The 57,671-nt window shown below is 41.3% G+C and carries 45 protein-coding genes, 1 pseudogene and 1 riboswitch (2 of these 47 running past the window's edge); of the genes and pseudogenes, 29 read left to right on the top strand and 17 right to left on the bottom strand.

Translation table 11 applies throughout. The annotated features are described in order from the left end of the window. From KV40_RS02690 to KV40_RS02700, 3 genes are all read left to right on the top strand, one after another. A protein-coding gene (locus KV40_RS02690; protein ID WP_036477748.1) for a permease crosses the window boundary here: on the top strand, window positions 1-609 show its end. 699 nt of this gene lie to the left of the window's left edge; the window shows 609 of its 1,308 coding nt (coding positions 700-1,308); the start codon falls outside the window, past its left edge; it ends in the stop codon at window positions 607-609. Between the two features lie 106 nt (window positions 610-715). Continuing rightward, window positions 716-1,012 carry a hypothetical protein gene (locus KV40_RS02695; protein WP_216595506.1) on the top strand — a complete coding sequence of 99 codons (297 nt, stop codon included), beginning with the start codon at window positions 716-718 and terminating at the stop codon, window positions 1,010-1,012. Between the two features lie 142 nt (window positions 1,013-1,154). Continuing rightward, window positions 1,155-1,709: an NAD(P)/FAD-dependent oxidoreductase gene (locus KV40_RS02700; RefSeq protein ID WP_052055290.1), complete on the top strand. Its 555-nt coding sequence runs from the start codon at window positions 1,155-1,157 to the stop codon at window positions 1,707-1,709. Here the strand turns inward: KV40_RS02700 and thrB are convergent. The 4 genes from thrB to KV40_RS02720 all read right to left on the bottom strand — a co-directional run bounded on the left by thrB (window position 1,660) and on the right by KV40_RS02720 (window position 7,360). Next, window positions 1,660-2,571 carry a homoserine kinase gene (gene thrB, locus KV40_RS02705; RefSeq protein ID WP_036477754.1) on the bottom strand — a complete coding sequence of 304 codons (912 nt, stop codon included), beginning with the start codon at window positions 2,569-2,571 and terminating at the stop codon, window positions 1,660-1,662. The genes KV40_RS02700 and thrB overlap by 50 nt on opposite strands. Before the next feature lie 9 nt (window positions 2,572-2,580). Continuing rightward, window positions 2,581-3,948 (bottom strand): GTP-binding protein, encoded by a 1,368-nt coding sequence (locus KV40_RS02710; protein WP_036477756.1) that lies wholly within the window; start codon window positions 3,946-3,948, stop codon window positions 2,581-2,583. Window positions 3,949-3,986: 38 nt separating this feature from the next. Then, a complete protein-coding gene (locus KV40_RS02715; protein WP_253274139.1) occupies window positions 3,987-6,260 on the bottom strand; it encodes an HD family phosphohydrolase in 2,274 nt (757 codons plus the stop codon). A gap of 182 nt (window positions 6,261-6,442) precedes the next feature. Next, window positions 6,443-7,360: a hypothetical protein gene (locus tag KV40_RS02720; RefSeq protein WP_036477759.1), complete on the bottom strand. Its 918-nt coding sequence runs from the start codon at window positions 7,358-7,360 to the stop codon at window positions 6,443-6,445. A gap of 263 nt (window positions 7,361-7,623) precedes the next feature. On the opposite strand from KV40_RS02720, the gene KV40_RS02725 reads away from it, so the two are divergent. Together KV40_RS02725 and KV40_RS02730 are read left to right on the top strand one after the other, a co-directional pair. Continuing rightward, on the top strand, window positions 7,624-7,950 hold the full coding sequence (locus KV40_RS02725) for a YbjQ family protein (protein ID WP_036477761.1): 327 nt from the start codon (window positions 7,624-7,626) through the stop codon (window positions 7,948-7,950). A gap of 45 nt (window positions 7,951-7,995) precedes the next feature. Further along, entirely contained in the window at window positions 7,996-8,751 is a 756-nt protein-coding gene (locus KV40_RS02730) for a WecB/TagA/CpsF family glycosyltransferase (RefSeq protein ID WP_052055291.1), read from the top strand. A 14-nt stretch (window positions 8,752-8,765) separates the two neighbouring features. On the opposite strand, the gene KV40_RS02735 is transcribed toward KV40_RS02730, so the two are convergent. Next, window positions 8,766-9,575, bottom strand: coding sequence for a DUF928 domain-containing protein (locus KV40_RS02735; protein WP_052055292.1), 810 nt, complete (start codon window positions 9,573-9,575; stop codon window positions 8,766-8,768). A 222-nt stretch (window positions 9,576-9,797) separates the two neighbouring features. On the opposite strand from KV40_RS02735, the gene KV40_RS02740 reads away from it, so the two are divergent. Next, window positions 9,798-12,281: an EAL domain-containing protein gene (locus KV40_RS02740; protein ID WP_253274140.1), complete on the top strand. Its 2,484-nt coding sequence runs from the start codon at window positions 9,798-9,800 to the stop codon at window positions 12,279-12,281. 5 nt (window positions 12,282-12,286) lie between these two features. After that, window positions 12,287-14,947 (top strand): CHAT domain-containing protein, encoded by a 2,661-nt coding sequence (locus KV40_RS02745; protein WP_253274141.1) that lies wholly within the window; start codon window positions 12,287-12,289, stop codon window positions 14,945-14,947. A 93-nt stretch (window positions 14,948-15,040) separates the two neighbouring features. On the opposite strand, the gene KV40_RS02750 is transcribed toward KV40_RS02745, so the two are convergent. Then, window positions 15,041-16,411 carry an NAD(P)/FAD-dependent oxidoreductase gene (locus tag KV40_RS02750; protein WP_052055293.1) on the bottom strand — a complete coding sequence of 457 codons (1,371 nt, stop codon included), beginning with the start codon at window positions 16,409-16,411 and terminating at the stop codon, window positions 15,041-15,043. Between the two features lie 311 nt (window positions 16,412-16,722). Here KV40_RS02750 and KV40_RS35980 point away from each other — a divergent pair, with 311 nt between their 5' ends. Together KV40_RS35980 and KV40_RS35985 are read left to right on the top strand one after the other, a co-directional pair. Beyond that, window positions 16,723-16,908 (top strand): DUF924 family protein, encoded by a 186-nt coding sequence (locus KV40_RS35980; RefSeq protein WP_036477766.1) that lies wholly within the window; start codon window positions 16,723-16,725, stop codon window positions 16,906-16,908. 17 nt (window positions 16,909-16,925) lie between these two features. Beyond that, window positions 16,926-17,045: pseudogene (locus tag KV40_RS35985) on the top strand (DUF924 family protein); the annotation flags it as partial. Here KV40_RS35985 and KV40_RS02760 read toward each other — a convergent pair. Beyond that, the gene (locus KV40_RS02760) at window positions 17,042-17,998 is read right to left on the bottom strand and encodes a class I SAM-dependent methyltransferase (RefSeq protein WP_036477770.1); all 957 of its coding nucleotides are present in this window, start codon (window positions 17,996-17,998) and stop codon (window positions 17,042-17,044) included. The pseudogene KV40_RS35985 and the gene KV40_RS02760 sit on opposite strands and share 4 nt — an antisense overlap. A gap of 246 nt (window positions 17,999-18,244) precedes the next feature. Between KV40_RS02760 and KV40_RS02765 the strand changes: the two genes are divergently transcribed. After that, window positions 18,245-20,284, top strand: a complete 2,040-nt coding sequence (locus KV40_RS02765; RefSeq protein ID WP_036477772.1) for a diguanylate cyclase — start codon at window positions 18,245-18,247, stop codon at window positions 20,282-20,284. 21 nt (window positions 20,285-20,305) lie between these two features. Here KV40_RS02765 and KV40_RS02770 read toward each other — a convergent pair whose 3' ends face one another. From KV40_RS02770 to KV40_RS02780, 3 genes are all read right to left on the bottom strand, one after another. Continuing rightward, a complete protein-coding gene (locus KV40_RS02770; protein WP_036477775.1) occupies window positions 20,306-22,945 on the bottom strand; it encodes a CHAT domain-containing protein in 2,640 nt (879 codons plus the stop codon). Window positions 22,946-22,960: 15 nt separating this feature from the next. After that, window positions 22,961-24,601: a ShlB/FhaC/HecB family hemolysin secretion/activation protein gene (locus KV40_RS02775; protein WP_052055318.1), complete on the bottom strand. Its 1,641-nt coding sequence runs from the start codon at window positions 24,599-24,601 to the stop codon at window positions 22,961-22,963. Window positions 24,602-24,695: 94 nt separating this feature from the next. Further along, on the bottom strand, window positions 24,696-27,584 hold the full coding sequence (locus tag KV40_RS02780; RefSeq protein ID WP_036477778.1) for a filamentous hemagglutinin N-terminal domain-containing protein: 2,889 nt from the start codon (window positions 27,582-27,584) through the stop codon (window positions 24,696-24,698). Between the two features lie 112 nt (window positions 27,585-27,696). On the opposite strand from KV40_RS02780, the gene KV40_RS02785 reads away from it, so the two are divergent. After that, window positions 27,697-28,236: a COP23 domain-containing protein gene (locus KV40_RS02785; protein ID WP_036477781.1), complete on the top strand. Its 540-nt coding sequence runs from the start codon at window positions 27,697-27,699 to the stop codon at window positions 28,234-28,236. A 6-nt stretch (window positions 28,237-28,242) separates the two neighbouring features. On the opposite strand, the gene KV40_RS02790 is transcribed toward KV40_RS02785, so the two are convergent. Then, the gene (locus tag KV40_RS02790) at window positions 28,243-30,153 is read right to left on the bottom strand and encodes a tetratricopeptide repeat protein (protein WP_156113920.1); all 1,911 of its coding nucleotides are present in this window, start codon (window positions 30,151-30,153) and stop codon (window positions 28,243-28,245) included. A 704-nt stretch (window positions 30,154-30,857) separates the two neighbouring features. Between KV40_RS02790 and KV40_RS02795 the strand changes: the two genes are divergently transcribed. Further along, a complete protein-coding gene (locus KV40_RS02795; protein ID WP_036477784.1) occupies window positions 30,858-31,175 on the top strand; it encodes an MgPME-cyclase complex family protein in 318 nt (105 codons plus the stop codon). A gap of 6 nt (window positions 31,176-31,181) precedes the next feature. Then, window positions 31,182-32,819, top strand: coding sequence for a DUF2079 domain-containing protein (locus KV40_RS02800; protein ID WP_036477786.1), 1,638 nt, complete (start codon window positions 31,182-31,184; stop codon window positions 32,817-32,819). Between the two features lie 24 nt (window positions 32,820-32,843). Here KV40_RS02800 and KV40_RS36525 read toward each other — a convergent pair whose 3' ends face one another. The 4 genes from KV40_RS36525 to thrS form a co-directional block, all read right to left on the bottom strand. Beyond that, a complete protein-coding gene (locus tag KV40_RS36525; protein ID WP_253274142.1) occupies window positions 32,844-36,185 on the bottom strand; it encodes a cyclic nucleotide-binding domain-containing protein in 3,342 nt (1,113 codons plus the stop codon). A gap of 201 nt (window positions 36,186-36,386) precedes the next feature. Then, window positions 36,387-37,736 (bottom strand): MFS transporter, encoded by a 1,350-nt coding sequence (locus tag KV40_RS02810; protein WP_371260764.1) that lies wholly within the window; start codon window positions 37,734-37,736, stop codon window positions 36,387-36,389. A 252-nt stretch (window positions 37,737-37,988) separates the two neighbouring features. Continuing rightward, complete coding sequence (locus KV40_RS36530) at window positions 37,989-40,841, bottom strand: EAL domain-containing protein (protein ID WP_253274143.1); 2,853 nt, start codon at window positions 40,839-40,841, stop codon at window positions 37,989-37,991. Window positions 40,842-40,981: 140 nt separating this feature from the next. Then, complete coding sequence (gene thrS / locus KV40_RS02820) at window positions 40,982-42,799, bottom strand: threonine--tRNA ligase (RefSeq protein WP_036477788.1); 1,818 nt, start codon at window positions 42,797-42,799, stop codon at window positions 40,982-40,984. Window positions 42,800-43,102: 303 nt separating this feature from the next. Between thrS and KV40_RS02825 the strand changes: the two genes are divergently transcribed. The 11 genes from KV40_RS02825 (at window position 43,103) to KV40_RS02875 (ending at window position 53,485) form a co-directional block, all read left to right on the top strand. Beyond that, window positions 43,103-43,435, top strand: a complete 333-nt coding sequence (locus KV40_RS02825; RefSeq protein WP_036477790.1) for a DUF2605 domain-containing protein — start codon at window positions 43,103-43,105, stop codon at window positions 43,433-43,435. A 75-nt stretch (window positions 43,436-43,510) separates the two neighbouring features. After that, window positions 43,511-43,831 (top strand): DUF2973 domain-containing protein, encoded by a 321-nt coding sequence (locus KV40_RS02830; RefSeq protein WP_036477792.1) that lies wholly within the window; start codon window positions 43,511-43,513, stop codon window positions 43,829-43,831. Window positions 43,832-43,929: 98 nt separating this feature from the next. Then, window positions 43,930-44,181, top strand: a complete 252-nt coding sequence (locus KV40_RS02835) for a hypothetical protein (RefSeq protein ID WP_036477794.1) — start codon at window positions 43,930-43,932, stop codon at window positions 44,179-44,181. A gap of 144 nt (window positions 44,182-44,325) precedes the next feature. Continuing rightward, window positions 44,326-45,063: a phosphoribosylaminoimidazolesuccinocarboxamide synthase gene (gene purC / locus KV40_RS02840; protein ID WP_036477796.1), complete on the top strand. Its 738-nt coding sequence runs from the start codon at window positions 44,326-44,328 to the stop codon at window positions 45,061-45,063. Window positions 45,064-45,221: 158 nt separating this feature from the next. Next, entirely contained in the window at window positions 45,222-47,462 is a 2,241-nt protein-coding gene (locus tag KV40_RS02845) for a BamA/TamA family outer membrane protein (RefSeq protein ID WP_081942732.1), read from the top strand. An 18-nt stretch (window positions 47,463-47,480) separates the two neighbouring features. Then, a complete protein-coding gene (lpxC, locus tag KV40_RS02850; RefSeq protein WP_036477797.1) occupies window positions 47,481-48,317 on the top strand; it encodes a UDP-3-O-acyl-N-acetylglucosamine deacetylase in 837 nt (278 codons plus the stop codon). Between the two features lie 83 nt (window positions 48,318-48,400). Beyond that, on the top strand, window positions 48,401-48,865 hold the full coding sequence (gene fabZ, locus KV40_RS02855; RefSeq protein WP_036477799.1) for a 3-hydroxyacyl-ACP dehydratase FabZ: 465 nt from the start codon (window positions 48,401-48,403) through the stop codon (window positions 48,863-48,865). 22 nt (window positions 48,866-48,887) lie between these two features. Beyond that, window positions 48,888-49,679, top strand: coding sequence for an acyl-ACP--UDP-N-acetylglucosamine O-acyltransferase (gene lpxA, locus KV40_RS02860; protein ID WP_036477801.1), 792 nt, complete (start codon window positions 48,888-48,890; stop codon window positions 49,677-49,679). Between the two features lie 216 nt (window positions 49,680-49,895). Next, on the top strand, window positions 49,896-51,146 hold the full coding sequence (fucP, locus tag KV40_RS02865; RefSeq protein ID WP_036477804.1) for an L-fucose:H+ symporter permease: 1,251 nt from the start codon (window positions 49,896-49,898) through the stop codon (window positions 51,144-51,146). A 365-nt stretch (window positions 51,147-51,511) separates the two neighbouring features. Further along, the gene (gene ubiE / locus KV40_RS02870) at window positions 51,512-52,204 is read left to right on the top strand and encodes a bifunctional demethylmenaquinone methyltransferase/2-methoxy-6-polyprenyl-1,4-benzoquinol methylase UbiE (RefSeq protein WP_036477806.1); all 693 of its coding nucleotides are present in this window, start codon (window positions 51,512-51,514) and stop codon (window positions 52,202-52,204) included. A 33-nt stretch (window positions 52,205-52,237) separates the two neighbouring features. Then, window positions 52,238-53,485, top strand: a complete 1,248-nt coding sequence (locus KV40_RS02875; RefSeq protein ID WP_036477807.1) for a DUF445 domain-containing protein — start codon at window positions 52,238-52,240, stop codon at window positions 53,483-53,485. Between the two features lie 34 nt (window positions 53,486-53,519). Here the strand turns inward: KV40_RS02875 and KV40_RS02880 are convergent, their stop codons facing one another. Then, window positions 53,520-54,020 (bottom strand): SMI1/KNR4 family protein, encoded by a 501-nt coding sequence (locus KV40_RS02880; RefSeq protein ID WP_036477810.1) that lies wholly within the window; start codon window positions 54,018-54,020, stop codon window positions 53,520-53,522. 154 nt (window positions 54,021-54,174) lie between these two features. Here KV40_RS02880 and KV40_RS02885 point away from each other — a divergent pair, with 154 nt between their 5' ends. Then, entirely contained in the window at window positions 54,175-54,525 is a 351-nt protein-coding gene (locus KV40_RS02885; protein WP_036477812.1) for a 4a-hydroxytetrahydrobiopterin dehydratase, read from the top strand. 5 nt (window positions 54,526-54,530) lie between these two features. On the opposite strand, the gene KV40_RS02890 is transcribed toward KV40_RS02885, so the two are convergent. Next, window positions 54,531-55,445: an ABC transporter permease gene (locus KV40_RS02890; RefSeq protein WP_036477814.1), complete on the bottom strand. Its 915-nt coding sequence runs from the start codon at window positions 55,443-55,445 to the stop codon at window positions 54,531-54,533. A 218-nt stretch (window positions 55,446-55,663) separates the two neighbouring features. Here KV40_RS02890 and KV40_RS31750 point away from each other — a divergent pair, with 218 nt between their 5' ends. The 4 genes from KV40_RS31750 to KV40_RS02905 form a co-directional block, all read left to right on the top strand. Beyond that, window positions 55,664-56,194 carry a hypothetical protein gene (locus KV40_RS31750; RefSeq protein WP_052055297.1) on the top strand — a complete coding sequence of 177 codons (531 nt, stop codon included), beginning with the start codon at window positions 55,664-55,666 and terminating at the stop codon, window positions 56,192-56,194. A gap of 86 nt (window positions 56,195-56,280) precedes the next feature. Further along, window positions 56,281-56,823 carry a DUF937 domain-containing protein gene (locus KV40_RS02900; RefSeq protein ID WP_036477817.1) on the top strand — a complete coding sequence of 181 codons (543 nt, stop codon included), beginning with the start codon at window positions 56,281-56,283 and terminating at the stop codon, window positions 56,821-56,823. Window positions 56,824-56,891: 68 nt separating this feature from the next. After that, window positions 56,892-56,961: riboswitch (Glutamine riboswitch) on the top strand. A 36-nt stretch (window positions 56,962-56,997) separates the two neighbouring features. Further along, window positions 56,998-57,171 carry a DUF4278 domain-containing protein gene (locus KV40_RS35995; RefSeq protein ID WP_081942734.1) on the top strand — a complete coding sequence of 58 codons (174 nt, stop codon included), beginning with the start codon at window positions 56,998-57,000 and terminating at the stop codon, window positions 57,169-57,171. A gap of 188 nt (window positions 57,172-57,359) precedes the next feature. Continuing rightward, window positions 57,360-57,671: the start of a TIGR03032 family protein gene (locus tag KV40_RS02905; protein ID WP_052055298.1), read on the top strand. It continues 777 nt past the right edge of the window; the window shows 312 of its 1,089 coding nt (coding positions 1-312); it begins with the start codon at window positions 57,360-57,362; the stop codon falls past the right edge of the window.

Genomic DNA, 57,671 nt, shown 5'->3' on the forward strand with positions numbered 1-57,671 from the left:
GTTTTAGAAAATACTATTGTCGGACCGATCGCAGCCTTTTTTACTTTTATTGGTTCGATGGGCAATATTCCTTTAGCGGCAATTTTGTTTAATAACGGCGTTAGCTTTGCGGGGGTAATAGCGTTTATCTTTAGCGATTTAGTAGTTTTTCCTGTTATTCGAGTTAATGCTAAATATTATGGCTGGAAAGTAGCTCTTTATATTGTCGGAGTCTTTTTCGCGGCGTTAGTAGCAACGGCAATTGTAATGCACTATGGTTTCTCTCTCTTTGGTTTACTACCTGAAAGTGTTGAGGCGGTTAGCCCTCAATCGACAGAGCGTTTTGCTATTGATTATACTTTTTGGCTCAATCTAGTACTTTTGATTATTACAGGTATTTTGGCATGGTTGCGATTTGGTAGTGGTCAAAAACAACAAAGCAAGCATCAACATCACCAACAGCATAGTAATGAAAACGCAGATGGTAAAAAACAGCAACATCAAGGCGGACACAATCATGGTGGTGGCAAGCAAGGGTTTACCGAAAAGCTGCTATTTTGGCTGGCTATTCTGTCTTACATCTGGTTAGTTGGCGGTCTTATTGTCACCTTTTTTGTAAACGGACAATAAAAATGGCGATCGCTCCAACTGCTAAAAGTTCAAACATTAATTTAAGATAATGAATGCAGGTGAATACTCTAACACTGTAAATCGGCACGAAAACTATTATGTTCGAGTGTCTCCGAGCCAATTCCCTATAAAAGAATCAGACAATATAAAAACACATCATAGCCTGGGTTTTGTTGCCATAGTTTCTCTTTTCTTAGTAGGAATAGCAATCTTTTTGTGGCGATCGCGCTTTCCCAAAACTACTGGCGATCGCTCAAATTATTTTGAGAGTTTTGCTCAATCCAAATGTACCAAGTGTCGTTTTTTCGATAACAACTTCTATCTTAAGTGTGCCGTTCATCCGACCAAAGTTCTTCAGGAGGAGGCTAAAGACTGTTCGGATTATTGGTCTGGCAAGGCATGATATCGTTTTACTTTTTAGTTGATACAGATAGGTTAATAGGGTGAGTTGGGGACGAGGAAAAATTGTCTGTCTGATATATTTTCTAAATTGATATAACAAACAATAAATATCTCGCGTTCTTTATTTAAGTGCCTACAACACAATGAACGATTTACAACCTACTATCATTCTTGGCGGTGGATTTGTCGGGCTATTTACAGCCCTGCATCTAAGCAAGCAAAATTATTCCGAGCGAGTTATGTTAGTCGATCGCCAAGAGCGGTTTGTTTTTAAACCCTTGCTCTATGATTATCTCACCGCAGAAATGAACGATAGTCAGGTCAATCCTCTCTACCAAGAACTTTTAGAGGGCAGCGGAGTCGTATTCGTACGAGATACGGTACGAAAGATCGACCCAGAAAAAAGGCGAGTCGAACTGGCAAATAAAGGCAATATTAACTATAAATACTTAGTTTTAGCTTTGGGTGCTCAAACGGGATACTTTGGTATTGAAGGAGCTAAAGAACATACTTTACCTTTTCGTACTCGCGAGAATGCGATCGCCCTAAAAAATCATCTTCAAGAATGCCTCAAGCGATCGCTCTCTACCGAAAATTCGTCAGAAAGGCAAAAGCTTTTAACTGTAGCTACTGATTTTTACTTGCTACTTAGAAAATTTTTGCACCTTTACTATCTAAGTCAAGCGATCGCACCATAGCTTTAACTCCCAGCTTCGACCAGGCGGCATTCATTACTGCTATTACTGCTTCTACTTGGGTACTGTTGCTCAAAGCTAATAAAGTAGGACCCGCACCACTAATAATCACCCCATAGGCTCCCGCTTTTATTGCTGCCGTTCTTACTTCTTCATAACCAGTAATTAATTTTTGGCGATAGGGTTGGTGCAATTTATCTGCTAAAGCAGCTTTTAGCCACTCTGGGTTGTTGGTTGCTAAAGCCCTAATTAATAGTCCCATCCGAGAAATATTAAAAATAGCGTCTTTGCAGCTAATGGCTGTGGGTAATACCGCTCTGGCTGTGGCGGTGGAAAGTTCAAAATTGGGAATAGCTACTATTGGCACGATATCTGGCTGCCAGGGAATCGAGCAAATCTGCCAGCGATCGCCATCGGCTACTGCTAGTTGACAGTTACCGAGTAAAGCAGGAACCACATTGTCAGGATGTCCTTCAATAGCGATCGCCAAATCTCTAATTTCGGTTTTGTTTAACGGATGTCCTGCTAGCTGGTTGGCACCAACTAAACCACCAACAATAGCCGTTGCCGAACTGCCCAAACCTCTAGCCAAAGGTACACCAAGCTTAATAGTAATTTCTATATTTGGCGGCGTTTTATCTATATGTTGATACAACCGAACAAAAGAACGGTACAACAAATTAGATTCATCAGTGCTGACTCTAGCAGCTTCATCTCCAATAACTTTAATCTCTAGTTTTTTAGCACTCTCGTTAACGGCAGTAAATTCAAACTCGTTGTAAAGAGACAAAGCCGCACCGAGACAATCAAAACCTACACCTAAGTTAGCAGTAGTAGCTGGAACGATAACGGTAAAACGATTCATCGATAATTGTTATTGTGCTAATAATTCTTGACGCAGACGATAGATTATGGTGTTTGGTTCTACTTGAGTGAGAATTTGACGGATTAAAGTCGAAGGACCGAGATCGCCCCAGGTACAGCCTCGTTCGAGATAAACTTGAGCTACATTACCAATAACAAAAGTGCTATAACCCGCGATCGCGCCTTGTGCGCTGGCAGTAAAAGCATAAGCCGTAAATGCTCCGCTACTTTCAAACATACTAGTGACAGCCGCGCCGCTTTTACCCACACCCAAAAGCATATTACTAGCTATTTCTCCTAGCAACAAGCCTCCCGAACTAGCAATAATTTTACGCCAGAGATTGCCGGCTTCATAAGTGGTGATTGGCAGTCCATAAAGCTTTCCCAAAGCACGAATTAGAGCTAAATCTGCTACCAAACCTCCTGCCAAATCTAACAAAACGACAGGATTGACCGCCACAGCTATAGCCTTGTATCGAGCATATTGCCAAATAATCTCTCTAGCTCGTTCCTGACGTAAGGCGATGGTTTTGCGAGCAATATTAACTTGTGCATCTCTTGCCTCTACTAAGGCATTTAAAGCCAGCAAAGAACGTCCTTCCTTTTGCAAAATTCCATAAATCGTCTCTTCAAGTTCGGCAATTTGAGGTTCTGGCTGTTCCCAACTAGTGCTGGTCGAACCATCTGCTGCTTCTACTCTTACCAAAATCGCTCGTGGTTTTGCCGCTACCATTACGATTTCTCTGGTAGTAACGATTGGTTCTAACTCGCCACCACTATAGGCGGCGTTAAATTTTTGTAGCTGATTGTAGATAGTCTGGCGGTCTTTATTGGGATAGAGATCGATTTTATTAAATACCAAAATTAAAGGTTTTTGACTGGTTCTCAGTTCGCGCAAAGCCTGGTATTCAGTACGAGTGATATCTCCAGCCACCACAAACAAAATCAAATCGGACTTTTGGGCAATTTCTCGCGCCATAACTGCCCTGGCTTCACCTGCAATCTCATCCAAACCAGGGGTATCGACTAACTCGACTTCGATGTCGGACACATGAGGATTCCAGCGCAAAACCGTAAGCGATTGAGTAACTCCATGAAGTGCGCCAGTTGCTACTGCTTCTTCCTTTAATAAAGCATTGATGATAGATGACTTACCGCAGCTTACCAAGCCAAAAGTGCTGATTCTAATTGCTTTATTGTCTAGCTTGTTTAATGCTGTTTTTAATGATTGTAGATCTTGTTTTACCGTAACTTGCAGGCGTTCGTCGGGAGAATATTTTCCGTGACGACGAAAACTACCATACCAGGAAATTGCCTGTTGCAAACTGGCACGAGCTTGATTGTAGTAAGTTTCTGAGTTTGAAAAATTTTTGCTCACAACTAATTAACAGTTTTTACCCTCGATTTCTTTTCTATTTATTTTTTACTTTTGATATTTAAAGCTCCTTGCGGATAAACAATACGCTTGTGGTTGAGTTGCTGCCAAACATTAATAAAAACTTCGGCAATAGTAGGCAACTCTTGATAACTCAAACCACTATCGAGCAATTGACCATCTTGCCAGCGAGCTTTAAAAATTTTCTTGACGGTGGATAGAGCCTGTTGGGGAGTTGCTTCGTTTAAAGAGCGTAATGCTGCTTCACAAGCATCTGCCAACATTAAAATTCCAGTTTCTCGCGATTGAGGTATGGGTCCTGCATAACGAAAGTCTGATTCTAAAACCGTAGTTCCTTCTTTCTCGGCTTGCTGTTTTGCCTGATAGTAAAAATAGGCAATTAATAATGTACCTTGATGTTCGGGAATAAAGTCGCGAATTGCCTGGGGCAAACCATATCTACGAGCCATTTTTAGCCCTTCACTAACGTGTCTTTTAATAATTTCTACACTTACTTGCGGATCGCCAATCTCATCGTGTTTGTTAACACCTCCCATTTGATTTTCAATAAATCCCAGAGGATCGTGCATTTTGCCAATATCATGATATAGCGTTCCCGCTCTTACCAACTCTACGTTACAGTTGAGTTCCCTGGCGGCAGCTTCGGCTAAAGAAGCTACAAACATCGTATGTTGAAAAGTTCCAGGAGTTTCAGTTGCCAGCCTTTTTAGCAGTGGCAGGTTGGGATTGGACAATTCTGCCAGGCGAATTGGCGTAATTATATCAAAGTATCGTTCTAAATAAGGGGAGATACCGATCGCCACCACACTCCAGGCTACGCCAGACAGTCCATAGACAACTGCTCCAGGTAAAACTGCCGACCAGATATCAGCAGCACTAGAACTGAGAATTAAGTTACTCAGAAAATAGACGCTGCCTTGAAACAAACCTACCAAAACGCCCAAGCGTGCCATAGCTTCACGCGATCGCGATCTGCCTCCAAAGATTGCTGCTAAAAGACCTCCTGCGTATCCTGCAAGTAAATATTGCCAGGCAATAGTACGACCGCCAAACAAAACTAAAACCGTTAACAGGCTAACGTGACAAACTGCCAAACCAGGATTGTAAAAGCTACTGACTAAAAAACCAATTGCTGGCAAATTTGTATATTTGATATTTAAAATACTTAAAAATAGCGCGCTCAAACTTAACAAGCAAATTAATAAGTAGTCGCGACAGCGCATGGAAGTGTAAATATATTTTTGAATTAATAAAAATAAACAGACAATGACTGTTACTAATAGCCCCGTTGCTTGCAAACCCTGCCAATTGGTATCTCTACGGCTCAGTCCAAAACCATCTAAAAGTACGAAATCATCTTGAGAAATTGTTTCTCCTCGTTCGACAATTATCTCTCCTGCTTTTATTTCTACTATGACGGGTTCGATCGCTTTTGCCGCCTGTTCGGCAATATTTCTGGTCGCTTCTCGGTCTTTTTCTAGATTGGGTTCGAGGGTATTCAATAACAGATTACTGGCAAAATGTAAGGTAGATTCTGGGATCTGAGAACCTAACTGCACCGCAACCGTTTTTTCTAGTAAATTAGAAGGCGTTCCTGGAGATATTCCTTGAATTAAAATGCGTTTTGCAGCCTCAGTAATAGATTGTTTGGTAGTTAGCCATTCGCGATCGCTTAAATCTAATAGATTAGTTATTTCTTCAGTATTAAAATTTTCTATTGAATTCTGCTCGGTCTGTTTCCACCCTTGGGAATAGCGATAGCGATTTAACGCGATTTGAGAGACTAGTTCTTCGTATTGTGCGGCTGAGGTGCTACGGCGATATTCGAGCAGTTCGACAGCAATTTGCTGCGATCGCAAATTTAAATCTGAGGGAGCATACTGTGGGGAATTAGCCTTAGAAGTATCGAGGGAAAAACTTTGTTCTACTACTTTTAAAATTGCATTAAGTTCGGTTTCTGGGTAAGAACGCAGATCTCTCTGGCTGGATAGGGAAAGAATTGCCGTATCAAGAAAAGGAAACGGAGCGGTCAGCTTTCTTAAATTTTCTATTTTTTCTAAAGATAGTTCCAAACGCTCGAACATTTGTTCTGTTAGTTCGCGATTTTGTTTGAGAATAGGAACAATCCCCGTTTGGACTTTTTGACGCTTATAAATTGTAGTTTTGGTATCCTCAAACCTACCATCTTGAGGTGCCTTGATAGTTACGGGAGAAACTTTACCAATTGTTAGCTGTGGTTGATTGTAAAAGCGATAGCCTTCCACGCAAGTTAAAGTAATAATAGCTAAAACCAAAATCAACAAAAATTGTTGTAATTTAGTCTGATAATTTCTTTTACTGTACGAATTTATCCTCAGATCTTTACTGTTTCTCCACAGTCTACTCGTCAAGAGCGATAATTTTGGCAGCCACTCTTTAATATGTCGTGTAAATAAATTCAAATACCACCTTTTCTTCATAAATAGAAGACAACTTGTTAGTAGTCTGACTGAGAAACAATATTTAAAGATGACCGAGGTTGGATAATTTTAGGGGCAGCCACAACAGGCATATGGCAAGTGTTTTCTGGGTTCTGAGGTACAAAAGCACCCAACCAGTTGTAAAATAAATCTACTACTGTTTTTTGCTCTTGTCGATAAATTTGATTTTGAGTGCCGAACATTTGCCAGTCGGCAGGAACTCCTGTCAAACCATTATAGGCTCCAGACAGGGTTGCAGTCAGTACCGCCGTAATTTGTTTGAATTTTAAACTCACATTTTTAAGACTTCGCACTCGATTGACGGCAAGATAAAAATCTTCAGGAACATTAGCAAAGCAATATATAGATGTAACAATCGCTGCTTGACTGCAATTTTTGCTTACGAGTAAAGTTTCGACAAGCTTGTTGAAAGCCGTATTTTTTTTGAAGGCTTGCTCTGCTGCCTGTAAATTGGCAACCAAAGTAGCATTAACTCCTACACCAGTTAAAATTTGCTCGATAGGGTTATTGACATCCAATTTTCCTTTTAAGACTGAGGAAATTGCATAATTCCATAATAATACATTGTTGAATGTCTCTACTCGATCGCAAGCGGTAAAGTAGTTTTTTATCGAATTTATCTGTGCCAGTTCCTTACTTTCATGTTCGGAAAAAATCAATGGCAACAAAATTAGTAGTAAATAATCGCTATCTAATGATTTTGTCGATAGCTGCTGTCGATTGACGATTTCCGTCGCAGTTTGGTTTCTCAATGCCAACCAGGGCGAAGTGTGAGAATAGTTAATAATTTTCGAGCGATCGGACGAGTAGCGAGGAACAGTCAACGCCTCGGCGATAATGCCACCCAACCAAGCTCCTTTAATTTGGTTCAAAAGACTGTATCGTACTGTGGTAGGTATTTCGGCAAGACTCACTGAGTTTTAACCACATTTACAAAATTTTCTGTAGCTATCTTAAAGTATAAACTCACACAAAAAAATCGGTATAGATATATATTTAATACCCAAGCGTTTATCAAAAAAACTAATCAATTTTCCAACCACAATTAAAATTGCTATACTTAAAAACCGATTTTTGCTATCAAAACAGCGCAAGTGTCTTGCAAAAGTTAATTGCAATAATGACTTTTATTATTGATAAGATACTCACAAACAACATTATTCACTTTTAACAACCGATGCTAGTTACCACTACCGACTTCATTCAAGATCGAACTGTTGAAAATTATTTAGGTATAGTTACTGCCGAAGTTGTATTTGGCACTAACGCCTTTCGAGATTTTTTTGCAGGAATTAGAGATACCTTTGGCGGACGCACTGGCAGCTATGAGAAAGTATTTGAAAAAGGTCAGCAAAAAGCAATTGAAGAACTAGAGCGACGCGCTAAAAAATTAGGTGCTGATGCCGTTATTGGGGTTGAAGTCGATACGGGTACGATAAATGTAGACCAGAAAGGGGTGTTAGTTTTGATTACGGCTACGGGAACAGCGGTTAAGTTCCAGTAGTCACGGGTTGAATGGCTTTTTTGAATTTTCGTGTTGCGTCATTTTATGTCAAACATATTAAAAATAGATAACAAAATACACTCCGTGCAAATTTTTCCCGTTCTCAATCTCAAAGTTCATCTTCATGATGATTATTGCCAGTGGTTATTGACCAGACTGGCAGAAGGAAGTAGCACACACGTCGTTACCCTCAACGCCGAGATGTCTATGATGGCACAGGAAAATAAAGCTTTAGCTGCAGCGGTCGAGCAAGCGGACTTAGTAGTTCCCGATGGTGCGGGAGTTATTTTGTATATGCGTATGCGAGGTTTAAAGCGCGCTCGCTGTCCTGGAATAGAATTAGCGGCATCTTTGTTAGAGCAACTAGGAAAAACTTCCTTTGCCGAATCGGTATGTTTTTATGGAGCAAAACCTGGAGTTGCCGCTACTGCCGCTCAAATTTGGCAGCATAGAGTTCCCTCTCTGGCAATTATGACTCAAGATGGCTATCTAAGCGATGAGGCAGAAGCAAAATGGAAACAAACCTTACAAATGCGTCAGCCTAAAGTAATTTTAGTCGGGTTGGGTGTACCAAAACAGGAGTTCTGGATACAGCAAAATCGCCACTTATGTCCCAATTCAATTTGGATTGGGGTTGGTGGTAGTTTTGATATTTGGGCGGGTGAAAAATCTCGCGCTCCTGTATGGTTGAGAAATAATAATTTAGAGTGGACATATCGCCTCTATCAAGAACCTTGGCGCTGGCGAAGAATGCTGTATTTACCTCGATTTTTCTGGCGTTCTTTACCAATTATTAGATAGCCGATCGATTATTTTTAAGGCATAAGCTCTGCTTGAGAGCGGTTATTAGCAAAATCTTTGATAGAAATACTTTCAACTATAGGTTCTGAAGCCAACTCTTCCAAATTTACAGACTGTAATAAATTTAACCACTTAGTTGCTACTGCCGATTCATCAGTAGAACTTACTTTGTGCTTGGCTAACATAGATAGTGCATCGTACCAAAAACCTTGTTGGTGATAGATCTCTGCTTTCTCTACAGTGTTAGAAGTATTCGAGAGCCGTTCGAGGGTAGCCGAATCTAGTTGTTCCTGGCGCATCCATCCTTCAACCACCAGATCGCGAGAGCGATATTGAGGATTGCAAATCAATGATAAATACCAATGATAATTTTGTTCGGTATTGACCGAAGATGCGAGAATTCGACTGGGAATATTTACCTCAACAATTCCTTTACCAGTTGTAGTAATAAAATCCTCGTAAATTAGTCGGTCTGCTTCATTTCGCAACACAAACTCTATGGTTTTGGGTTCGGTGGTTTCGGGAATATAGAAAAAAAGACTGGGTGAATTAGAGTTAGTAGATGCTACCCGAGCTTCTGGAACTAAAGCAATTAGATTGCTGCTGCTATCGACGCACCGACTTAACTTACCGCTTCTACTCCCTCCATCTCGACGCTGAATAGGTAGCCCCTGATTTTCCCGCTCTAAAGAGCTAGAATTGCTAGCTTTTTCTGCATTAGCTGGTTGAGAAAAGGCTAATAAATAGCTGAAAATTACTAGTAAACCAAGCGCACCGCCAAGTTTGTTTGAGTTTTTTTTTGTTTTTGAGATTATATTTAACATATTTAATAATATAAAATCCAGGCTTTTTTATACAACAATTATAATTTGGACTTTTAATAAGTGTCGATATAAAAAAGTAAAGTTATACTCAATACTTATAAAGCTTTAACAATAAGTAGAAACACTAACAATTAATTTAATTAACTCAGTATTTTTACTTAGAAAAAGCAAAAAGAAGAAGCTGATACATTCAATATGTTTATACGCAAACTACTTTTGAGGTTGACAAACAAAGATCCTAATCTAGATATTTACAATCGAAATTATATTCTATCAATTTTGTTTGTCACCATAATTATTACTTTTATTCTGTCAATAATTAGACGTTTGGGTGGTTTGCAACTATTAGAATTAACCGCCTATGATTGGATGGTAAATTTACATACCAAAAATAAACTCGATACTAAACTGTTAGTAGTTGAAATTACAGATGCAGATATCGAACAATTAAATCGCTGGCCTATTGCCGATGCTACATTTGCTAAATTATTGCAAAATTTACAACAATATAATCCTAAAGCGATTGGTTTAGATATATATCGCGATATTACACATCCTCCTGGTAGTCTTGTCTTAGCTCGACAGTTGCAGCGAGAAAATGTAATAACTATTGAATATCTCGGTAGTGGTGAAAATCGTGTTAGCTCGCCGCCTGGAGTACCAGAAGAACGAGTTGGGTTCAATGATATAGTTTTAGATGTCGATGGCGTACTGCGACGCAACTTAATGTATGCTCGTTTGGGCGATCGCGACTTATATTCTTTTGCCTTGCGTTTGAGCTTACTGTATTTGCAAGACCGCCAACTCGAATTTCAAGTAAATCCAGACTCTTTAAAAATTGGCGACAAAATTATAACTCGTCTCAAACCTAATTCTGGAGGCTACCAAATGCCCCCTTCGGAAGCTGTAGGGTGGCAGATTTTACTTGACTATAGTTACCCTAATGTCGCTCGCAGGATCTCATTGACTGAAGCTCTATCAGGCAAACTAGAACCAGATTTGGTAACAGACAAAATAGTTATTATTGGTACGAGCGCACCGAGTATTAAAGATATATTTTATACGCCCTATCATGGCTCTAAAGCTTTGATGCCTGGAGCTATAGCTCATGCTCACATGGTCGGACAAATTTTAGGGCTGGTATTAGATGAAAGGAGACAGTTTTGGTTTTGGTGGGAGTGGACTGAAACTGTTTGGATTTGGGGTTGGTCTTTAGTAGGGGCGGTAATTGCCTGGAAATTAAGACATCCTCTATCAATTGCCGGGGCTGGATTTTTTTCAGCGATCGGACTATGGAGTATCTGTTCTCTTGCCTTTGTTTTCTCAGGTTGGATTCCTTTGGTTTCTCCTATGCTGGCGTTTCTCTTGAGTAGTGGATTGGTACTAGGGTACAAAGTTCTATATACTCTTTTTTACGATTCTCTGACTGGACTGCCCAATCGCTTGATGTTTGCCAGACAGCTAACGCAACTCAAGCAAAACAATCAGTTCGTAAATGGTACAATTGCCGTTTTGTGTCTCGATCTCAATCGCTTTAAGTTAATTAATGAAGGTTTGGGATATGAAGCTGGCGATCGCCTTTTAATTTATACTGCTCGACGTTTAAAAAAATATTTGAATGCCAAAGCAATTTTAGCCAGAATTGGCGCGGATGAGTTTGGAATTGCCTTCAAAGTTACCGATGGAAGCACAGAAGCAATCGATTTGGCAACCGAAGTCGAAAGCGAGTTAGCTACGGAGTATCGGCTAAAGGAACAAACTGTTTTTATTTCAGTTAGTGTCGGACTGGCGATCGCGCAGCTTCAAGAAGATTTTAGTCCCGAAGAATTAATTCGTGCCTCTCATACCGCAATGTATAAAGCTAAAGCTTCTGGCAAATCACGCTATCAAATCTTCGCTAATAAAATGCACGAACAGGCATTTAAAAGATTAGAACTAGAGGCAGATTTACAAGAAGCAATTGTCAATTGCGAATTTGAACTTCATTATCAGCCGATTATTTCTCTGATAACAGGACAGCTTGCAGGTTTTGAAGCTTTAGTACGTTGGCAATCTCCTAAAAGGGGCTTTGTTTCTCCTGGAGCATTTATTCCGATAGCCGAGGAAACAGGTTTAATCGTGCCGTTAGGAAAGTGGATTTTAGAGACGGCATGTTGTCAGCTAAGTCAATGGCAACAGCAGTTCGATGGCAACGATTCGTTATTAATTAGCGTCAATCTTTCTAGCCGCCAGTTTGCACAACCCGACTTAGTAGAACAAGTCGAACATATTTTGGTATCGAGCAATCTAGATGCCAAAAATTTAAAATTAGAGATTACTGAAAGTATGGTGATGGATAATGTAGAGGATACTATTGTTTTACTCAATCGGCTTAAAAATTTGGGTATCAAGTTAAGTATGGACGATTTTGGCACGGGATTTTCTTCTTTTAGCTATTTGCATCGGTTTCCGATGGATACTTTAAAAATAGACCGCTCTTTTGTCAGTAATATGAGCAATGGTACTAAGAATCAAGAAATAGTTAGTACCATTGTGATGCTGGCTCATAAGTTAAACATGGATGTAATTGCCGAAGGAATTGAAACCGAGACTGAAAAGCAAATTTTACAAAGTTTAAACTGTGAATACGGACAGGGTTATTTTTTTGCCAAACCTTTAACTATAGTAAATGCCACCAAACTACTAGCTGACAAAAAAAGTTGGTAGCTAGTTTGTTTGCAACCAATTTTGATAATAATTTAAATAATTTTTATAGCTATATGTTTTCTCAACTCAAACAACGTTGCCTGTCGTTGTTAGTCTGTCTGGCGATGGGATTGAGTCTTAGTTTACTTGCCGCTAATTACAATGCTCTACACGTTGCCGCCAATGAACCTCCAACCATAGAAGAACGCTCGGCAGTAACTTGGGAAAGACAAGGACATAAGTTTTACTCGCTCGAACGCTTCGATCGCGCTGTAGAGTTTTGGGAACGAGCAGTAAAGATATATGCTACCAAGGGAGAAATACTCGCTCGCAGTAGAGTTTTAGGTAACTTAGCTCTGGCTTATGCTCGATTGGGAGCTTGGCAGCAAGCAAAAAACAATATTGCTGTCAGTTTAGAGTTATTAAACAGCAATACAGAGCTAGACGAGGGAAAACGCACTAAGGTTTTAGCCCAGGTATTAAACAATCGGGGAGTTTTACAGTTAACAACTAGTCAAACAGAAGCAGCGATCGCTTCCTGGCAAGAGGCACTCGATAATTATCGAACTGTCGGAGATAAAGCAGGAGCGATTAGAGCTACTCTCAATCTTGCCAATGCTTATAAAAACATAGGTTTATATCGTCGCGCTTTAAAAACTTTGCGTCAAATTACCGCCGAACTCAAACAGCAGCCAGATTCAGCTATTAAAGCGGCAGGCTTGAGAAGCTATGGCGAAATCAATCGGATCGTGGGCAATTACGAGCGATCGCGGCAAATTTTAGAACGCAGTCTGGCGATCGCCACAAAAATAGATGCTTCCTCAGAAAAAGTTAAAACTTTGTTGGCGTTGGGAAATACTTGGGAAGTAATAAACGATAACCAACAGGCACTGGAGTTATATTATCAGGGACTAAAAATTTGCTACAAAGATTTGGCTTGTAAACGCAGCGAACTACCGTTACAAATCAATTTAGCTCAGTTTAATTTACTTTTGGAAACTAAGTATTGGTGGCGAAGTATAGCTTTAATTCCCGAAATTAAATCTCGTCTGGTTACAAACGGCAATCGTACTAATTTATACCAGCAGATTAATTTTGCCCGTAACTTAGTTGAATTACGTCAGCGAAAACGCCATGCCTCGGCATCATTTAACACCGTTCCAACCTGGGCAGAAATTGCCGAAATTATTGCTAATGCTAATAGTAGTGCTGTAGCCCTGGGAGATAGAAGGGCTGAGTCTTATACTTTGGGTTTTCAAGGTCAGATCTACGAACAACAGCAACAATGGGATAAAGCACGTTTGGCGACCGAAAAAGCCTCGCAAATAGCTTTAGAAATTGATGCCCCTGAAATTAATTATTTATGGCAATGGCAACTCGGTAGAATTAGTCAGGCACGACAAGACCGAGAGAGCGCGATCGCTCATTATACTGGAGCGGTAGAAGCAATTAAGTTACTCAGTCAAAATCTAGCAGCCATAAACTCCGATCTTCAATACTCTTTTCGCGATAGTGTCGAACCAATCTATCGCGGTTTGGTTAGCTTGCTGCTATCAAATTCTGCTGTCGGTCAAACTGACTTGGAACGAGCCAGAAATGTTATCGAGTCACTACAAATTGCCGAATTAAATAACTTTTTTCGAGAAGCCTGTTTAGATGCTCAACCAATAAAAATTGAAAGTCTCGATAGCAAAGCGGCAATAATTTATCCAATTATTTTAGAAGATCGTCTGGAAGTAATTTTAAGTTTGCCAGGAAAACCCCTGCGCCAGTACACAACTGCAATCTCCAGCGATAAATTGGAAACAATCATCGAGCGGTTTAAGCAAGATATTGTAGTCCGTAGCCGTCGCAATTTTTACACTCCAGCCAGCCAGCTATACGATCTATTAATTCGTCCCGCAGCTAAAGATTTAGCTGGCAGTGGCGTTGATAATCTTATTTTTGTTCCCGATGGAGCTTTACGCAATATTCCACTAGCAGCTTTATATGATGGTCGAGAGTATCTTATCGAGCAATACAGAGTAAGTATGACTCCAAGCCTACAGTTGTTAGCTCCTCGCTCGTTAGATCGAGTAAAGTTTAAAACCGTTGCCGCAGGACTTTCAGAACCAACACAGGGCTTTTCTGGTTTAAATTATGTAAATCGAGAACTATCGGCAATTAAAGCCGAGGTAAGTAACGGTAGTGTAGTGTTGATGAATGACAAATTTACGTCTCAAGCACTAGAACGCGAAATTAAATTTACTAATTATCCCATCGTACATATTGCTACTCACGGTCAGTTTAGCTCCAGCCTCGAAGACACGTTTTTACTGGCTTGGAATAGTAAAATACAGATTGGCGAACTCGAACACATTTTGCAAACTAGAACTCCAACTTCCCAAAAGGCGATCGAACTGTTAGTGCTTAGTGCCTGTGAAACTGCGGCAGGTGATAAACGGGCAGCTTTGGGTTTAGCTGGAATTGCAGTACGTGCTGGAGCTAAAAGTACTCTCGCAACTTTGTGGTCGGTTAACGATCTGACTACGGCTGAGTTGATGAGCCAGTTTTATCAAGAGTTAACTACTAAAAACACTACTAAAACTGAGGCAATCAGACAAGCACAACTAAGCTTGTTGCATAGCCGTTGGCATCGACATCCATATTACTGGGCTCCCTATGTTTTACTAGGCAACTGGCTTTAACCGCTTCGCGGTAGCTGTTAGTTGATTATCTAGAGACAGACTAAAGACTAAAGACTTTAAAAAAAGCTAAAGGCTTAAAGCTTAAAGCTTGTTTTAGTTTTCTGCTAGCTGATATTGAGAGGTTTTGGCTTTTGACTGCGATTCTGAAACTAAAGGGGTTTCGGTAATCAAACGCGCACCTCGTCCCAGGGTAATGTAGTTCCACGCCCACTGAATCATCACGATGAGTTTGTTATCAAATTCAATTAAAAAATAGATATGAGCAAATACCCAAATCAGCCAAGCTAAAAAGCCCGAAAGTTGGGCAAAACCCAAATCGACGACAGCTTTATTTTGTCCGATTACTGCCAGACTACCAAAGTCATAGTACTTAAAGGCTTCTACGGCTTGACCTCTAACGCGTTTGCCAATCAGTTTGGCAACATACTCCCCTTCTTTAATGGCTACGGGTGCAACTCCAGGCAAAGGGCGATCTCCCTGATGGGAAAAGTTAGCCAAATCTCCGATAACAAAAATGTCGGAATATTTCTTGAGACTCAAATCTGGCTCGACCATAACTCTACCTACTCTGTCTAGTTCTGCTTCTGCTTTTTCTGCCAAAATTCTGCCCATAAAAGAAGCTTTGACCCCTGCCGCCCATAAAACAGTATGTGCTTCAATTTTATTAGTATTTTCCCCTTGGCGAAATGTTACCGTGTTATTGGTGATGTCAGTCACTAAAGTTTTAGTTTGAATTTCAACACCCAACTTTTCTAAAGCTTGTCGTGCTTGAGCCGAAGACTCTGGTGGGTAGGGAGGTAAGATACGATCCATCCCTTCAAACAATACAACTTTAGCTTGGGTAGTATCGATATCGCGAAAATCACCACAAAGAGATTTGTAAGCAATTTCGGCGATCGCACCAGCTAATTCTACGCCAGTCGGACCACCTCCCACGACCACAAATGTTAGTAAAGCCTGTTTTTTTTCGGGATCTGATTCTTTTTCGGCGGCTTCAAATGCCATAAAGATGCGGCGACGCATTTCTAGAGCATCTTCTACGGTTTTTAGTCCTGGTGCCTCGGTTTGCCACTGGTCGTTACCAAAGTAGTGATGGCTTACTCCCGTAGCAATCACCAGCGTATCGTAGTTTAATTCTTTTTCGCTCTCTAGATAAACTTTTTTGGCTTCGGGATCGATATCTACTACTTTATCGAGCAATACCTGGGTGTTTTTATGTTTACTCAAAACTACTCGCAAAGGAGAAGCAATATCGGCGGGTGACAAACTTCCAGTAGCTACTTGGTAGAGCAATGGCTGAAACAAATGAAAATTACGCTTGTCGATCAAAGTTACTTTAACTGGAGCATGCTTTAGAGATTTTGCAGCATATAGTCCGCCAAAGCCGCCACCGATGATTACTACGTGGGGAACCGACGATACTGGCTGTGTATTTTGTCTATTGTTTGTCAGGACAGTTTGCATGAGAATTAATATAGTTTGAGAACAATATATCGAGGGGCGACTTGGCAGAACTAAGGTTTCAAATCGCTTATAAATAAATATATATTAACTTTAATTAACTAAAGCGAAGAAAAATTACATTTTACCGTTAGTAATTTAAAATATTGCGATTGACTATATTAATATCTTGAAATTTATAATTTAGATGTAGTTAATCGAACAATAAGTGAGGGCAAAAGGCAAAAGACAGAAGGCAGAAGGTTTTGGGTTCTAAAAAAGAAAAAGTTTAAAATAAATAATTAGGTAATGGAGCAAACCCACAAGCGATCGCCATGCCGCTAAAAACTACCTTCGACATTCTAGATTTCTGGTTTGATGAAGCAACCGAAACAGTGTGGTTTAAAAAAGATTTGCTGTTCGATCGCCAAATTAAAGAAATTTTTCTCGATACTTACAAACTCGCTGCCGCAGTTGATTTAAGCGAGTCGCAAAATAACCCAAAAAAGTTTTTAGTTTGATTAGGTTGACCTAGCTCATAAAGCACAAAGAAATTATCGATCGCTTTGGCAGATTTCCCCATTGCAATCAAATTCTGGGTAGAGAATCGACAGCAGCAGAAAAACTGTTTTTAACTCAGCCTGGTTCGAGTTTTTAGTAGGGTTTAATCCCAATTAGAGTACGGTGGCGCGGATCGCTAGCTACTGTTGTTTTATAGTCAAAACCTACTTGCTGCATTGCCGCTTCGAGATCGAAAGTATAATAATCATCACTCCAGGGTTCGGTGCTTTTCATCAGGGTAAATAGTACGGGAGGAAGATTTTGAATTACAGGAGAAGCAGGATCGTTATCTACGATGCCGATGACTCCTCCTGGTTTGAGAATTCGCAGCACTTCTTTAAAGATGGCGGTTGTTGCCTGGCGGGGTAGTTCGTGCAGTACAAATTGAAGAGTTACGAGATCGAAGGAATTACTAGGCAATCTGGTATCTTCTGCCAAACCGTGTAGCCAGCGAGAAATTTCTTGCTGTTTGTCGTTAATTTTGGCGACTGCCAACATATAGGGAGATAAATCCAAACCGACAGTGCGCGGAGAACTATTTTGTTTGGCTGCAACGTAATGATGTAAGGCTAAAGTAGAAATACCTACCGAACAACCCAAATCGAGAATATCCGTCAGGCGATCGCCAGTGTATCTGGCTACTATATCGTAAAAACTGTGTCTTAATCTGGTATGTGCCGTTTGCCAGGTCAATTTTTCATCTTTCCAAACTCGTAAGGGCATTGAATAGGTAGCTGATGTCGCTTCAAAGGCTGCCTCCCAGCAAAGATTACCGCGATCGTAAGCGTGAAAAGGGACTAAATAATAGTCGGGGTAGACTAGCTTGTGGTTGGTAACTGAATCTAACAGTGCCTTGGCTTCTGACTGCTCTAACTCTCGATAGTTTTCGCGCCAGGATATGCCATTTTTCTCAGCAGTTTTAATAATTACCTGTCTAGCTTGATGTTTCATCAAACTGTATATAGGTTTAGTTCGGATTGCTAAATTGACCAAGCGAGATAAAATGTCGTCGCCTGCCCAAGATGGCTTTAACTTGTGGGTTTGAGACATAGCTATAGATAGTTGGTACGTAGTTATTGTATCGATCTGGCTAAAGCTCAGTACAAATTATTTAAAAAAAATAAAGTTGTTTTTAATTTAGTTATTTATATTGAATAAAAAAATAATTTCTAGTTAATAACACTGAGCCATTTAATTTTTAAATAAAAGAATCTAGAGTATTTTCTTATATGTTTTCGCTCATATAGAGCTATAAATGATGGAGATATAGTTGACAAACAGGTTGTCAATAGATAGATGTTAAAATCTTTTTATTTATTATTAACAGAGCAATATATACCTCACGGACATTGTTATTTATGGCAAAAGTCATTAGTTTTGCTGCATAGCATATCAGATGGTTTGACGGCGATCGCTTATTTTTCGATCGCGAGTTTTATCATATATCTTTTAAACAAAAGGAAAGATACACCGTTTAAAAATGCCTTTGTTTTGCTTGGGGCTTTAATAGTAGCTTGTGGAGTCTGCCATTTAATAGATATTATAACTTTATGGTATCCATTTTATTGGTTTGCTGGAGTAACCAAAGCGATTACGTCGGGAATTGCTTTGTACACTACATTTTACTTATTTTCCATCATTCCTAAAGCTTTAACTTTACCTTCTTTAGAACAGTTAGAAAACTTGAATCAACAGCTAAGAGAGCGAATTACAGAATGCGAAGCAGCAGAGATAGAAATACGGCAACTTAACTCGGAGTTAAAACGCCGAGTTAAACAAAGAACGACAACTTTAAATATACTCAATCGAGCTAATGAAGATTTACAAAAAAGTACGAAATTTAATGAAAAAATTACCAATTTAACTCCTAACTTGCTTTACATTTTCGATTTAGAAAGCAACCACTATATATATAGTAATCGTTTTATAGAAAAATTTCTTAGCTATGCTTCGAGCAAAAATCAAAATTTGGATCGTAGCTTATTAATTAAAGTTTTGCATCATTCAGATACTGAATTAATCGAACAGCATCATGAAAAGCTCATGAATCTTGAGAACGATGATTGTCTGGAAATTGAATATCGTATTAAAGATAAACAGGGAGTTTGGCATTGGCTACATAGTAAAGATACTATTTTTGAACGTCAAGCCGACGGTACACCCAAACAAATTTTAGGGTTAATTCAAGATGTTACTAAAATCAAAAAAAATCAACTAGAGTTAGAAGCTTTAAATATACAGTTAAAACAAAAAATACAAGCTTTAAAATCGAGTAATCTAGAGCGAATTAAACTGGCAAAAGTTAACGAATTTTTATTAGCCTGTTCCACGTTAAACGAGGTCAAAAAAGCACTGGCAGATTTACTAAAACCTTTGTTTCCCAACATCAACGGTGCAGTATATTTAGTCAACAACAGTAAAACAATAGTTGAAGCGATCGCCACCTGGGGTACGATCGATAGCGAGCTTAACTTTTCTACTCAAGAATGTTGGGGACTGCGACGCAGCGATACTCATCAATGCGAAACACAATTTCCTGGTATTTGCTGCAATCACGTTCGTATAGACGCTCGTAGTTGTCGTTACTCGATGTGTATACCAATGATGGCACAGGGAGAAACTTTAGGATTACTCTATCTAGATTGGAATAACTCGGATAATCTTACCAGAGCGTCTTTAGGCGATCGAGAAACTCGGTCATTTAGCGATCGCGATAGTAAAGTAGCTGTAACAATTCCGCCAGATGAAAGTATCTCCTTAATTCAAGAGCTTGGCGAAACCGTCGCACCAAATATTGCCATGTCTCTAGCAAATATAAAATTACAGGAAACCCTAAGATATCAAAGCTTTCGCGATCCTCTGACGGGGTTGTACAATCGTCGCTATTTAGAAGAATCTCTAACCAAAGAAATCGAACGCGCCCAGCGCAAGCAACATTATATTGGCATTATGATTCTCGATGTCGACTATTTTAAACGCTTTAACGATACTTACGGACATGATGCTGGAGATCTGGTATTACGTGCGGTTAGCCAGTATCTTCGCGAACAAACCCGTCAGTACGACCTTGCCTGTCGCTATGGAGGCGAAGAGTTGGTGACAATTATGCCAGAAGCTTCACTGGAAAATACCATTGTTCGCGCCGAAGGAATACGAGAAGGAATCAAAAATTTGGAACTAATTTATGAAGGAAAACATCTGGAAAAAGTGACTGTTTCCATTGGTATTAGCTGTTTTCCCGATGATGGTATTGAGTCTCACGCTCTCTTGAGGGCTGCCGATAAAGCCATGTATCAAGCAAAACAACAAGGGCGCGATCGGGTAGCTCGCTGTTAGCATTCTGTTTGGCAACAGTAGCTATTGCCAGTTGCCAACCAGGACAAATGGTGCCCAATAGTAAGGATGAACGGCTGTCTGTCCTTCCAACAGGGGGTTAGATTGTAAAGTTTTTAATAGTCTAAGTTGAGCGTTCCTTAAAGCTTCGGCTTTTTTTACTTCAGGTTGCTTGAACTCTTGATAAAACTGTCCCATCAACTGAGCCGTAGAAGAATCTTCTACAGACCACAAGGTAGCTATAGTACTACGAGTACCAGAACGAACCGTTACTCCTGCTAGTCCTAAAATTGCTCTTTCATCACCAGTAGCAGTTTCACAGGCACTAAGCACTACTAATTCTGGATTGCCAGCATCTAATAGGGAACTGAGGCGATCGACTCCTATAATATCACTGTCTCCCGTGACGATAAAAGTACGATTGGGATCGGAGCTAAACAAACCGTGTGTTGCCAGGTGAATGACGGGAAAATTGGATTGGAGTCGGTTTTGAATTGTAGTTAAGGTAAATTCTTCATTGAGTAGTTGTTGAGAAGCAGGAAAAGCCTCGGCAATTTGGTTTAATTCTTGAGGAACATTTATTAGGGGAGGGAAGACTTCTCCTTGTACTTCTATTTGCTGACTTACTCCTGCCGCTAAAACTTTTAATTGTTGTCTGGGTGTGTCTTGAGATTCAAGTAATTCCAGGCTAGGAACTAGAGCAATGCTATATTTTTCCAATAGATATTGCTGTCCATCATAGAGGGCTGCTAATGGGACTTGCTGTAGTTTGCCGTTAAGAACAAATACCAAAGTTTCAATTTGGTTTGCCTCTAACTCTGTTGCCAGTGGTTCGATTAACCAGCTATGAATGCGCTCGAAAATAGGCATTAGCTTTTGCCTATTTGTTTCTATTTCGGAAAAATTTAAGGGAATAGTTCTGACAATATTAATTGCCGAATCATCGACGCTTTCGTTGTAAAGATTATCGTACAGTTCGTCTAGAGTTGCATTGACCTGCGGTTCGTCAACTGGTATTACCACCTGCTGTAGGGGTTTGTTGGGTATGGAAAAAATAATTGCCAAACGGTCGGGTAAGGCAATGGGATAAATCACTGCGGCTTGAGGATCGAGGTCGTCAATTTGTACGGCAACATTGGCGACTTCCGAACAGGGGTCTTGGAAAAAGTTGTCTAGTTCTGCTAGCTGAAGCGATTCGACGACTCTACGAGCCAGCTCTAAATTTTGAGGCTGTTTTGGCTCGAATTCTTCTCTAACCGCATCTAAGTTAAAAATACTCAAAGCTTCTAGCTCTTCTGAAGTCAAATCGGTACTAAGTAGCAAATCGACTAGTTGTAAGTAAACGGGGCGTACTTCCTGCCTAAAATCAAACTGTACTAAGCGATCGTTAGCATTGAGATCGGTTCTTAGAGACTGAAGAGTATTAAAAGCAGCAGCATAAGCGGCGAGGGCTTCACGGTTTTGTCCCTGTTGTTTGAGTAGGCTACCAAGCTGAGATTGCCAGAGGTAAGTAGCTTCTGGAGCGTCACCGTTGAGATTGCGTTCTTGAGCCAAAACCAAAGCCCGTCGTGTTGTCGAAATCGCGGCTGGTAGTTGTCCCTGAAGGGAGTAATATTTACCGAGATATCCTAAAGCATAAGACTGGTTTTGCCGATCCTCAAGAGAGCGAGCCTGTTCTAAAGTAGTTGTCAATAGAGACTCAGTTCGGTTGAGTTGTTGAAGCCGCAAAAGATTTTGAGCATAGTTAATTCGAGCAAACAGAGCCTGTCGGCTGGGAGTGAGAATATTTAAGCTAGATTCGATTTCCGTCTGTAGCTTGGCTATTTGTTGTTGCTGTAGCTCTTCTAGCCGAGCTATAAAACTCTTGGTTCTTTCTAATTGCTGAGTCATACCCATACGTGCTTGAGTAGACATACGACGTTGGGCTTGCTGTTGCCACCAGGTTCTAGTATCTAGAATCAGATTGAGTTGATTGAGTTGTGACTGTAGCTGGGTCAAAGGAACGGAACTTTTAGCAGCGGTTCTATAAGTATCAATAGCAGCCCGATTGGGTGCGAGAGCAGATTCTAAAGATTGACGTTCGATAATTTCCGTTACTTCTTCATATTCCCAGCGATCGCGTACTCGATCGCCCATAGCTCGTTCGACATTACCCAAACTAAGTAAAGTCGTCCCCATTTCGGATGTATTTTGAGTTGCTTTTAAACTCAAATTCAGCATCGATCGTGCCTGTTCTAACATTCCCTGACGGCGAGAAATATCGCCCAAACTGCGCCAGCCAATAGCGCGATCGAGCGTCAGCGTATTTTCTTGTTTGGCAGAGGCTACTAGATCTTCTAATACTTCGCTATTGCAGTCGCGGCGATCGTCGCTTAGTGCCAGAATTAGAGTTCGACAGGCTTTGGGGTACAATCCCAAATCTCGTAGTGCTTGAGCTTGATTGATTAAGCTTCTGCTTACGTTATCGGCATCGTCTGCTTCTTGATAGGCATCGGCTGCCTGTTGCCACAACTCTGCCGCTGCTGTTAGGTTGCCACGCTGATATTGCTGTTGTCCTGCTAGAGCCAGATCTAACGCCTCGGTCGCCTGCAAGCGAGCGGGAAAAAAAGCTAAAACCAAGCCCAACCCTACCAAACAAATAAAGGTTAATATACGACGACTCATTTTATAAATTTATAACTATTGAATGTTGTACCGAAGTTGAAAGTAAACTCCATTTTCTTGCCAGGTGCGATCGTCAGAATCGGTATTTATTAGAGGAATGCCAAAATCTACACGTGCTTCTAATCGCTCTGGCAATTCCCAAAGCACTCCCACCCCCGTACCGATTAAAGTATTAAAGTCAGTTGCTTCATCGTCAGCATTCCAACCAGTACCCCAGTCAACAAAAGGAGTAAGCTGCACTGTACCCCAACGTTCGCTACTGGCAATGGGCAATCGTACTTCTGCCGAAGCAAACCAGCCACTGTCGGTTAATAAGTCGTCCTGGCGATAACCCCTTACGGAAGCTCCCCCTCCCAAACTAAACTGCTCGACTGTCAGTAATGGATCTGCTGCTAGTTGTAAATCGGAGCGTAACAATAAGGTTGGAGGTATTCGATTATCAAAGGTAGTTCTGCCCAACAACCGCAAATAAAGCAACTGTCCTCGCCAGGCAAAAAACTGACCATCTGGCTCTACGTCGTTAATAGTGGCATCAAAAGCGTCGATACCGAGGTTCAACTGCGATCGCGCGGAAATTACCGAAACGCGATCGCGACGCAGCCATTCTTGTGCCAAACGCAGGGCAGAAATTCTAGTTTCCCCGTCTTCGCTAGCTCCTGGAGACAGCGGATAATCGACATCAACAATTGAAGTATCGCTTTCTCGTCTAGAAGCAATTAACTCTAAAGCTACTTCCTGATTGGCTTGAGGAGTAGCTCTTTGAATTACTGGTTGTCGCCAGGATAGAGCAAAATCCCGCGAATCGATTTCAATATCTAAATCTTCAAAGGGAGGTTCGATAATCTCATTGTCGGCAATTCTAAAATCAAAACTTACAGTTCCATTTTGGGCATTGACTGGCAAAGTATAGCCTCCTTCAAAGCTATCGCTACCATCGGTATTGCTATAGGCAAAGTTTATACCGTCGCCAATACCGAAAAGATTATTTTCAATAACTTCGATGCGACGTTCAAAAGTTCCGATAACTGGGTTGCGGCTATTATTAATGCTTGGTTGCAGAAAAAAAGTATCGGCTTCAGTTACCGAAACCGTCAGCGAATTGGTACCTGGTCTGATACCTGCGGCAAGTTCGGCATCTAAACTGGCGATTAAGGGATTAAATTGCAGTAGCTGAAGAGCTTCCTGTAGTTTGTCAATATTGAGCGGAGCGGCAATAGCTCGTTCGAGACGAGCGCGGACATAGTCGGGATTGAGTCTACCCTCGGCGATGTCGATCTCCACATTACTCACGCTCCCCTCTACGATTTGAATTTGAACCGTATCCGACTCTAAGTTTTGTGCCGGAATATAGGCTCCCGAAGTAATGTATCCTTGCTGGATGTAGAGTTCGCTAATTTTATCGGCAGCTTGAAGTAAGCGGGCAAAGGAAATAGGTTTACCGCGAAATTTGGCAACCGCCTCTGCTAGTTCGGCATCGCTAAAAACGGTGCTACCGACGAACTCAAATTTTCTCACCACAATCGTGCCTGGAATATCAACTGCTGATTCGGGGGAAGGAGGAGCGAGGGGAGAATTGAAATCGAATTGTTTTGGCGGCGATTGTCGCGGAGTGGTAGGCTGGGGAAGTTCGGGAGGTTCGGGGGCTTGCGCTCTCACTTGAGGAACAACAATAAAAATAGTAGCTAAGAATGAAAAATAGCTACACGCCTTCAGATACTTGCTACTGACCTTTAAATCCTTCAACATCCAATTAACGAACATGACAGTCAGGAGAATTTAAAGGTGAACTATTAACGGTATCGGGCGATTGGGCAGCAAGAACGACTACACCGTCGGGGTTAACATACCAGTCTCTAGCCGCAGGTGGTAACTGAGAAGTATTGGTTTTCTCATCGGTATCATCTGCATTACTAGCCTCAGAATCATCGGGAGTAAAAGCGATCGCCGATTCGCCGCTCAAAGGTTCGCTCGGTCTGGGTGGTAAGCCACCGCGACCCGTAATAGTTAGCTCGCTGCTGCGAGCGTCGCGCTCTGAAGAACAGGCTAATGCTACCGCTTCTTCTGCTTGGGCTGGCTGCTCGGGTAAATTAATAGTTTCTAGATTGGGTTCTGGTTCTAAGACGCTAAAGGTAATAATACCGTCTACTCCCCCTGGTGAGGCACTAGCATCAACCACGCAACTAGGGCAAATAAACAGACTTTCTGTATCGACCAAAATGTTTCCTCCATCGCCTCCTTCTGTCGCATTAGCAATCAACTCACTCCCTTCTAAAGCCACTAAATTATCTGCCTGAATAGTAATGTTGCCACCATTGCCAGAGCCTCCAGCAGAAGCTGTAGTGGTACTTTGCCTGCGCCAAAAAACATTGTCTGCTTCGAGAAAAATATTGCCTCCTACTCCAGTTTCGGTTGCGGCAGTAATCTCGCTTTGATTATCGATAACAATTTCATTGGCAACAATGCTCAATTCACCAGTACCTCCTTCACCTATGCTTTGAACGTCAATACTCGCGCCATCGCGAATGGTTAAATCGGGTGTAGTAATGTTTATCGCCCCAGCCGCTCCAGTAGCATCTAAATCGGGGAAAATAGCTCTACCCGATGCCGCAAATAGTCCTCCCCTTCTTGTAGTGCCGATGTTAAGAGTTCCACCTACATCGATAAATTCACTAGCGTTAATGGTTAAATCTCCGCCATTTCCACTGCCTAAAGTAGCAGTGGTAATATCACCGCCGTCTCTAACGGTTAGCCGCTCGGTCGTAATATTTATATTACCTGCATCGGAGTCGCTGAAGGTAGAAGAACCAATACCGCTAGAAAATTTAGTGTTATAGGGAATGCCGCTTATATCAATCTCATTTGCCTCAATATTTATGTTTCCCCCAGTGCCTCCAGTATTGATAACTGACTCATCTAACAGTACCAGTCCACTATTGTTGGTAACAAATGCGTCATTAATATTTAAGCGGTCGGTAACGATCTCAATATTCCCTGCCGCTCCCGACCCGACGCTAGAATTAGCATAAATACCAGTTAGTAATGCAGCACCTTCTGGGCTATTCTGCAAAGTAACTGTTTGGGAAGCGTCGATCTTTATATCTCCAGCCGCAGCAGCTCCCAGAGTAATATCGAGCAAAACCGCTCCATCTCTTATATCTAAACTTGCCGTATCGATATCGATATCGCCTGCGGTGTTTCCTGCTACGCTGTCCTGTACGGCTCCAGCTTGCAGTGCAGAGCTAACTAGTTCGATATTATTGGCACTGATATTAATATCTCCTCCTTTGCCTGTAGTAAAGGTAGGACTGTGAATTATCGAGCCATTATCCAGACGCAGAGAACCAGTATTGATGTTGACATTACCCGAAGTACCAGTCTCTACCGAACCAATAAATAAACCAGTACCGCGATCGCTTGGCTGAAAGGTTTTTTCCAGCACTGCTACCTGAAAATTTTGGATTAGATCTCCTATTCCAGTACCATTTATGGTAACTGCATCGCTAGCAATATTGAGATCTCCTCCCGCACCCGCACCATAGGCGGTAGTAGAAATAAAGGCGCGATCGCTAATACTTAAATTAGAAGTAGCGATATTAATATTTCCCCCATTGCCCCCTGCCAAGGATTCGTTGACAATATTGCTGCCGTTTTGGCTACTATTGAAACCCTGGAGCATTAGCGATTCTGAGGCACCGACATCGATGGCACCTGCTGCTGTCTCTGCCGTATTTTGAATCAATAATGACGAACCATCCGTTAGAGATACCTGACTACCTCGTACTTGAATTGAACCGCCCGAATTCGATCCCGTACTGCTGGCATCTGCCAGAGCTTGCGATCGCAGTTGTAAATCGGCAAAGGCAGCAACATTTTCATAACTCAAGTTCCAGCCCATTGCTCCAGGATCGAGGTTTACGGTTCCTTGAGCCACACTGCCTAGTTCGATGTCTCCTCCCCTGGCGGTAACGGTGCCACCGTCAAAGATCAATCCCTTGCCTACTAAAGCCAGAGTTCGCTCCGACTGCACCTGCAACCCAGGATTTTCCAATATGTCTAAAGGTGAAGCTAAATCAGTTTCTGTTATCTGGTTGCCAATTCCTTCAACTCCAATCGCTCCAGAGCTTTGCCCCATTTGCAATCCTAAAGGCACACTTACCGTCAAGAGCGTATTTTGAGTATCTGTCGCGCTAAATACCGTTCCGTCTTCAAATATCAAGCTCTCGGCGGTGCTGCCTAAAAACGAGCCACCAATATCCAATCGCGCATTGGCACCAAAATTAATGCCCGCAGGATTGATCAAAATTAGATTGGCGTTACCGTTAGCTCGAATCAAACCGTCAATTTCAGAAATTGAGCCGCCAGTCACTCTGCTAATAGCGTTTACTACATCTGTGGCGTTGTTAAAAAATGCGGTATTGTCAGTGGGGAGAGAAAATTCTTGAAAGCTGTGAAACAGGTTATCTCCTACTCTTTCGCCTCCCGTAATTTCCCAGACATCATTCGTTCGATCGACTTCTGTGGGAATAGTACCATCAGGAGTAATTTGAGCTATGGCAGGAGTGGCGATCGCACAGGAACTTAAAACTGTTGCTATTTTTAGCTGCTGTGATTTTATGAAGCTGCACGGAAAATAAGTCATTACTCTATCTCTCTAATGATTGACCCACTAGATCTTTTTTGGTTGAGAATAAATCAATCGTACGACTCGTATTATCATATATTAATCGTGACAAAAACAAAAAGTTTCCCCGATGAATGATAAATATTTATCAACCGTGAGATTATTGACTGCTTCTGTAGCAGTACCCGCTATGGCGTTGATTTCTCAGCTAAGTCAGGTTAAAGTTAGTACGGCTGCCGTCCCCAATATCACCTGTGATACTACAAGCGAAACTCCTACAGTCGTAGCTAGTGTCGAAGGTTCTGAAGGCAAGCAACAGACTAAAATGTTAACTTTCTTGACAGATTACTTCCCCGACCGAGAGGCAAAGCAAAAATGCCAGGCTGCGGCTAATACCTTACAAACGCTTTATGCTGCCAATGAAATGAATTATCTGGCAAGCGATACTATTGACGGCGAGCTACCAGTGGTTTGCGCGGTACAGAGAAGAGGAGTTGGCTGCGATAGTTACAGTGCTAAAGTTTTATTCGCTCTCGATCGCCAGGTCAACCCAGCTGTAGCTTTATATAATATGCTCGGCGAAGACCTCAAGCGTTCGGAATTACCAGATTCTAGAACCGTTAGCCGCATTTACACCGATCTTACTCTTTTTGACTGGTTGCCGTTTTAAGCTAGTTTATTGGCAGCGAGCTTTAGCGAGCTTTGCTGCTTCGTAGTTTGGTTTTAGCTCTATCGATCGGTCGAAAGCAGCAATACCAGAAAAAACCTGGGATGAGTTACAGAGAGTTTTACCCAGGTAAAACCAAGCTTCGGCTTTTTGAATTTTGGTCAGTCCGTCTTTTCTCAAAATATTCTCAAATACAGCACTGGCTTGAGGATATTGTTGTAAGTTACTAAGAGTAATACCTTTACCAATTTGAGCGGGAAAATATTCGGCATTATACTCTAAAGATAGATTGTAAGCAGCCAGAGCCGCCCGATCTTGTTGTTGCTCCAATAGAGCTTTAGCCTGGTAATTCCAAGCAGTGGCTAATTCACCTGCTACTCTAGCTTTACCTGCGGTGCGTTCTCTCGCCTCTAAAATTTCGATCGCTCGTTGGCTGGCAACAACTGCTTCATCATATTGTTTGAGAGAGAGTAAAGTTTCGCTTTTATTAACAAAAAATATTGAATCAGCAGGAGCGATTTCAATTGCTCGCTCGAATGCCTCTAGTGCCTCGGCATTTCTCTGTAAATTATGTAACGCTTCACCCCGACAATTCCAGGCATAGACTGCTTCAGGCTCGATTAAAGTTGCCGAAGAACAAGATGCCAGCATTTGTTCGTACTTTTTCATCCCAGACAAAGCATAGCCGCGATTAGTCCAAGCCTGATAGTAATTGCTGTCTATATTTAGCAGTTTATTGTAACCTGCGATCGCCTGCTGATACTTTCCTGTTGTTAGTAGTTCGGTACTAGTTAGAAATAAGGTTCTTACCTGCCAGCGTTGGAGAATGTAAGGAATACTAACTCCTAAAAAAACGGTAAAAATCAGTAGACTCAACCAACCAGACCAGCGATTAGAGCGGTTAGTTTTGGCATCTGGAGCGAGATTGGTTCTGGTAATTTTAGGAGCAGTTTTACTGTCATCTAGAATACTGCGATCGCGTTGTTCTGACTGCTGAGATAAATTATTTAGATTACTCTCGATCCAGCTTAGACTAAAAACTTCTCTATAGATACGATTAGAAACTCTAAGCCTACCTTCTTCTTCTTTAACCAATCCCAGATCGATCAATTCTGTTTGCTCTTCACTTTCATCAAACTCAATCTGTTGCCTATAGATAAATTTGTATTCGCGTAAAAGCTCCAAAGCTTGGCATTGCCGATTGTGTAGTAGGCGATCGCGCATTTCAGATAGATGTTCGGCAGCGATTCCCTGTTGCCAATTTTCTATTAAGCGAGTTCTCACCAACTGCTCGATTTGCTTTTCTTCACCAACGGAAATATTAGTTTCGACAGCCAGGCGACAGAGTTTCTGAGTTAAAAAAACCTGCCCTTCTGTCCACAGCATTATTTCATCTAAGATATCAAGGGGCAAGCTATTTTCATTAAGACCAAACAATCTCAATCTAATTTTCGAGAAGTCTTGATGAATTTTTCGTTTGTGTTCGTAGTCTACTGATGGCATTTGAGGTTGTGAAGTAAAATGCTCGACAAAAAAATCGCGAGTAGCTGGTTTAATCCAGCCTTTTCTAATGGCTAACTCGCCAAACTTTAGATTGGTTTGTCCTTGTTCGTAAAGAATTAAACCTATTTGGGATTCATCTAACAATCCTGCTTCCTTAAAATATTGTCCTATAGGCTGTTGAGATTTTTGTCTGGCAATTGTCAACCAGCGTTCGGCAAAAAAATCAGCAGTTTTGGGAGTGAGCAATCCTTGCAATGCCAAAATTTCTCCCAAACGTTGCCGTCGCTCTTCTTTTTCCTGCTTTTCTAAAGCAGTTTTTATCTGTTGGCGCGATACTAATCCTGCTTGCTGTAAAACCCTACCCAAAGGTCGAGCTTTTTGAGCCTCTGGAGTGGTTTCGGCGCAATCGGATAGCATTTTATGCTGATTGTTGCCTAATATTTTCACGATCGATAAAACTACGTAAATAAATAAACTTAGCGAATATATATATAGTTATAGTAACGAATGCCGTCAGCAGAAAAGGCTTAGATTTACAAACAATAAATAAATATACTTAACGAGCGATACGCTGACTTGTTTCGATTGCGTTTGGTTGCCTCTCCGATTGAATTTTAACTAAGACCGTCAAATGTGTTTGGGTATCCTGGCAGAGCCGTCTCTAACCAGGCCAAAAATTATTTCTGTTGAAAGCAGTTCTCGCACACACAGAATGGTAGCATATTTACCAACGGTTACAGCAGCGCGAAAGTGCGGTCTTGGTCGCGGCTTTCAAGCACTTGAATTCATTTCAGGTGACAGCCTCTTGACTTTCCCCCATGAGCAACTTTCGTAAGAAGGCTCCGTATCCCAACTCATTTTCTTGCGCCAAGCCCTCCAGGGCTTGCGAGCCGAAGGCAATCGTGGGCGCGGGGTCGTTACTCCGTTTCACGGCGGAGTAATCTGTGACTTAGTTTTTAAGTTGCTGTAGCCGAGCAGCTGTATACTACAATCGTATTTTAGCATATATAGAGCTTGCTAAAATATGGCAGAACAATATCTGGCTATCTTTGATTTGCGATCGCGCTAGTCGCGTGTCAATTTTTTACTTAGTAAAGCTTTAATTGTTGTCGGAATAATTTATGAAAACTTATTATTACGTTTTAGCCAGTCAGAAGTTTCTCTTAGAAGAAGAACCTTTAAACGAAGTACTAGAAGAAAGAAGGCGTAACTACAAAGAACAAAATAAGGAAATTGACTTTTGGTTAGTCAAGCAGCCAGCTTTTTTAGAAACGGCAGAATTTTCTGATTCTAAAGCCAAAGTTCCCCAACCTGCGGCAGCGATTATTTCTACCAACAAGCAGTTTATTACTTGGCTAAAATTGCGACTAGAGTATGTCTTGACGGGTGAATTTGAAGCTCCCTCATCTGCAATTACCGAACCCCTGGCTTCTAAGTAATCTCCAATGCCACCCAAATTAAGCGTCAGATCGGGTATTACTATCCTTGCAGTTGCCGCCAGTGTCTTTTTTGTCGGTACTTTATTGTTGACGCTCCATCGCCACTTTACATTTTATTCTTCTTACGATCAGGGAATTTTCAATCAAGTTTTTTGGAATGGTACTCATGGCAACTGGTTTCAAAGTAGTCTTTCTTCCCAATTATCGACCAATGTAGTTCACAATGGCGAAGTACCTGCGGTAGATTATCGTCGCCTAGGACAGCATTTTACACCTGCTTTACTGTTGTGGTTGCCAATCTATTATCTGTTTCCCTATCCTGCAACATTAACCGTATTGCAGGTAATTTTTGTGACGGCAGCAGGTTTGGTGTTATACGCTTTGGCAAGAGTCTATCTCCAGCCTGGGATTGCGATTTTTATTGTAATTAGCTTTTACTGTGCCAATGCTGTTTTAGGACCAACCTTAGCTAATTTTCACGACATTTCGCAAATTCCCCTATTTGTGTTTGGGTTGCTGTTGGCGATGGAAAAACGCTGGTGGTGGTTATTTGGTATTTTGACAGTTTGTACTCTGGCGGTTCGCGAAGATAGCGGTATTACCTTGTTTGGGGTTGGAGTGTACTTAGTTCTCAGTCGTCGCTATCCGCGACTGGGTTTAGCTGTTTGTAGCTTGAGCTTGATTTACATCATCGCTCTAACTAATCTGGTTATGCCCTTATTTTCTGACGATATTTCCAAACGATTTATGTTAGAAAGATTCGGGCAGTATGCCGAAGGCGATGAGGCTTCGACGCTAGAAATTATTAGTAATATGATTCGCAATCCAGGGGTTTTGCTGGTCGAATTGTTTACTCCAGTTTTTGGTACGGTGAAATATTTGCTCGGACAGTGGCTACCGTTAGCTTTTATCCCTGCGGTAGCTCCCGTTTCCTGGGCGATCGCCAGTTTCCCTTTGTTAAAGCTGCTTTTAGGTAAGGGAGATTCGGTATTGGCGATTTCTTTACGCTATGCTATGAGCGTTACACCAGGATTATTTTACGGTGCGATTCTCTGGTGGGCAGGGCAAGGATTTGGCAACCTCAATAAATCTCTGACTTATTGTCAACCGCGACGACTAAAAAGTGGGTTTCGTCGTTTTTGGATTTTTTGTATCTGTCTTTCTTTGATTTTTACTATCACTTCTAATCCTAGCCGTACCCTCTACTTTTTGGTTCCCGATTCGATTCAGCCCTGGGTATACGTTTCGGCTCCCGAACAGTGGACGAGAGTGCCGCAAATTCGTTCGCTTTTAGCTAAAATACCCGATGATGCCAGCGTTTCGGCTACTACCTATTTAATTCCCCATCTATCTAGTAGAAGAGAAGTTATTCGCCTAACTGGATTAGCTGTAAAAGGCGATCGCCAGCAAATCGAACGAGTAGATTACATTATTGCCGATCTCTGGCAGCTACAGCGCTATCAAAAGGCTTTTAAAGAAGATCGCCAGCAGCTACAGGCGATAGTCGATTTGATTAAAGCAGTAACTAATAGTCAGGAATACGGCATTATCGGTTTTAACAATGGTGTAATTTTATTGCAAAAAGATACTGCTTCGTTACCCGAAGCGACTAAAGCCTGGGAAGCTTTTTTGGGTAATGGGTAACAAGTATATTATTTGTTACTGCTGCTATAACTGCGAAGTACTATTCTGAGGCGGAGAAAGATATTTATCTGTTTCTCGCACTCTCTTACTCAAGAAGCGACAAATTTCCAGAATAATGTGTGGGCGTTGAGAAATTAAGCTAATAAATTGCTTTTTCTCTAGTTTTAGTAGGGTACAGTTAGTAATGGCGATCGCGCCATCCCAACGAGGAGCATCGTCAAACAAAGCGATTTCTCCAAAGTATTCTTCGGCAGCAAGCTGTTTAATTTCTTGTTGCTTGCCATCAAGGTTTTTAACTAGTTTGACTCTGCCATCGGCAATAATATATAGATGAGAACCCCAGCTAGCTTCGGTGTAAATAGTTTGGTTAGCTAAAACTCGTTCGGTTTCTAAGGCTTTGTCGATCGAAAATAGTTCGTCTAAAGTGAGATTTTTAAATAAAGCGATGTTTTTGAGCAATAGTAAGCGGTTCATAGAAGTGTTGCTAGAGGGCAGTAGAGCGGCAAGATCGGAGAATTCTCCACCGTAAAACAACGGAGTTTCTCCAGCATGAGTAAGTTGTGCGTGAGCGTGAGCGACTAAGTGAAGTTCGCCGTCCCCTGGCGCGATCGCCACTTGAGAAGAGGACAACTGGTGTCGATCGGGAGCGAAAATTTCTCTGGCAACCAAACGTACTACGGGATCGCGATCGCCTATTAAGGCAGAAGGAATTGTCGCCAGGGGAATCAAGGCACCAGTTTTAATCCATCGATCTTTTGATTCGAGAGCTTCTAATAAAATTTTATAGCCTTTGGTTCTCAACCACTGAGGAGTTGGAGTAATTGAGTTTGGCGATCGCTCCTTGCGTTCGAGGATGGGAATTAAAGGGGCAATAAAACGACGTTCGTTAATAGAAGCTAAAACTTCGATTGCGTTGGCTACTTTTTTAGCATCAGTAGTCGCTAGAATGCGCGTGACGACATTTACAGTGCGCGAATATCCCAGGCAAGACAAAATATACAGGACTTTTTGAATTAGACGCTGGTGATAATCGGCGATCGCCACTGACAGCAGCCGCCAGTTAAGATCCTGTTGGGGAAGACGCTGCTGCCATTGACGTGTAAGAGCCAACTGCTCGAATTCGGGAGCCAGATGTTTAAACAAAATATCGCTGGCATATTTAGTGCGAATGCGTCCGATGGCAGCGATCGCCGCGTTGACTTCAGCAGGATCGCTCGCGCTCAGACTTTCTCTTGCCAATGCCAGTCCCGATTGCCCGTAAGCAGCCAGAGCCATTGCTGCCTGCTGCCTGACTCTCGGTTCGGAATCTGCCAAACCTGGCTTTAAATAAGACAGCATTGATTCACAGCGCGTAGCCTGAAGTAGCTGATATGATGCTGCTCGCACCAAAGGTTCGGGATTTTGAAGCTCGGCTGTAGCTAGTTTGGCTGCTTCTATTTCTTCTGGTAACGCAAGTTTGGCGATCGCTTCTAGAGCTAATTGTTTGGTTTGGCTATCTTCTCGTTCGAGTAGTTGCCGTATTAAAGGAATTAAATCGCGCTCTCCTCGCTGGACAATAACTCTAATTACAGCCTGGACGGCAGTTTTGTCTAATTCTGACTGCCAAATTGATTCTAACGCACTAACAATTTGGGAATTTTTCTTAGATTCGGATGTTGCCGCTATTGCCGCTAAGATTTTAATTTCTGCATCCTCGTCAACAAGTAACTCTAATAGTTGCTCCTCGGAGAAAGTATAGCGATTGGCGGTTAAAATTCCTAAAGCTGTAGCTCTAATCTGGGTTCGCTCGTCGCCCAACAGTTCTTCCCACTGCTTTAAAGTGGCAACATCGCTGTTGTCGTATAACTTTAATACCGTATGACGTATTTGGGGATCGGCATAAGGTAGTAGTGTTAGAATCTCGCTAAAAAACTGGCTGGGTTGCCCCAAACTGGCAGCTAGCTCTAAGCCTTTAATTTGTAAGTAGCGATCGCTGCTGGATATAAATTCGCGAATAGTGCTGGCAGACTGAGGTAATAACTGAATTCCTTCTTTGCCAAAATCATCTAAATTAATGCTGTCAGAGCGAATAATTTTTTCCAAACTTTGGGTATAAAATCTGCCCATTGGCAATCGCACCAATAACAGAAGGACAGTTAAGCTAGCTGCCAACCAGGTAATCTGCACCAAACTGAGGTAGAGATGAGCAAACCACAATAAGGTTCCTGCTAGAGTCAGTCCTATAGAATAAACAATGCCGTCGCTTACGGCTCGAACTCTACCGATAAATTCTTGGGGAATAGCATTGTAATTAAGTTGGTGTACGGGTAGATTGATCGCTTTGTAAAGAGCATCACCGTTAATGTGAAGACCAATACCTGCGGGTAATTTAAGATTTAATAACAATCCGCCAAAGCTAAATAGGGTAGTTAAAGGATAAACCGCGTTCAACCGCGCCACTCCCAACCATTGCAGCAGGGGACGAGTAACGCCATACAAAAATGCCACCTGAATCAGGCTGATGACAATTCGCATCAAACCTAAAAATCCTGTCAGATTGCGTTCGTCAAAGTTTTGACCGTAGATATTGAGCCAAAGAAATTCCGAGCTTACATAAATAATTACCAGTAAAAAGCTACTGCTGGCTAGTAAAAACACTAGTGGATAGCCTTTGACCAAATCGGGAAAAGTTTTTAAAGACTCTAAAATTCCTGCTTTTTTTTGCTCTTTGACTACATCTATTTGACGTTGAGAGTTTTCTAAATAGAGTAACTGTGCGAAGGCGATTGCTAGAATTACCAGCAAAGCCAGCAGTAAGTCTCGCGTCGCTAGATAACGCGACAGCAACATAGTCAAACCACCACCAAGCAGAGTTCCTGCCGCCTGAGCGATACCAATAAACGGGGCATATCGCTTGTACTCCAAAGTAGTCAGATAATCCGTTAGCAGACTGGGATAAAGAATATTGTTGTGAAAATCCCATTGAAAAAAGATAACGATTAGCAGGATGTAATAGATCCAGGTAGCACTTAAAGACAACAAAAACCACAAACCCAGAGCAATAGCAGCAAAAACGATTAAAGCAAAGCGAAACAGCTTAGGACGACTATAGCGATCGATCGCCAGCGAAAACAATCCATAAGCAGGTATGGAAAACAAGCCAATTGAGATAAAAGCTAGAGGCAGATTCCCCGCTCCTACTCTGCTGATAAATAGAGAATTAGCAATTGCCATTGCCACAACGCTATAGCTTAAGACTGTAGCTGCCAACAGCAGCAATTGCGCTATGAGATTTTGACCGATTAAAGCAGGCAGGGTGAAACGTCCAAACATTTGGCTGGTTTGGGCTTTAGGACGACCCACTATTTGATAAACTCGACTTAACATAAATCTTTTTCTGCGATCGCTTTTAGTGCTTTGTCTATTAATTAATGAGAGATAACTAAGTAGGGAGCATCGCTTCGCTAGGGAGAAGGGGTAAATTAGTCGGACAGAAATCCCCCTGCCCCCTGCTCCTTTTCTTAAAAAAGACCTGCTCTCTGCTCCCTGCCTATAAAAACCCATCAATTAGATATTTATTGAAGACCATTAGGTCGTTTGTGTTTTTGAGTCTGTCTCTAAAGATTGTTCGGTTTTTTGCTCTTGATTTTCTCCCTCAATGTCGGCTGCCATATCGTCAGTATTAGTTTTGACAAACAAAGTCAAGCCTGCGGCAATAATCATACATACGCCACCTACTACTACTGCCAAGAGACGATCTTCGTGAAGTAAGTTAGTCATTACCCAGCCAAATCCCAAGGCTACAGCAATTTCGGGTAAAACCACAAAGAAATTAAAGATACCTTGATAAATTCCTCGACGTTGGGGAGGAATTGAATTAGTCAACATGGCATAGGGCATAGTCATGGCACTAGACCAAGCAATCCCCAAACCAATCATAGCGACAAATAATAGATAGCGATTGTTAATCTGCAAAAGTGCAACGGCACTCAGACCACCGCAGAGCAAACACAAAGCGTGAGTTCGCTGACGACCGATACGCTCGCCGAGGTAGGGCAAAACAAAAGAAAAAATCACACAGATGGCGTTATAAATAGCAAAGCACAAGCCAGCCCATTCAATACCATCGCTATACAGAACTGAACTTTGGTCTACAGCCCCAAAAATGTTGCGAGCTACTGCCGGGGGGAAATATAGAAAAAAACAGAAAATTCCCAACCAGGTAAAAAACTGAACTCTCGCCAGCTGCTGCATCGTAGCTGGTAGATTTTGTAGGGTATGCCATGTTTCTCTAATGCTGCTGGCAATACCACCGCGTTTTTCCTGTAGTTTTTCAAATTTTTGTAAGTTCTGGGGCGGTTTTTCTGGTGTGGTAACAATCGTCCAGAGTACCGTTCCTAAAAATAAAATGCCTCCAGCATAGAAAGAAATTTCAATAGTCAGAGGAATTTGCTTAGTCGGACTACTGGCGTTAGCCACTCCAAAAAAGTGATTGAGCGACCAAGGTAAAACCGAAGCTGAAACAGCCCCAATGCCAACCATAATGCTCTGCATGGCAAATCCTCTCGTCCGATATTCTTCTGGCAATAAGTCACCAACAAAGGCGCGAAAGGGAACCATGCTGACATTAGCACTAGTATCCAAAATCCACAGCAATCCTGCTGCTATCCAGAGCGAAGAGCTATGGGGCATAAAAATCAGACCGATAAAACCTAGAATTGCTCCCATTAAGAAGTAAGGTCTTCTTCTACCCAAGGGAGTCCAGGTATAGTCGCTGAGATTGCCAATAATGGGCTGAATAATTAGACCAGTTAGAGGAGCGGCAAGCCAAAGAATAGGAATTTGATGGGCATCTGCTCCTAAATGCTCGAAAATGGCACTCATATTTGCCATTTGCAGTCCCCAGGCAAATTGGATTCCCAAAAATCCGAGGTTCATATTCCAAAGTCGTCCAAAAGTCCATTCTTCTGTCGAATGTTGGTCGTTGGTATTTTCTAATAATTTACTTTGATTTTCTAGAATAGACATAAGATAATAGTTGATTTTTTTGGCTCGCAAAGCCTACATGACTATCTTAGTCGAGGTTACACGACGATAAGGTCATTGCAGGCACCGCGCTGAAAGTACGCGGCTTCTTCTGACTAGAGCGATAACCAGACTCAACCTTGCCAGGTACTTAATATGTAGCTTTTAACTACCTAGTTTGGAAACCAAATTGATGGCTTTAATTAACGTTGGTTTGCCAATACGGTATCCTTGAGCGTAATCTATGCCAATTTTACCTAAATAGTTTAGAACATTATCATTCTCAACACATTCGGCGATGGTTTGAATATTCATCACGTTAGCTATACGTTCGATCGCGCTAACAATTTCGCCATTGTAGTTGCGATCGGTAATATTTTGAATTAAACTTCCATCAATTTTAAGATAGTCTACGGGTAAACTTTTGAGATAGGCAAAAGAAGAAACGCCACTGCCAAAATCGTCTAAAGCAAATTTGACTCCTAATTCTTTCATCTGTCTGATAAACCTATAAGCGCGCTCTAGCTGAGCAATAGCAGCCGTTTCGGTAATTTCAAAACAAAGACAATTGCCTGGAACTGAAGAATTTTTAATTAACTCGATCGCCATCGCCGTAAATCTTTCATCGTTAATACTCAAGCCAGATAAATTAATCGATATTATAGTTGGCTGAGCGGTAAAATATTCTTTATAGTGCTGGAGTGTCGTTTCTAATACCCAGCGGTCGATAGTTGTAATTACTCCATAACGTTCGGCGACGGGAATAAATTGTGTGGGGGAGATAAAATTTCCCTGACGATCTTCAAGTCGCAGTAAAATTTCATAATGCCAGGGCGCTCGCGCGTTTTCTTCAATGGGTTTAATCAACTGCTTGACTAAATGAAAGCGATTTTCGGCAATTGTTTGAGAAACGTTGGCAATATGCGCCATTTGGGTTTGTTCCAAATCTAATTCGGCATTATCATTTTCAGCAATATAGAGTCTACCTCTGCCTAGATTTTTAGCTTGATAGCAGGCTAGATCGGCGCGGCTCAGCAGTTCGGCAGCATCAGCAGTTTTTCGTGAAATTGGCACCATGCCGATGCTTACTCCCACATCAAACTCTAAAGTCTGCCATCGAAAACGATAGTTTTCCAGTGCCAAAATCAATTTATTGCCAATTTGTTTGGCTTGCTTGAGGGTACAGCTTTCTAAGATCAGACCGAACTCATCTCCTCCTAGCCTGCCTAAAGTATCTTCTTGACGAACCATGCTGCCAAACATGGTAGCTAACTCTGCCAACAAGCGATCGCCAACTAAATGTCCTGCCGTGTCGTTGACAATTTTAAAGCGATCCAAATCTAAATAGCACAAAACTTTTTTCGTCCCGCATTTTCGTACTTGCTCGACTGCTTCTTTAAGCTTTTCATCAAACTGGCGACGATTGATCAGCCCCGTTAGAGAATCATAAGCTGCTTGATAGGCAATTTTTTTAGAAAGATTGTGTTCGGCAGTAATTTCGCGTTGAATACCTCGATAACCTAGATACTGTTGCTGGCGATCGTAAATTGGCTTGCCGTTTAATTCAAAGATTCTAATAGTTTCGTTTTTATCTCTAACCGTAAATGTAAACTTGTTGAGGAGGCAACGCTCGCTAATAATGCGCTCGAAACTGCCCCAATCAAACTCAATTTTAGGATGATGGCAATAAATATCCTGGGGATGTTTGCCCAAGATACCATAAGGTTCGAGGCGATCGATGCCGATAGCTTCTCCCGATACATAACAGTATCTAAAATCTCTATCTAGTTCCCAAAATACATTTGCCCCTGCTTCGGCTAAGTCTTTATAGCGTTGCTCGTTTTCTCGCAAAATTGCTGCTGCTAAAGAACGTCTTCTAATTATTTCTATTAACAAGACAATAATTAACAAACTAACTAAAAAACTAATTACTACAGTCCAGACTATAACTTTATGAGTTTCATAAAAAGAAGGAGCCAGATCGATTAGTTCGCTTTGTTCGGGCAGTCGGTTAATATCTATATCAAAGCGTTTTAGTTCGCGATAGTCGAAAATCCAACGGTTTTTGGCTGCAATAATTGGTTTGACTTCTTGAGGATTCGCTCCATCTAAGATTCTGTCTGCCAATTCTACAGCTTGTCTGGCATGATATGCCCCATCTAAAATTTTTCCGCCGATAACTCCCGTACCTATCCGCATCGAGCTTACCGTATAAAGCGGATTGGCTACTTGAGAACTAATAATAGGCGCATCTTGTTCGTGATCGATTAACGCTCCATTTTTATTATCTTTACGTAGCTGTCCGAGAATTAAAATTGGAACATTCGGTGCAAATTTTCCCAGACGAGAATTAATTTCTTCGGGAACGAGGTCGCTAACGATGTGAATGGTAAACGATTTGAAGATTTTTTTTAGCTGTTTGACTTGTGCCTCATAAGCTTTTCCCGTAGCGGTAGAATCGGTAAGTACAATCAAACTGTCTTGTCTAGTCTGTCTTAGGGCTTCGGCGATTGTTTGAGCGACGCTATGGTTTTCATATACTCCAGTCAACCAGGGAATTTTTGCTAATTGGGGCATTACATGATTGATCCCCAAAAATACTATGGGGATATTGGCGAAGTCGCGTCGATACTGCAAAATCAACTGTAAACTGGGATCGTCAGCAACCATTAATAAGTCAATTTCGCTGTAACGATATTTTTTCTCGATGTAGTCTAAAAAATCTCGACCATGTTTTAGTTGAGGATATCGTTTGCTATCTAAAAATTCGTGAAATACGTTGACTTGAGGATGATTTTCTGCAAACCCCGAATCTATTCCTGCTTTCTCCTGTTTTGCCCAGGATGATTCTGGATGATAGGAGTGTATTACTAAAACATTTTTACTGTCCTGGTTCTCGCTGCCAGACAAGCCCATACAAAAACCGCATAAAATGTAGGCTATGACAATACGCGATTTTTTGCAGATAAAACTAGAGACAACAAGCTTAAATATGTGCGATCGCCAGATAAATGACATCGATAAAAACTGGTGGTATTTTTACTCAGTCATAATATTAAGACAATCGCACATATAAAACCGTTAAATATAGCGAAATATTTACTAATAGCAGTGGCTGGCGAACGGCAAAGTTCGCCGCTGCTATTAAACGGCATTTATTAAAAATTCGTATGAGAAGCGATCGCTTCAGTTAGTTTGGTAATTACTTCTTTAACTGCGATCGCGCCTAGTTCTCCCGAACTACGAGTGCGGATGCTTAAAGTATCGCTTTCAACTTCCTTATCTCCCACGACCGACATTACAGGAATCTTTTGCTTTTCGGCATTGCGAATCATTTTACCGAGGCGTTCGCGACTATTATCGACTTCAGCCCGAATTCCTGCCGCCAGCATTTTAGTAACTACTTGATTGGCAAAATCCACATGGGCATCGCTTACGGGCAAGAGCCTTACTTGCGTCGGTGCCAGCCAGAGAGGAAAGTCTCCCGCATATTCTTCAATTAAAATGCCAATTAACCTTTCTAGCGAACCAAAGGGAGCGCGATGGATCATAATCGGACGCTGGCGCGAACCGTCTTCAGCAACGTATTCCAACTCAAAACGTTCGGGCAAATTATAGTCTACCTGTACCGTTCCGAGCTGCCACTCGCGTTCTAAAGCGTCTTCAAAGATAAAGTCTAGTTTTGGTCCATAAAATGCTGCTTCGCCAGCGGCTTCAAAATGTTCCATCCCCAACTGTTCGACAGCACGTCTGATAGCGTTTTCTGCCTTCGACCAAGCTGCATCCGAACCGATATATTTGTCAGATTCTGGGTCGCGGAAGCTCAAACGCGCTTTAAAGTTAGTTAGCTGTAGACTTTTAAATACAGACAGAATCAAATCTACTACTTTTAAAAACTCCTCGTCTAGCTGTTCGGGAGTGACAAATAAATGAGAATCATCTACGGTAAAGCCTCTAACCCTGGTTAAGCCTCCCAATTCTCCAGACTGTTCGTAACGATAGACCGTACCGAATTCTGCTAGTCTAATTGGCAATTCCCGATAGGAACGCAACTCGCTCTTATATATTTGAATGTGAAAGGGACAGTTCATCGGTTTGAGAACAAACCCTTGTTCGGCAGCAGCAGCAGCTTCGTCTTCTGCCATCATGGGAAACATATCTTCCTGGTAGTTTTGCCAGTGTCCCGAAATTTTAAACAAATCGACTCTGGCTAGATGGGGAGTAACTACGGGTAGATAACCTCGTTTTAGCTGTTCTTGTTTGAGAAAGTCTTCTAGTTGCGATCGCAATATCGTCCCTTTAGGTGTCCATAACGGCAAACCAGGACCTACGGCATCGGCAAAGATAAACAGCCCTAATTCTCTACCCAGTTTGCGATGATCTCGTTTTAAAGCTTCTTCTTTACGCCGTTTGTATTCTGCCAACTGTTCGGGAGTTTCCCAAGCAGTACCGTAGATCCTCTGCAACTGTGCTTTATTCTCATCGCCGCGCCAGTAAGCACCAGCAACGCTTTCTAATTCGATCGCTTTGGGATTAATTTCAGAAGTGGTTTCTACATGGGGTCCGGCACATAAATCCCACCAGCGATCGCCCAAATGATAGATAGTAATTGGTTCTTCAATTCCTGCGAGTATTTCTAATTTATATGGCTCTTGTAAATTTTCAATCCTAGTTTTTGCTTCTTCGCGGCTGACTTCTTCCCTTACCACTGGCAAATTACGATTGATAATCTTAATCATCTCTTTCTTAATTTTTTTTAAATCCTTATCGGTAAAGGGTTCGGGATTGTCAAAATCATAGTAAAAGCCATTTTCCGTCCAGGGTCCGATAGTTACTTGGGCTTTAGGAAACAGTTTTTGCACCGCCATTGCCATGACGTGTGAGGCGGTATGACGAATCTTTTGGAGAGATGGTGATTCACTAGTGCGAGGTAACTTAATTGATTGTTCGACTTGTTTTTTTTCTGCGGTGGTCATTAGCTGTTTAAAGATGCCGATAAACTTGTTTTATTTTATCGAGGTAAGAAAAATTTTGTAACTGCGCACAGCGATTATGTAGTGCTTCTCGGTTACTTTTGGTAGGCGTAGATTTGTACTTTTACTATTTACTAATAATATAATTTTTTAAATTAAAGAGAATTAATATATCAAATGATTGTTTTTAAACTCCCCTTTTTGTAGTGAGCGATCGTAATTAATATTATAAACTTTGAAAATATTCTTTAAGTTTTGTCAAAAACGCTAAGATGAATACTGTGATAATAAGCTATTTTTAAATTTATGTCTTCGGAACGACCTACAGAAAAAGAATTACTCAAATCGGTCTTAGAACCGCTTTTGGAAGATTTTCAGTATTGGTTCGACCGCTCTAGAACTTTATTAGAATCAGAACGCCTGACTTTTTTTTCGGCAAAAGAACAAACTGAATTGTTAAACAAAATCGTCCGAAGTAAAAAAGAAGTCAGTACGGCTCAAATCTTGTTAAAAGCAACTAATGGAGAAGTCGGTATCGATTCAAATATGCTTCTTCCCTGGCATCAACTAGTAGTAGAGTGCTGGGATTTGGCTAGAAAACGCCGACAAACGAAGGGGGATCGACTTTCTGACTCGTAGATAAAGCGATCGAAAATTAAATTTATCATTGGACTATAAATAATCAATTAGCTAAATTTAGATCGAACAAAAATTATGTTACATTTACTTTACATTTTGGCTTTTACGGCGATCGCCTTGGTTGCCGTTAGTAATTTAATTCGTAGTTTGGTTACTATTAGCATGGAGGCGCAGAAAGTTCATCCTTCTCGCTCTGCGAAAAAGGGAACTGCCAATAATCGCCAACAGTATCGCTCGGTTGGCAAAATTCATCCAGAATTACTGGACGAACGGGGTCAGGTGATTGAAGAACCGCTACTAGTTATGCGTTCTGTGTCCGTAGAAGATGCTCGTCAAAAACTAGATGCACTTTATGATTCTTCTCCCAACAAAAATAACAACGATGGAGAAGAATAAACAAAATTTATTAAATTAACAGTTAGTCTGGGTCGATCGATTTTGCAGGATTTTCGGGAACAATAAAATCGCACTTTACATCTCAATCCGATAGTTCTATGCCTAGAAAACCCGACGAATATGCAGTTCACCTTTTAATTGCTGGCGGTCATAGAGAAGAAATTAAATTTAGCACCGTACAAGAATTTCAAAAGTGGTATAGTAATGAACTGATGGCAAAATCAGATTCATCTAGTTTTGTAAGCGTTCCCATCAAAAATATTCAAGGAGAATATATGGTCGTTCGCCCTGCTAGCATTTTGGCAATTCGAGTCGAACCAGTATTTTTAGGAAGCGTAGAGCGGTTTTAAAAAATCAGCTTGACCTACGGGCGAGCGTTTGGTTAAAAAAATTTTTATTCGACATTCGATCTAACCTAAAGCCAAGGGAGCAGTGATTCCTTTGGTAATTTTTTTGCCCAATTTATTTTCACACATTAGCTCGAACTAAATTGTATGTTGCCTACCCAAAAACTCTATGAAGGAAAAGCAAAAATTCTCTATCTTACTGAGGATGCCGATATATTACTTACTGTATACAAAGATGATGCTACGGCTTTTAATGCTCAAAAGCGAGGTCAAATAAAAGGTAAAGGCGAAATCAACTGTGCAATCGCCAGGTCTTTATTTGAGCTACTAGAAAAAGCTGGCATACCCACTCACTATATAGATTGTCCTGCCAGCGATCGCATGAGAGTTAAGGCAGTAAAGATAATTCCTTTAGAAGTAGTAGTGAGAAACGTTGCCGCAGGTAGTCTGTGCCGTCAAACAGGACTGAGCGAGGGTAAAGTTTTACCATTTCCGTTAGTCGAATACTATCTAAAAAACGACGAGCTTGGAGATCCTTTATTAACTCGCCCTCGGATCGAGCTACTAAAAATTATTAGCGAAGCTGAATTAGCCGCGATCGAGCAAATGGCTTTAAACATCAATCGGCATCTGCAAGAATTCTTTGTTAAATGTGACATTACTTTAGTCGATTTTAAGCTGGAGTTTGGTAAAGATTCGCAACAAAAAATAATTTTAGCGGATGAAATTAGTCCCGATACTTGTCGGCTATGGGATATAGCAGAAAGCGATCCACAAGCTAGAGTGCTAGACAAAGATCGTTTTCGTCGAGACTTGGGCGGTGTTGAATCGGCATATCAACAGGTTCTAGAGCGAATTTTAGCTAAAGTTTCATCCGCTTTGTAAACTGTATTTGCAGCTTTATAAGACGGGAACATCTATACCCTAAATTAGTCACTTTCGATCGTACGGTGTATGGTCAATTTTTTTATTGTCCGAGTAGCGACTGAAATTAATCAAATCGAGACAAAAACTGTTATAGTATCGATCGCTTTATTGGGTGTGTGGATGTGCTAGAAAAACAAAAAAACTTTTATTTCCTGCCAACTGCGAGCGTCGCCCTGGCGACCTTGTCAATCTTCGGTTTATTGTTGCCAGTTCGAGCAGAAACCAAAGATCTAAAACGAGAGCAACTGACGCTAGCCGCAGAAAACCAGCCAAATTCAGCTTTGGTAGAGCCACAACAAACTTCTCAAAAAACGAGAGCGACTTCAGTTCTAGGTGGAACCATAGTCGCTCAAAACGATTTTCCAGACGCGCCGCCACCGCAACCCAATCTACCGCCTGAAACCGAATCACCACCAGAATCGGTACCGCCCGAAAATCCTCAAGAGAGGGAATCACCAGAGGATGCTCAACCCCAACAGCAACCGCAACCCAATACACCCCAACAACCAGAATCATCTTCAGAACCCCGCGTTTTAGTCGCTGAAGTAAACGTAGAAGGTGCTAACCAAGAATTAGAAGACATTGTTTACGAAACTATCTCTACCGAACCAGGTAGAACTACCACTCGTTCTCAACTACAGGAAGATGTTAATGCAGTCTACGCTACGGGCTTTTTTCAGAATGTAGAAGTAACTCCCGAAGACACCCCTTTAGGAGTAAGGATTACTTTTGACGTGCAGCAAAATCCAATTTTAGATCGAGTAGCGGTAGAAACCTTACCCCGCGATGCAGAGACAAGAGTTTTGCCTCCTAAAGTAGTTAATGAAATATTTGGCGACAGCTACGGTGAAATTCTCAATCTGCGAGAGTTACAAGATGGCATCATCAAACTAAACGAATGGTATAGCGAAAACGGTTACGAACTGGCTCAAATTGTTGGTTCTCCTCAAGTAAGCCCTGATGGAGTCGTTACTTTGGTGGCTGCCGAAGGGATAATTGAAGACATTAACGTACGGTTTTTGGATGAAGAAGACGAACCCGTAGATGGCACAACTCGCGATTTTATCGTTACTAGAGAAATAGAACTCAAGCCTGGAGATGTTTTCAAACGCGATACCGCTCGCAGAGACTTACAGCGAGTGTTTGGCTTGGGAATTTTTGAAGATGCTCGTTTTTCATTTAGTCCCGGACAAAATCCCAGTAAAGTTATCGTTAATGTCGATGTAGTCGAGAGCAGTAGCGGTTCGATCGCTGCGGGCGCTGGAATTAGCTCCTCTAGCGGTTTATTCGGTACGGTTAGTTTTCAACAGCAAAACTTAGGCGGTAACAATCAAACTTTAGGTACGGAAATTCAACTAGGGGAACGAGAACTATTATTTGACGTTAATTTTACCGATCCCTGGATTGCTGGCGATCCCGCTCGAACCTCTTATACCATCAACGCTTTTCGCCGCCGTTCGATTTCTCTGGTTTTTGATGGCGATAACGATGATATTGAAGTTCCCCAAGGCGATGAAGAAGAAGAAGATCCCAATCTTCCTGGCTTCGAGCGCGATTTTGATGGCGATAGCCCTCGTGTAGTTCGCACTGGAGGCGGTATTAGCTTTTCCCGACCCTTACCCCGCGATCCTTTTGCTCGTCGTGAATGGACTTTGTCTACTGGCTTTCAATATCAGCACGTAGCAATCAAAAATGACGATGGAGATATTACGCCCCAATCTCAAACTCAATTTGGCGCAGAAAATCTGGCATTTAGCGATAGTGGCGAAGACGATTTATTTATCTTTCGCTTTAATGCCACTCGCGATTTTCGTAACAACGCCTTACAGCCGACTAGTGGTTCTGTATTACGCCTGGGTGTAGAGCAAACTGCTCCCATTGGTTCGGGAAGTATTTTGTTAAATCGCCTGCGCGCCAACTATAGCTACTATATTCCCGTTAACTTGATTAAATTTAGCGAAGGAGCGCAAACTTTAGCTTTTAATGTTCAAGGAGGAACCATTCTTGGCGATTTACCTCCTTATGAAGCCTTTGTCTTAGGCGGTAGTAATTCCGTACGCGGTTATGGCGATGGTGAATTAGGTAATGGTCGCAGCTATCTTCAAGCTACCGCCGAGTATCGTTTTCCTATTTTTAGAATTGTCGGCGGTGCGGTATTTTTTGACTACGGTACGGTTTTGGGAACCGATGATAATGTTCCTGGAGAACCATCAATAGTTAGAGGATTGCCAGGAAGTGGTTATGGTTACGGTATCGGTGTCAGAGTTCAGTCACCTTTAGGTCCAATCAGGATTGATTATGCTATTAGTGATGAAGGAGATAACGAAATTCAGTTTGGTATCGGCGAAAAATTCTAAAGCCAGATAAGAGGCAATGTGAGCAAGACACTAAAAAATACTGTCGAACTTTCGGGAGTAGGACTGCATTCTGGGGTTACTACCACAGTGCGCCTGTTGCCTGACGATCGCAACTGGGGTCGATATTTCGTCCGAGTCGATCTGCCCGATAAACCCGTAATTCGGGCTACAGTCGACTCAGTTAGCCAAACAACTCTATCTACAGAACTAGGTAACGCCGAGGCAAAAGTAAGAACTGTAGAGCATCTTCTGGCTGCTTTGGCAGCGAATAATATTGCCAATGCCAGAATTGAAGTCGATAATGCAGAGTTGCCTTTATTAGACGGTTCGGCAAAAATTTGGACTGAAGCGATCGCCAAAGCTGAATTTTCTACTACTGCTTCTACTGAAGCAATCGCTCCGAGCGAACCTATTTGGATAAGAGAAGGAGATGCTTTTGTTGCTGCCCTACCCGCTATAGAAACCCGCTTTACCTACGGCATTGACTTTGCCGACTACCCTGCGATCGCCAATCAGTGGCACAGTTGGAGTCCTGGAGAAAACAATTTTAACACCGAAATTGCTCCCGCTCGTACCTTTGGTTTTGCCGAACAAATCGCACAGCTACAGCAGGCAGGTTTAATCGCTGGTGGAAGTTTAGACAATGCCCTGGTTTGCAGTCAAGATGGCTGGGTTAATCCGCCGTTGCGATTTACTAATGAACCAGCCCGTCATAAACTATTAGATTTAGTGGGAGATATTAGTTTGTTGGGACAATTTCCCCAGGCTCACATTATCGCTTATAAAGCCAGTCATAAATTACATGTTCGACTAGCTAAAGAATTAGCCTTACTGCCAAATGGCGATCGCTGCTAAGCGTTAAAAACTCTATTTGTCCCATACAAGCAAGCTGCCCATTGGAGATCGAACTCAAACTTTAAAGATCCAATATATTTATAATGTCAACTGCCACCCAAGTAAATACGTCCAAACAAACTTTTAGCATTCAAGAAATTCATAATTTACTACCCCATCGCTATCCTTTTGCCCTGATAGATCGGATTATCGAATACGTACCTGGAAAAAAAGCCGTGGGGATTAAAAACGTTACTTTTAACGAACCTTATTTTCAAGGACACATTCCCAACCGCCCGATAATGCCAGGAGTATTGATGGCAGAAGCGATGGCGCAGGTTGGAGGAATTGTTTTAGTGCAGCTACCAGAAATGGAAGGCAAATTTTTTGCCTATGCAGGCATTGATAAAATGCGGTTTCGCCGTCCCGTTATTCCAGGCGATCGTCTAATTATGACTGTAGAACTGCTATCTTTAAAGCAAAAACGTATTGCTAAAATGCAGGGCAAAGCAGAAGTTGAAGGCGAACTTGCCGTTAAAGGAGAAATGTTATTTTCTCTAATCGATTGATAGCCGTTAATAAAATATAGTCTTGAGTGCCTTAATTCATCATACCGCCATCATTCATCCCCATGCCGAACTTGATTCGACAGTTCGAGTAGCTCCCTATGCCGTTATTGGAGAGGAGGTTAAAATAGGTGCAAATACTACAATTGGCAGTCATGTTGTCATCGAGGGATTGACTGAAATTGGTGCCGATAACCAAATTTTTCCTGGGGCAGCAATTGGTTTGGAACCTCAAGATTTAAAATATCGCGGGGCAAATAGCTGCGTCAAAATAGGCGATCGCAACCGCATCCGCGAATATGTAACGATCAATCGCGCTACGGGAGAGGGAGAAGCGACAGTTATCGGTAATGACAACCTATTTATGGCATATTCTCATGTCGGTCACAATTGTGCGATCGCTAATGAAGTAATTATTGCTAACAGTGTGGCGATCGCAGGTCACGTCAGTATCGATTCGATGGCGGTAATTAGCGGTGTGTTGGGCGTTCATCAATTCGTTCATATCGGACGATTGGCAATGATCGGCGGCATGAGCCGCATTAGTCGCGACGTACCTCCCTACATGCTGGTAGAAGGCAATCCCGCCAGGGTGCGATCGCTAAATTTGGTAGGACTTAAAAGAAGGGGCTTTAGTAGCAGCCAAATCAAACAACTCAAACAGGCTTTTCGTCTTCTATATCGTGAAGGTTTGCCTATCGATAAAGCGATCGCCGAACTGGATTTATTAGCAGATAACGAGCATGTTCGTTACTTGCAGGATTTTATCAGACAATCAAGTGCTACAGGAAGAAGGGGAGCGATTGCAGGCAAGTAATATCGACTAATGATTGAACATAAAACATTAAACAATGAATAGCGAACAGTAAACAGTGTTTACCGATTTGTTGATAATTGCTTATTGCTCATTGCTAAATAAAATGACAATAATTTGTATTCGCAAATCAAATAGGATTGCTATATTACATTGTCATTTAAAAAAAAGGAAATTATTGTTTTGAAATCATCGAAAACGCCGTTTGTTTATCCTAATATGAGGTTTCCCTTCATCTTGCTGATTGTCTGCTTTGCCGCTTGGGGAGTTGCTGCAAACATGACCGATCCTTTAGTCAAGGTCTTCAGCAAAATTTTTACAATGAGTACATTTCAGGCAGCACTCGTCCAGTTTTCCTACTATGGGGCATACTTTTGTTTGGCACTACCTGCGGCATTTATCAATAAACGGTACTCGTATAAAGTTGGCGTTCTTACTGGTCTGGGTTTGGCAACTGTTGGTGCCTTTGCCTTTTATCCAGCCAGTTTAATTATGACTTATGGCTTGTTTCTGGCTGCTTTATTTATTCTGGCGGCGGGTCTGTCAATTTTGGAAACGTCAGCTAATCCTTTTGTGATGTCTATGGGACCAGAAAAGAGTGCAACTCGTAGACTCAATCTCGCACAAGCATTTAATCCTCTGGGAACTAACATAGGTGTTTTTCTAGCAGCAACTTTGATTCTACCAAATTTAAATCCTGCCACTGCCGAACAGAGAGCGGCTATGACCTCTGAGGCACTTCGGGCTGTTAGGGCAGCAGAACTAAATGCTGTTATGGTTCCTTACGTTGGCATGGCGTGCGTGCTACTTGTAATCTGGCTGCTAATTGCCCCAGTTAAAGTTCGTGAGTCTCAACAGGCTTCAAGAACAGACTCGCAATCGGTTAGTTTTCTTTCGACACTAAAACGGCTACTTGCCAATCCACATTACAGTTGGGGAGTTGTCGCTCAGTTTTTTAATGTTGCAGCACAAACCTGTACCTGGACGTTTACGATTCAGTACGTACAGGAGGCTATAGGTGGTAATGAAGCGAATGCTGGAAACTATCTTCAATACAGTCTCCTGGTTTTTATGAGTTTTCGATTTCTAATGACCTGGGTAATGGGATTTATCCGTCCGACAATTTTATTAACGGGTTTGGCGTTGCTGGGAAATCTGCTTTGTGTCTATGCAATACTCAGTCCCAATATCTCTGGAGTCTGGGCAGTGGTGTTTATCTCAGCTTGTCTATCATTAATGTTTCCGACGATTTACGGAGTTGCTTTATATGGTCTTGGCGAGGATACTAAGTTTGGGGCGGCTGGATTGGTTATGGCGATTCTGGGAGGGGCGGTCATGCCACTGGTTCAGGGAGGGTTGCTAGATGCCTTTGGGGCTGCAATCTCTTACATTATTCCAGCAATTTGTTTCTTAGTTATTGCTGGTTACGGTTTCTTTAACCTCAAAACAGTCAGAGGATTACAAATCTAGGTTCGGTTAACCAATGAATAATGAACGATGAACAATAAGCGCATTAAAATTAACTTTGCTTTATTCGCTTTTTGGGATAAAGTCATTTTGAATCGAGAAAATGGCATCTACTGTGGAAAATAGCATAAGGTTGGACGATTAAAAATAGTGCTGTGGCGGTAAGAATCAGCTTATTTATAACTTCAGTGCCTCAAACTAGACTAAATAATCGCTTTTTAATTCTGCACGCAGAGCGTACCAGTAATTTTGGTAAGGTTTTTTTGGCTTTAGACACTTACCAAAATCCACCACGTATTAAACAATAATCTTGACTCGCTTGTCGCTAATATGCGATCGTTAATTGATAACCAGTAGTTAATAGGTCGATGGAAGCAACACAAATTCAGGCAATGTTCGATCGCATTGCCCCCGTATACGATCGCCTCAACGATCGCCTAAGTTTGGGAATGCACCGTATTTGGAAACAAATGGCGGTAAAATGGAGCGAGGCTAGCCCTGGGGATACTGCTTTAGATATTTGCTGCGGTAGCGGCGATTTGACTCTAAAATTAGCAAAACAGGTGAGTAAATCGGGACGGGCGATTGGTATTGATTTTGCTGGCGAACAGTTGGCGATCGCCAAACAGCGACAGGCTTACTATTGTCCCCGACTTCCTGTTACCTGGATACAGGGTGACGCGCTCGATCTGCCTTTTGAAGCTGATTATTTTGACTGTGCGACTATTGGCTATGGCTTACGTAACGTAACCGATATTCCCCTGTGTCTTAAAGAACTCTATCGCGTTCTCAAGCCAGAAGCAAAAGCGGCAATTCTCGATTTTCATCTTCCCAGTCAGGCTTATATGCGTGCCTTTCAACAATGGTATTTACAAAATATCGTCGTACCTACAGCAAAAGATCTAGGTATGAGCAAAGAATATGCCTATATCAATCCCAGTATCGAACGATTTCCCACAGGTACAGAACAAATAAAGCTAGCTACTAAAGTTGGTTTTGCCAAAGCTACCCACTATCCTCTAATAGGTGGCATTATGGGAATATTAGTGTTAGTAAAATAAACAGAGAATTTATTTTCGACAGCCTAACTTTTTATTCTGGATTTAACGGGTTTGACAATAACAGATCTCTGGATATATTTTGTTCCTCCCATAGCAGGAAGTGTAATTGGCTATTTTACCAACGATCTAGCCATCAATATGCTGTTTCGTCCCTATCGGGCAATTTACATCGGCAAACGCAAGTTACCTTTTACTCCAGGTTTGATTCCTAGCAATCAACAGCGTTTGGCTACCAAAGTTGCCGATACGATTATGGGTTCTTTGCTCACTCCAGGAGAATTACAAAAATTAGCCAGAAGACTATTGCAAACAGAGCGAGTTCAGGGGGCAATTTTATGGATGCTCAAGTTAGCCTTAGAGCAGCTTGAATCGGATAAACAACAAAAAACTGCTAAAGTTTTAGGTAATATTCTGCACGATCTATTCAGCCAGTCTTTACCTCGTTTGATCAAAGTTTTGGCGAGAAAAGAAGACTTTTTAGAACCGCAGATCGATCGCATTTTCGATCGCATTTTGTTAGATTTTCAACTTAAAGAACCCCAAGCAAGAAAGTTTTCCGACTGGATTTTAGAAGTAGTGCTTCCTGCCGATTTGATTCGGAGGGGAATTATCGATTTTCTAACCGATCGCAACATTCAAATTATTGATGAAGGCTTTCGCGAAAAAACTAGCGGTACTTATTGGGTGGTAGCCAACTTATTTGGCGTGCGTAATAGTTTGATCCGCTTGCGATCGTTTTGTCTCGATGAAAAAGAAGTAACTAACGCCAGATTAAAAGAATTAATTTTATCATTACAAATACGCGATCGCCTTAAAGTCTGGTTACAGGAATTATCCCTACAAAATTTGCCTGTTTCTACCGTCAGACAGTTACGCAAAACCGTCCGCGATGCAGTGCGTACTTATCTACAAGAGCGAGGCGCGGATTTACTGCAAAATCTCGGCGAGTCTGTAGACTGGGAGCATATTGCCGTCTTGATTCTCAATCGTTTGCGTTCTTCTCCTACAGTAAATGAATCTTTGGAAGTAATTAGTCTCGAACTAGCATTAGTTTTAGAACGCTATTTAGAAGAAGATTTAGAAAAATTAGTCGCTCAAGCAATTCCTATTTTGGCGATCGACAAAGTAATCTCCGAAAGGGTTGCCGCAACTTCGCCAGAAGATTTAGAAACAGCCGTTCAAGGCATCGTTAAAAACGAACTACAGGCAATTGTCAATCTGGGTGGTTTACTTGGTTTTGTTGTCGGTTTGTTTCAAACAGTATTATTATTCTTTAATTGAGTTTGACTATTTTAAAACTACTATAACTATTATCCTAAACTGGTTCCATTTCTAAAGAATTCATAAATTCATCAAAAGAATCAGCAACTAAATATAAATTTGAACTGTCAATCTCTTCACCTGGCTCTACAACAACTTCATCCTCACGATCCCAGAAATAAATTGCTCCCGTACTGAGCGAAATCGCTATCAGATTACCACCTGGATCGGTAGCAATAGGAAGAAGATCGGGCTTTATTCTTCCTTGATAATTTTGATAGTTGTTGAATAGATTGTAACTATCATTAGAAAGAATACCGAAAAAAACAGATAATACTCCTTTATCATCGTATGGGTAATTTTTTTTAAATGGAAAAAGAAGATATCCATCACAAGCTGTCAAACTGTAATTTGCCAAAAAAACTTTATAATCATCAGGTAATTGAAAATTTAATTCTTCTTCCAGTTGCTTTATATCTTGTTGCGTAGGTAACTCATATTCATCCTCAACAAAATAGTAATGAAAGCTGTTCATTTTTTCTTGATATTTGTTCATGATAAATTACTTGTTATTTATTTTGATTAAATTAAGAGCGATCGCCTAATATAATGTAGTGTTGCGATCGCTTGTTCGGCTAAATTCACAAAAAGTCGATCGCTTTTCTATCTGTTGTAAGGTAAATATGTAGCTTGCAATAGGAGAAAGAAACATGGCAGAAGATCTATCTCAAGGAAAATGCGTTCCCTGTAGTGGAGATTTGCCCCCATTGAGTAAAGAAGAAATCAACTCAATGAAACCCCAAGTTCCTGAATGGGATGTAATTAAAGAAGATGATGAGTTTCACTTGGAACGAGTCTATAAATTTTCTGATTTTAAAACCGCCCTTGCTTTTACTCAGTCTGTAGGTGAAGCCGCAGAAGCAGAAGGACACCATCCCGTACTAGTTACAGAATGGGGTAAGGTGAAGGTAACATGGTGGACTCATGCAATTTCAGGACTGCATAAAAATGATTTTATTATGGCAGCAAAAAGTGACGATTTAGCCAAATCGGTTAAATAATCGCTTTAGGTTTTAGGATCGAGTGCATCTCGGAGTCCATCACCAATATAGTTGATACTCAAAACCGTTAAAAAAATTGCCAAACCAGGAAATAGTGCCATGTGGGGGGCAGTGGTGAGATAATCTTTAGCATCGAATAACATTCGCCCCCACGTCGGTACGTCGGGGGGAAAACCCAAACCCAAAAAACTCAAGGTTGATTCGGTGAGAATGGCATTGCCTACTGCCAAAGTCGCTGCGACGATAATTACGCCGAGTACATTGGGGAAAAGATGCGTCCAAATGATTCTGCTAGGTTTGGCACCTACTGCCCTCGCCGCGCTGACAAACTCCATTTCTTTTAGCTTTAAAAAATTGGCTCTAACTAACCGCGCTACAGACATCCAGTTTAAACCGCCAATTAACAAGACAATTAACACAAAAATTCCTAGTTCTGCACCTGCGATCGCTCTTAATGAATCGCGAAATAAATAGACGATTAATAACAATAAAGGTAGCTGAGGCAAGGCTAAAAACAAATCGGTCAAGCGCATTAAAATACCGTCGATAATTCCCCCGTAAAAACCCGCAATTGCTCCTACAATAGTTCCTAAAATTATGGAAACTACCATTGCAGCAATACCTACAGACAGAGAAATCCTGCCTCCCTGCAAGATTCTGGCAAGCTGATCTTGTCCCAAAGCGTTAGTGCCAAAAGGGTGTTGCCAACTAGGAGGTGCCGCAGAATTAGCAAAGTCAATTTTGTTAATAGAAACGGTATAAATTAAGGGAGCAAAAATAACTGCTGCAACAATTACTAAAATTACTACCGTTCCTAAAACTGCCGTGCGATCGCGCTTGAATTTTCGCCAAGCATTTTGCCATAAATTACTAGATTTTGTCGTTCTCGCGTCGCTCGCACCGTAGTTGACAAAGCTCATATTTATAAGTTACAAAAATAATACTGAATACTGGCTTGTTAATTAGTTGCGACTGTATTGAGGTTCTCTTCTCAAATTGCTAATTATTAATTATAATTAAAAGAATATAATTTTTAAAATTTAGTTTTAATATTATTTTTTTTATAAGCAAAATTGATATTTTTTATTTAAAATCTGCATAAGTTTTAAGCTTTATAAATAAAACAGTATTTTTAATTATGATTAGTAAAACTGCAAAAATATTATTAATTGCTAATTGCTTATGTTTATCTAATATTAATATTGCTTTAGCTCGTTGTTTTAATTGTGAAACTGCTATTGCCGATCGAGATACATTAGTAAAATTGAATCCAACTGTGGCTCAGAACCCAATCCCTAGAAGAGCCGCTAGCAGTCGCCAAAAAAAATCTCCCCAGCCAAATTTTTGGTGGGTAATAGAACAATTCGATCCGTTTGAAGGAAGATTAGTAGAAAGCTGGTCATCACAATCACAGGTAAAAGAAATCAGTTTAATAGTCAATTTGCGTTTGTGGACACTGATGGACTATTTGGGACGCTATAGTTTTGTCAATCAATTTGGTAGTACGGCACGAAACTACGGCTATAGTCTAAACATTTTTAGTACTCAAAAACAGCGTTTGGCAACTTATAAATATAACTCTGTAACTAATCCTCCTAAATGGGAAATTGATTTGGAAAGATTGGGCAAAGATAGCTTGAGATTGTCTCCTTCAGATCTCCAACAGTAAATTAAGATTAATAGATCGATAGATTGACGATAGATCGATCTGTGTTATTAATTTTATTTAATTGTCGCGCTTAGGTAAGATTAATAATGAGTTTATTTAATCAAATTTTAGATGCAGTTAATAGTCCCGAAAGAGAAGCAAGCTCTAATCAATTGGGTAGCATTCTCGATACCGTACAACAGTTGGGCGGTAACTACAATACCAATTCTTCTAACATTCAGTCCGCAATGTCAATTGTCGGTAACTTTACCCGCTCGGCTTTAAAACAAAAGCGCGATCGCAACGGTATGGGTGAAGTAAATCAAATTGTCAATCGCTATGGTGGCAATCAAGCTAATTCTCAGGTACTGTCAATGTTGTTTGGTACGCCTCAGCTACAGCAAATGACTCAGCAAATTAGCAGTCGAACTGGACTTGACGCTCGCACGATTCAAATGCTGTTGCCTATTTTAGTGCCGATGGTGCTGAATTTGCTCAAAACGGGAAATAGTAAATCTGCTGCTCGAGGTATGTCAAATGCAGTCACTCAGAATAATTCTGTTGTCGATCGCTTTTTAGATGCAGATGGCGATGGGGATGTAGATGTGGCAGATGCCATGATGATGTCTTCTCGTTTTTTAGGGCGTTAGGCTGAGTAGTTATGTAGTTAGATCTTGACAAAACGATATATATTTGTAACAATAAATACAGAAACTAAAACGTTCATCTCTTTTGGATTTTATAGTCTAAGAGACGGAAGTAGGGAATTTCTCCTGAAGGAACGCGCCTCACTATCACTACAAGCACCTTTTGGAGGCGAAACCATGCAACTTTTATATCGTGGAATCAACTACGACCGTAAATCTCAAACCGCAATTGACAATTACGAAGCGCAAGGAAAATACAGGGGTGTTGAATGGCACTCACGGGATATTAAATCTATTGCCGTCGGTCGAAATAAGTCGCACCTAACCTATCGTGGAGTAGATTATTGCTAAGTTAAAATTTAACTGCTAATGAACTATGAAGCGATCGCTCTTGAGAGCGATCGCTTTACTTTATAGAAAGTAAATTTACCAGTTATTAAAAGCTAACGTTATGTTAAAGTTATTTTGCCAGTTGTAGAGAAATTAGAGCAACTACCGATAATTAAAATACGAGCCGACTTGTATTTGCAATAAAATTGATGGTTAAAGCTAGTAAATTCGATAATGCCCAGCCAGCAGGCGATCGCCACAGCCAAAATCCCCCTTCCCTAGAAATATCTACTTCACGCCAGTTTACTGATTGGCTGAGAGAACAAAATTTAAGTCTGGCTTTTACCACTTATCAAGCAGGCAAAATCTTTTTTATTGGTTTGCAGCCTAACGGCAAACTCTCTATTTTTGAACGCACCTTCGATCGCTGCATGGGTTTATGGATCTCTGGCGATACTTTATATCTTAGTTCTCTGTATCAAATCTGGCGGTTTCAAAATGCTCTCGAACCAGGACAAACC

Origin of the sequence: Myxosarcina sp. GI1, from assembly GCF_000756305.1 — a bacterium.
GTDB lineage: Bacteria > Cyanobacteriota > Cyanobacteriia > Cyanobacteriales > Xenococcaceae > Myxosarcina.

Excerpts from the sequence above, each read along its gene's own strand:
- thrS (WP_036477788.1), bottom strand. The coding sequence starts at position 42,799 with ATGACCACCGCAGAAAAAAAACAAGTCGAACAATCAATTAAGTTACCT.
- KV40_RS02800 (WP_036477786.1), top strand. The coding sequence starts at position 31,182 with ATGCCACCCAAATTAAGCGTCAGATCGGGTATTACTATCCTTGCAGTT.
- KV40_RS02735 (WP_052055292.1), bottom strand. The coding sequence starts at position 9,575 with ATGTTAAATATAATCTCAAAAACAAAAAAAAACTCAAACAAACTTGGC.
- KV40_RS36525 (WP_253274142.1), bottom strand. The coding sequence starts at position 36,185 with ATGTTAAGTCGAGTTTATCAAATAGTGGGTCGTCCTAAAGCCCAAACC.
- KV40_RS02765 (WP_036477772.1), top strand. The coding sequence starts at position 18,245 with ATGTTAAAATCTTTTTATTTATTATTAACAGAGCAATATATACCTCAC.
- thrB (WP_036477754.1), bottom strand. The coding sequence starts at position 2,571 with ATGAATCGTTTTACCGTTATCGTTCCAGCTACTACTGCTAACTTAGGT.
- KV40_RS02700 (WP_052055290.1), top strand. The coding sequence starts at position 1,155 with ATGAACGATTTACAACCTACTATCATTCTTGGCGGTGGATTTGTCGGG.
- KV40_RS02885 (WP_036477812.1), top strand. The coding sequence starts at position 54,175 with ATGGCAGAAGATCTATCTCAAGGAAAATGCGTTCCCTGTAGTGGAGAT.
- KV40_RS02725 (WP_036477761.1), top strand. The coding sequence starts at position 7,624 with ATGCTAGTTACCACTACCGACTTCATTCAAGATCGAACTGTTGAAAAT.
- KV40_RS02890 (WP_036477814.1), bottom strand. The coding sequence starts at position 55,445 with ATGAGCTTTGTCAACTACGGTGCGAGCGACGCGAGAACGACAAAATCT.
- KV40_RS02830 (WP_036477792.1), top strand. The coding sequence starts at position 43,511 with ATGTTACATTTACTTTACATTTTGGCTTTTACGGCGATCGCCTTGGTT.
- KV40_RS02795 (WP_036477784.1), top strand. The coding sequence starts at position 30,858 with ATGAAAACTTATTATTACGTTTTAGCCAGTCAGAAGTTTCTCTTAGAA.
- fucP (WP_036477804.1), top strand. The coding sequence starts at position 49,896 with ATGAGGTTTCCCTTCATCTTGCTGATTGTCTGCTTTGCCGCTTGGGGA.
- fabZ (WP_036477799.1), top strand. The coding sequence starts at position 48,401 with ATGTCAACTGCCACCCAAGTAAATACGTCCAAACAAACTTTTAGCATT.
- KV40_RS02790 (WP_156113920.1), bottom strand. The coding sequence starts at position 30,153 with ATGCTATCCGATTGCGCCGAAACCACTCCAGAGGCTCAAAAAGCTCGA.
- KV40_RS02750 (WP_052055293.1), bottom strand. The coding sequence starts at position 16,411 with ATGCAAACTGTCCTGACAAACAATAGACAAAATACACAGCCAGTATCG.
- KV40_RS02835 (WP_036477794.1), top strand. The coding sequence starts at position 43,930 with ATGCCTAGAAAACCCGACGAATATGCAGTTCACCTTTTAATTGCTGGC.
- KV40_RS31750 (WP_052055297.1), top strand. The coding sequence starts at position 55,664 with ATGATTAGTAAAACTGCAAAAATATTATTAATTGCTAATTGCTTATGT.
- ubiE (WP_036477806.1), top strand. The coding sequence starts at position 51,512 with ATGGAAGCAACACAAATTCAGGCAATGTTCGATCGCATTGCCCCCGTA.
- KV40_RS02780 (WP_036477778.1), bottom strand. The coding sequence starts at position 27,584 with ATGACTTATTTTCCGTGCAGCTTCATAAAATCACAGCAGCTAAAAATA.
- KV40_RS02900 (WP_036477817.1), top strand. The coding sequence starts at position 56,281 with ATGAGTTTATTTAATCAAATTTTAGATGCAGTTAATAGTCCCGAAAGA.
- purC (WP_036477796.1), top strand. The coding sequence starts at position 44,326 with ATGTTGCCTACCCAAAAACTCTATGAAGGAAAAGCAAAAATTCTCTAT.
- KV40_RS35980 (WP_036477766.1), top strand. The coding sequence starts at position 16,723 with ATGCCGCTAAAAACTACCTTCGACATTCTAGATTTCTGGTTTGATGAA.
- KV40_RS35995 (WP_081942734.1), top strand. The coding sequence starts at position 56,998 with ATGCAACTTTTATATCGTGGAATCAACTACGACCGTAAATCTCAAACC.
- KV40_RS36530 (WP_253274143.1), bottom strand. The coding sequence starts at position 40,841 with ATGTCATTTATCTGGCGATCGCACATATTTAAGCTTGTTGTCTCTAGT.
- KV40_RS02760 (WP_036477770.1), bottom strand. The coding sequence starts at position 17,998 with ATGTCTCAAACCCACAAGTTAAAGCCATCTTGGGCAGGCGACGACATT.
- KV40_RS02810 (WP_371260764.1), bottom strand. The coding sequence starts at position 37,736 with ATGAACCTCGGATTTTTGGGAATCCAATTTGCCTGGGGACTGCAAATG.
- KV40_RS02730 (WP_052055291.1), top strand. The coding sequence starts at position 7,996 with ATGTCAAACATATTAAAAATAGATAACAAAATACACTCCGTGCAAATT.
- KV40_RS02770 (WP_036477775.1), bottom strand. The coding sequence starts at position 22,945 with ATGAGTCGTCGTATATTAACCTTTATTTGTTTGGTAGGGTTGGGCTTG.
- KV40_RS02785 (WP_036477781.1), top strand. The coding sequence starts at position 27,697 with ATGAATGATAAATATTTATCAACCGTGAGATTATTGACTGCTTCTGTA.
- KV40_RS02825 (WP_036477790.1), top strand. The coding sequence starts at position 43,103 with ATGTCTTCGGAACGACCTACAGAAAAAGAATTACTCAAATCGGTCTTA.
- KV40_RS02880 (WP_036477810.1), bottom strand. The coding sequence starts at position 54,020 with ATGAACAAATATCAAGAAAAAATGAACAGCTTTCATTACTATTTTGTT.